The organism is Pseudoflavonifractor intestinihominis (genome assembly GCF_040096055.1).
Classification (GTDB): domain Bacteria; phylum Bacillota; class Clostridia; order Oscillospirales; family Oscillospiraceae; genus Pseudoflavonifractor; species Pseudoflavonifractor intestinihominis.
On record NZ_JBBMFK010000021.1, the window covers coordinates 1 to 56863 of the forward strand.

The window sequence follows — 56863 nt, forward strand, 5'->3', positions numbered from 1 at the left end:
AGACGGCCCGGAAAGATAGGTAACGCCAACACAAAGAGTTAGAAGCGGCAGACAGATGTCTGTCGCTTCTTTTTTGCCGTTTCCGTACCCACCGGAAACGGCTTTTTAGTTACATAATTCTTGTACTTATTATTACTTAAAAGAAAATATTACCGCTTGAACTGCGGATGGAATTTGTTATACTAAATCAGTCGGCATTAAAAGTACAGAAAAGAACGGGAATTAGAAGAAAATATGAAGATTGCCGACAGTTTTACCTGTACATCAGCATGAAAAAAATTCCGACAGAGCCGCAGAAGAAGCTGCCTGTCAGGCCGAAGGATTTCCATATAAGTCAGACTGTACCGCGTGCCTGGAACGGACATGGTTGTCCTCTCCGGGGATAGGGGGCCTTGACAGTGGTCAGGCCCAGAAGGTAGTCCACGCTGGTCTGGTAGAGCGCTGCCAGCTGGATCAACAGCTCCGGCGTGATGGCGATGGCGCCGTTTTCGTAAGCGCAGTAGGTCCGGCGGTTGAGATAGAGCATGTCAGCCACCTGCTGCTGCGTCCAATTTCGGCCTTCCCGCAGTGTGCGGATCGTAGGGAACATCATGGAAATCACCTCGCTCATCGTATCGTTGACACAAGTGCGGACATAAGTTTTTGGCAGTATTTCTGCCATACGGTAACAGAATGCGGGCCGATGTCGTTATAAGAGTGTACAGGAAGCATGAGAAAAAGTAGAAGAGGCAGACCGGAGGGCCTGCGGCAGACGTGCAGAGCGCCACGGGCCCCGGCAGCCTGTGAAAAAGCACAGGCTGAAACAATCCGTGCAGAACAGGAGGAAATAATATGAACGGAAGAAAAGGATTATCCCTGGTCCTGTCTGGAGCGATGATGGCGTCCATGCTGTCCCTCCCCGCCATGGCGGCGGAACAGACAGCGCCTGAATTCCCCGACACCGCCGGCAGCTGGGCCAGCGAGTCCATCGGCCGGTGGGGCGCCGCCGGCGTGGTGAACGGCGATGAGAACGGCAACTTCAATCCTACGGCCTCCCTCACCCGGGCCGAGCTGGCACAGATTTTTGTCAACATGTTCGGCCTGACCGAGAGAGCGCCCAACATCTACGCCGACCTTCAGGGCGGCGAGTGGTACGCCGACGCCATCCTCAAGTGTACTGCCGCCGGTATCATGCAGGGCGACGGCCTCAACGCCAACCCCATGGCCATGATCAGCCGCCAGGAGACCATGGTCATGTTTGGCCGGGCCATGGGCGTTATCCCTGCGGAGAACCCCAACCTGGGCGGATTTACCGATGGCGGGTCCGTGGCCGACTGGGCTGCCGGATATATGGCCCCTCTGGCTGAGATGGGCATCATCTCCGGCAGCGGCGACGGCAGCATCCAGCCCGGCGTCAATATCGACCGGGCCTCCACCATGGCTCTGCTGGACAAGGCCATCACCGTGTACATCAGCGAGCCCGGCGAATACAGCGTGAACAACCAGAAGGGCTTTGTGGTGGTGGCGGCCAACGGCGAGGTGAAGCTCACCGGCAAGACCGCCGGCGTAGTGGTGACCGCCGGCTGCGGTAACGGCACCGTGAAGCTCAGCGGCGTGATGGCGGATTCCGTGAAGGTTGACGGCACCGCCGCCGTGACCCTGGAGAGCGGCACCGAAGCGATGAACGTCAGCGTCAACAGCGCCGCCGCTGTTACCGTGGCCGCGGGCGCCAAGGCGGAGACCGTGGCGATTAACAACGCCGAGGCCCACCTGTCCAACGGGGGCACCATCACCACCCTGGAGGCCAACAGCGCCGCCGACGTGAAGAACACCGGCACCATCCACACGCTGGAGGCCGGCGCCGCCGTCCGGGTGGACAACAGCGGCACCATCTCCAAGGCCGTCATCGAGTCCAGCGGCGTCATCCTGGATGGCCGCAAGCCCGCTGTCATTGACGTGGCCGACGGCGTGAAGAACCCCACCGACAGCAAGGGCAACGAGATCAAGGACAACACCAGCGGCGGCTCCGGCGGCGATTACAACCCGCCCAGCGTGGAGAACGTGAGCGGCGTTGTGGGCGTGAATCCGGTGGACCAGAGCGACGAGCCCATCACCGAGATGCCCACCATCACTGCCAGCGCCTACAAGACCCTGGCCACCGGCGTCATCACCATTGACCTGTCCAGCAGCGGCGTGGTGCCCATCCACGAGAACGCCCAGCACACCAAGGGCTCCTGGGTAGGCTTCGCCATCAAGGCCCCTGAGGGGGTGACCAGCGCCTACTACACCTTCGGTACCCAGGCCAGCGACACCGCCTCCAGCTCCGTGGAGCTGACCACCGGCGACCCCAATGTGGCCGGCGGCGCGGAGGGTGAGTACTATTTCGTGGCCTTTGTGAACGCCACCGCCCTGACCCCCAAGACCCACCTGACCATCGACTGGGACGGCGAAGGCGACGCCTATGCCCCCCAGAAGTACGAGATCAATCTGGCCTCCATTCAGACAAACGTAAAAAACCTGGAGAATGTTACAACTTCCCTGGATAAACTGCCCGAGGGCGTGAGCTCCAGCGAGACCGGCCTGGCCTGGGACGGCAGCACCGCCCTGGTGTCCAACGGCGGCAGCGGCGCCCTGACCCAGGAGCAGGTCAAGGGCATGGGCGGCGGCGGTGAGTACACCGTGTACTACGCCGTGCCCCAGGACGGCCTGAGCTTTGACAAGATCGTCCGCACGGTCAACGGCAAGAACACCGAGTGGGCCCTGTCCAGCGACACCGCCGCCGATGCCGGCGCGGGCTGGTGGACCAAGGACGACAACAGCTACTACTTCAAGTGGGGCGCTGTGTTTGCCCGGAAGAATGCCCAGGGCGTGTGGGAGCTGACCGACGGCGGCAAGTACGCCTACACCATCCGCTTCCTGAAGGACGACAACGTGGTGGCCGCCTACTCCTTCACCGTGGATCTGAGCGGCTATACCATCGGCCAGCCTGAGACGGTCACCGACGTGAAGGTGGCCACCAGCGGCTGGGTGGACGGCAGCAGCGACACCATCGCCCGTGACGAGGCCCACGAGCTGGACCTGAGCGGCCAGGTCTCCCTGACCCAGGCCGAGGTGAAGAGCCGCAACGGCGAACTGGTGGAGTACATCGGTGTGCCCACCCAGCAGCTGGGCGCGGCTGACACCGTGGTGCGGACCGTGACCCGTCCCGGCGTGGAGGCGGTGGGCACCGCTACCATGACCTTTGCGGAGCTGAAGGGCGACAGCCGCATGGGTACCCTTACCGAGGACGACGGGTACACCTACTTCAAGTTCGGCACCGTGTTCGCCCAGGCCGAGGACGGCCTGTGGTCCGTGAAGGGCACCGGCGACTACACCGAGACCCTCACCTTCCTCCAGGACGGCGTGGCCATTGCCTCCTGCTCCTACACCCTCAAGACCGGCAACATCGTCATCTCCAACCAGCTGCCCGGCGCCATCACGGCCGCCCAGGCCCCTGTGTGGAGCGCTGAGACCGACAACAAGGACAACGTCAACGAGATGATGGCCGCCCTGTGGGCCGAGGGCCCCGCCGAGATCCAGGGCATCCCGGTCAGCAAGGTGTTCTCCTGGGATGACAGCACCCTGACCGTCCACAAGGACAACGTGACCGAGGGCATCCTGGCCTGGATCACCACCCAGTGGGGCGGCACCAGCGTGCCTGTTGCCCTCACCATTGACGGCCAGTACACCGTTGCCGGCGACGCCAACTGGAGCGGCGCCGTGCTGGCCTGGGTGGACCTGAAGACCGTTGAGACCGGCTCCGTGACCGTGGAGCTGAGCAACGGCGGCACCACCACCCTGAACATTGCGGTGACCTCCTCCGCCGACTGAGCATGTCATCCCAAGAGCGCCGGGCATTTGCCCGGCGCTCTTTTTGCCGCCGGCTGGGAAAGCCCATTCCCTTCCCAGCCCGGCTGTGGTATCATATCCCGGAAGGACGTGAGACCATGCATTACCACCATATCAGCCGGGGGATATTCCTGGCCCGGCCCAACCGGTTTATCGCCCATGTGGCCCTGGAGGGCCAGGAGAAAACCGGAGATTTTGTAATATGCCACGTAAAAAATACAGGGCGTTGTCGGGAACTGCTGGTTCCCGGCACCACAGTCTACCTGGAGAAGAGCACCAACCCGGCCCGTAAGACCGCCTATGACCTGATCGCAGTGGAGAAGGGCAGCGCGGAGGGCGGAGCGGGGACCCTCATCAATATGGACGCCCAGGCCCCCAACCAGGTGTTCGCCCAGTGGGCGAGGTCGGGGGCGTTTCGGGACGGGCTGACCCTGCTCCAGGGAGAGAAAACGTGGGGGAATTCCCGGTTTGATTTCTACTATGAGTATTCGGAAAACGGGGAGAGCCGCCGGGGTTTTGTGGAGGTGAAGGGGGTCACCCTGGAGCGGGACGGGGCGGTCTACTTCCCCGACGCCCCCACCGAGCGGGGCGTGAAGCATCTGGAGGAGCTGATGGCCTGTAAGGCCGCCGGGTACGAGGCGGCGGTGTGCTTTGTCATCCAGATGGAGCGGGCGGACTTTTTCTCCCCCAACGACCTGACCCACCCCGCCTTTGGGGACGCGCTCCGCCGGGCCAGGGCGGCGGGGGTGGAGATCCTGGCCCACACCTGCCGTGTGACGCCGGACAGCCTGATCATGGCGGAGGCGGTGGAGGTGCGGCTGTAGGCGCAGGAGTGCCGGGCCTCACGGCTGAAAGAGGACCGTTTTTGACGGAAATCCTGCTTCTCTATTTGGCCTGCCCGGCCTGGCGTCCGGAGAGATGCAAACAAAACGCGATGATATTTTTGAAATAGAAAAATAAAGATATGGAAAGTTGATTTTGTAAGAAATTGCAGGCATAAGGCTCATTCGATCAAATACTTTATCATATTAAACGAAATGAAAGTTTCGGCTTGACAACTTTCAAAAACGGGATTAAAATCAACCCATCAAAGCAAGGGCGCTGAGGATACGAAGTATTCTTAGCGCCTCTTTCTTTTACGCAAGGGGGCGTACTCAGTGTGTGGAGTACGCCCCCTTAAACTATTTTTAGAGGAGGAGAGTCTATGTATTCTTCGGTCAACACGATCTGGGTGCTTGTGGGCGCTGCGCTGGTGTTCTTCATGCAGGCGGGCTTCGCGCTGTGCGAGGCGGGCTTCACCCGGGCCAAGAACACCGGCAACATCCTGATGAAAAACCTGATGGACTTCTGCATCGGCACACCGGTCTTCTGGCTGCTGGGCTTTGGCCTGATGTTCGGCGGCGCCGGGGCCCTCATCGGCGGCTTTGACCCCCTGGTGCGGGGCGATTACAGCGCCATCCTGCCCGAGGGCGTGCCCCTGATGGCCTTCTTCATCTTCCAGACCGTGTTCTGCGCCACCTCGGCCACCATCGTGTCCGGCGCCATGGCGGAGCGGACGAAATTCATCTCCTACTGCATCTACTCCCTGATCATCTCTGCTGTGATCTATCCGGTCTCCGGCCACTGGATCTGGGGCGGAGGCTGGCTGTCCCAGCTGGGCTTCCACGATTTTGCCGGCTCCACCGCCGTGCACATGGTGGGCGGCATCGCGGCGCTGGTGGGCGCCAAGCTGCTGGGGCCCCGCATCGGCAAGTATGACAAGGACGGCAAGCCCCGGGCCATCCTGGGCCACAACCTCTCCATCGCAGCCCTGGGCGTGTTCATCCTCTGGTTCTGCTGGTTCGGCTTCAACGGCTGCTCCACGGTGTCCATGACCGGGGACGACACCCTGGTGTCCGCGGGCACTATCTTCGTCACCACCAACATGGCGGCGGCGGTGGCCTGCGTCACCACCATGATCTTCACCTGGGTCCGCTTCAAGAAGCCCGACGTGTCCATGACCTTCAACGCGGCCCTGGGCGGCCTGGTGGCTGTGACCGCGGGCTGTGATATGGTGTCCGTGTTCGGGGCTGCCGTCATCGGCATCTGCGCCGGCATCGTGCTGCCCCTGGCGGTGGAGTTCTTCGACAAGGTGGTCAAGATCGACGACCCGGTGGGCGCCATCTCCGTCCACGGCGTCTGTGGCATGATGGGCACCCTGCTGACCGGTCTGCTGGCAGTGGACGGCGGCCTGTTCTACGGCGGCGGCCCCAAGTTCTTCCTGACCCAGTGCCTGGGCGTGGTGTCCGTGGCGGCCTGGGTGGCCGTGACCATGACCATCGTGTTCACGGTGCTCAAGCACACCATCGGCCTGCGTGTCACGGCTCAGGAGGAGCTGGACGGCCTGGATATCCACGAGCACGGCCTGCCCACCGCCTACGCCGATTTCAGCCAGACCACCAGCATGACCGCCGTGGCGGGGGAGAACGCCTATCCCAAGGCCGTGGCGGAAGGGCACATCGGCCTGGACGAGGCCGTACCGGTGCAGGTATCCTCCGCGCCTGCTGCGCCCGCGTCTGACGTGCTCCTGTCCAAGGTGACCATCATATGCAGCCAGAGCAAGTTCGAGGCGCTGAAGGACGCCATGAGCGAGATCGGCGTGACCGGAATGACGGTGAGCCAGGTCCTGGGCTGCGGCATCCAGAAGGGCCGGACCGAGTATTACCGGGGCGTGCCCATGTCCATCAACCTGCTGCCCAAGGTCCAGGTGGACATCGTGGTGTCCAGAGTGCCTGTCTACCAGGTGGTGAATACGGCCAGAAAGACCCTGTACACCGGCCACGTGGGCGACGGCAAGATCTTTGTCTACCGGGTGGAGGACGTGGTGAAGGTCCGCACCGGTGAGCACGGCTACGACGCCCTCCAGGGGGAGGAGTAAAACAACTGCGGTACCGCAGATCAAGATAAAAACCGGCAGGGTCTCCTCTCAGCGGGGGAGATCCTGCCGGTTTTCAGATGATTTGGACAAAAAACAGGGGAAAGGGGGACGGAATAGGCCGTTGGACTTGCACAGGAGGCGGCCGCGTTGTATAATAAAAATTCATCCAATACAGAATAGAGCGGGAGGAACAGGCCATGCAGCCTGAGCTGGAGATCATAACAAAAGAAATCCCGGCCAAAGGGAAGGGATATATGTGGATCCGCCGGTGCTGGCCCGACCAGGTGGACGGCCTGATCCGTCAGGGGGCCCGGAGCCTGCTGCGAGAGGGCGCCACGGAGATATACGCCGCGTCTCTGGACCCGGCGGCGCCCCTGGCCGAGGGCAGCGGAGACGGCTACCGGCTGGAGTTCCGCCACGATATGCTCCGCCTGGAGCGGCCCCTGGACAGGACCTGCCCCCCGCCCGAGGGAAAGCTGACCCTGGAGCCCCTGAGCCGGGAGAAGGTGGGCCAGTGGCTGACCCTGTACAACGAGTGCTTCTTCGACGTGCCCAACTCCGCCTCCTGCGGCCGCACGGACCTGGAGCGCATCCAGGCCGAGGGCAGCCGCTGCGGCCTGGCCATGCTGGACGGGGTGCCGGTGGGGGTCTACCTGCTGGGCTTCCAGGAGGCCGACCCGGAGATCGAGGGCATGGGCCTGTGCAAGGACTTCCGGGGCAGGGGGCTGGGCCGGGAGCTGCTGTGCTCCGTCATGGCCCTCCTGGCGGGAGAGGGCTTCGGCCGGACCTGGCTGAAGGTCTCCACCGCCAACGCTCTGGCCTATGACCTGTACCGGTCGGCCGGATTCGTCCAGACCCGGCTGATCTCCCACTGGTATCAGGTGATCTCCGAGGGGGATCTGCTGGCCTGAGGCCGGCGAGATGCAGAGAGAAATAAGGTGAGTGTGTGAATCGGACGATTGTGGCCCTGGGAGACGGGAACACCCGTTACTTCCTGGGAGATGAGGGAAAATGCGGCCCCATCGAGCAGGCCTGGCCCGCCCAGATGGAGGCCATTCTGGCTGCGCTGGGGGCCAAGGCTGCGGTGCGGAACGAGGGCGTGCCCGGCGAGACGGCGGCGGACGCCCGGGAGACCTTTGCGGCCCGGAGCGCGGGGGCCAGGCTGTGCGTCCTGGGCTTCGGCATGGAGGACATCCGCCGGCCCGAGCGGACCATGGCGGCCTATCTGGGCGAGATGGCGGACATGTTCCGCCAGGCCAAGTCCCAGGGGACCGGGGTCATCACCCTGGGTATTCCCTGGTTTGACAAGGATTACGCCGGAGAGCTGGTCCAGAGCCGGCTGCCCAAGTGGAACGACGGCCTGAGCCGGCTGTGCGACGAGCGGAGCGTGCCCTTTGTGGACCTGTACCGGGCCCTGCGGGATGATCCGGACCGCTGGTATGGCGAGCGGAAACTGCCCCGGCACAACCTGTCCGCAGCCGGAGAGCGGAAGGTGGCCGAGCTGGTGCTTCCCCTGGCCCTGCGCATGCTGCGGTAGGTCAGGAGAAAAGCAGCGGGACCAGGTTCCGGGCGGCGCCCCACAGCAGAAGAACAGCCACCATACCCCATACCAGGGCGGATTCCCCTCTGCTGAGGGCGGACCGCCCGCTTTTTACGTACCGGGCCGACTGCCGGACCAGCAGCGCCGCCAGGACGGGCAGCAGGAGCAGCAGCACCGGATTGGCGGCCCAGGCGGCGGCAAAGTCCAGCCTCAGCAGGGCCAGGCACATCCGGGTGACCCCGCAGCCGGGGCACAGCAGGCCGGTGATGGCGTGCAAGGGACAGGGGAGGGACAGCCCGCTCCGCCCCACAAAAACAGCATAGGCGAGCCCGATCCCCAGGATCAGGCCCGCCCGCAGGAGAAGCCGCTTCAGGCGGCCTTTGACCTCAGAAGTCATTCCCGTTGAAAGAGTACTTGTTCAGCTCGCTCTGGATGAGGGCGAAGGTGATGATGCTCAGTCCGAAGAGGGACAGGACCAGGTAGACAATGGCCAGGCTGCCGGTGGGGACGCCCCGCTGGGCCCGGGCCATGTCCAGCTTTTCGCCCATCTTGTAGGCCCAGTAGATGCTGTAAATGCCGCAGGTGATCAGGGTGAACACCAGGGCCATGCCGCCGCTGGTGCGGCCCATGCCGGTGACCTCGGTGGAGTCGTCGGTGAGGCAGACCATCCAGTACAGGCCGTAGATACCACAGGTGATGATGGTAAGGACGATGCAGAGGGCAACATTGCGCTGATGCATAAGCTCTCCTCCGTTCAGATTGGTTTCTGAATTTCAGTATAGAGGATGCCGGAACGAAATGCAATTAAGAAATCCTTAAAAGAGGGAAATGGATTCATGAAAAAGATCTTGCTTCTCACCACCGGAGGCACCATTGCCTCCCGGCCCACAGCGGAGGGCCTGGCCCCGGGGCTGGACGGCGGCGGCCTGGCCAGGCGGCTGTACGGCCTGGCGGACAATTACGACCTCACCATCCGGGATCTGCTGAGTATGGACTCATCCAACATCCAGCCGGAGGAGTGGCAGGTCATCGCCCGGGCGGTGTACGAGAGCCGGGGGAATTTTGACGGTATCGTCATCACCCACGGCACCGACACCATGGCCTACACCGCCTCAGTGCTCTCCTTTATGCTCCGGGGTATTGAGGTTCCCGTGGTGCTCACCGGCTCCCAGCTGCCCATCGAGCACCCCCTCACCGACGGACTGGAGAACCTGCGCACCGCCTTTGCCATGGCGGCCAGCGGGGTGGGGGGCATATTCGTGGCCTTTGACCGGAAGGTGATCCTGGGCTGCCGGGCGGTCAAGACCCGCACCACCGGCTTCGACGCCTTTGAGAGCGTCAACTGGCCGCTGGCCGCCCAGATCAGCGCCGCCGGGCTGCTCCTGCGGCCTGAGGCGCTGCCCGTCCCCAGCGGGGAGCCCTGCGCCCTGCGGGACGCCCTGTGCCGGGACGTGTTCCTCATCAAGCTGACCCCCGGCCTGAACCCGGAGATCTTCGACATGCTCCTGTCCATGCACTACCGGGGCGTGGTCATCGAGGCCTTCGGCGCCGGCGGGCTCCACTTCATCCGCCGGGATCTGATCTCCAAGCTCCACGCCGCCGTCCAGGCGGGGATGGCGGTGGTGGTGTGCTCCCAGTGCCTCTATGAGCGCAGCGACTTCTCCCTCTACCAGGCCGGGCAGAAGGCCCTGTCCGAGGGGGTCATCCAGGGCTATGACATGACCACCGAGGCCGCCGTCACCAAGCTCATGTGGTCCCTGGGCCAGACCAGCGACCCGGAGCAGGTGCGGGCCCTCTTCGCCCGCAGCCTCTGCGGCGAGGTGACCGTGGACAAGGGCATCTGAAACAAGGCAATAAAAGGCCGGCGGCGCAGATACTGCGCCGCCGGCCTTCTGCATGTTCGGGGACATAAAAGGGCGTTATTCCTGGCCCTCTTCCTCCTCACGGAGGTTTTCCAGGGCCACTTTTGTGGCCTCAATGACAAAGGCGGAAAAGGAGATTTTTGTTCCGCGGATAGCCTCTTCCACCTGGTCAATTACATAGTTGGGAAAGCGGATATTCTTGGGAGTGGTTCCAGGCTCGGCGGGCAGCTTGAATTTTCTTGCCATACTATCACCTGCTATATACGTTTGTGCTTTACAATGTATATTATTATGTGTATGATGTATGCAAAGCAAACTGACGCATAAACGTATATACAAGGTGAAGGATATGAAAAAATTAGAGCTGATTCTAGCCAATATGATTCGCAGCGGCAAGGTAACAGTGGAAATCCCGGGGATAGAGCATATTGAAGCAGCGATGCAGGAAGAGAGCCGGCAGATGCTGTGGGAGATAGCGGGGATCGTGTTCAGCGACGAGATGGAGGACGGGGAAAAGATTGCCTGTCTGCGTGAGATGCTGGAACCATAGAAGAAAAGATGAAAGAGGAGGCCGCGGTTATCAACCGCGGCCTCCTCTTTTGTGGAAAACATCACATCTCCCGCCGGCCCTCCAGAGCACGCATCAGGGTGGCGTCGTCGGCAAACTCCAGGTGGCTGCCCACCGGGATACCGTAGGCCAGACGGGTGACCTTCACCTGGAAGGGCTTCAAAAGCCGGGAGAGGTACATGGCGGTGGCCTCGCCCTCGGTGTCCGGGTTGGTGGCCATGATGACCTCCTTCACCTCGCCGCTGCCCACCCGCTCCACCAGGGACTTGATATGCAGGTCATCGGGTCCCACGTGGTTCATGGGGGAGATGACCCCGTGGAGCACGTGGTAGAGGCCGTTATACTCCCGGCTGCGCTCCATGGCGATGACGTCCTTGGGGTCGGCCACCACGCACACCGTGGACCGGTCCCGCTTGGGGCTCTGGCAGATGGGGCAGGGCCCCTCGCCCTCGGTCAGGTTCTGGCACACGGGGCAGAAGGAGATGGCTCGCTTGGCGTCGGTGATGGCCTGGGCAAAGGCGGCGGCGTCCTCGTCGGGCAGGGAGAGTATATAGAAGGCCAGCCGCTGGGCGCTCTTGTGGCCGATGCCGGGCAGCTTGTGGAACTGCTCCACCAGCTTCTCCAGGGCGGGGGGAAAGTACTGCATGGAAAATCCTCCAAAATATTCGAAATCACATACCGGCGGCGCGCAGGGCCTCCACGGCGGCGGCGGGGTCGGGCTTGCCGAACACGGCGGAGCCGGCCACCAGCACGTTGGCCCCCGCCTTCACGGCCAGGGGAGCGGTGGCGGGGTCGATGCCGCCGTCCACCTCCAGGTGGCAGCCCGGGCAGTAGCGCTCAATATAGCCCCGGATGGCCTCCAGCTTGGGCAGCATGTCGGCCATAAAGGCCTGGCCGCCGAAGCCGGGTTCCACCGTCATGACCAGGATCAGGTCCAGGCCCCGCTCCAGATAGGGGATCACTGCCTCAGCGCCGGTGATGGGGCGCAGGACGATGCCCTTCTTCACGCCGTTCTCCTCCATCCGGTCCAGCGCCCGGTGGATGGCGGGGGGCAGGTCGGCCTCCAGATGGACGGAGAGCAGGTCGGCGCCCGCCTTGGCAAAGGCGTCGATGTACCGCTCCGGCTTCTCGATCATCAGGTGCACGTCCAGAAACTTGTCCGTACAGGCCCGCAGGGACTTGACCACCGGCACGCCGATGGTGATGTTGGGCACGAACATGCCGTCCATCACGTCCACGTGGAGCCAGTCGGCGTTGGGAACCCGCTCAATGTCACGCTGGAGATTGGCAAAATCCGCTGAGAGCAGCGAGGGTGCAATTTTAATCATACTTAAACCTCCGCTTTAACAGAAATTGAAAAATTTCCTGTATGATGCATTCAGTGGGGCAAGGGTCCCCGCCGCACCCGGGGCCGGTCCGGCACATAGGATGGCACAGCGGAATCGCTCCCAGCCGGCGGCGGCTTCCCCCCGCTCTGCTCCCACGGCCCGGCGGTCCGGCCGGGGGAACAACCGCTTTCAGATAGCCGTCCGGCGGGCTCTGCCCGCCGGACGGCAGCAGGATCAGGGGGGATCAGTCGTAAAAGTCGCCGGTGTTGACCTCCCGGGCGTCGTACCCGGCGGAGCGCATGGCGGTGAGGATGGTGCGCTTGTGGGTGTGGCCGAAGGCCTCCAGCGTCACCCGCAGCTCCACGCCGCTCTGGCGGTTGATGTTGACGAACTGGTTGTGCTCCAGCTTGATGATGTTGCCGTTCTCACGGGAGATGATCTCGGCCACCCGCAGCAGCTCGCCGGGCCGGTCGGGCAGCTGGACGGAGAAGGTGAACACGCGGCCCCGGTTGATGAGGCCGTGCTGCACCAGGCTGGCCACGGTGATCACGTCCATGTTGCCGCCGGAGAGCACACAGACCACGTTCTTGCCCCTGCAGTCCAGATGGCTAAGGGCGGCGATGGGCAGCAGGCCGGAGTTCTCCACGATCATCTTGTGCTTTTCAATCATGTCCAGGAAGGCGTCCACCAGCTCCACGTCGTCGATGGTGATGATGTCGTCAATATTCTGCTGGATATAGGGGAAAATGAGGTCGCCGGGGGTTTTCACAGCCACGCCGTCGGCGATGGTCTCCACGTGGTCCAGCGTGACCACATGGCCCGCCTCCACGCTGGCCTTCATGGACGCGGCGCCGGTGGGCTCCACGCCGATGACCTTCACGTTGGGGTTGAGCAGCTTGGCCAGGGTGGACACGCCCGCCGCCAGGCCGCCGCCGCCGATGGGCACCAGGATCACGTCCACATCGGGCAGGCTCTGGAAGATCTCATAGGCAATGGTGCCCTGACCGGTGGCCACCGCCAGGTCGTTGAAGGGGGGCACGTAGGTCAGGCCCCGCTCCTCCACCAGCTGCTGGGCCAGAGCGGCGGCGTCGTCAAAGGTCTCGCCGTGGAGCACCACCTCGGCACCGTAGTCCTTGGTGTTGTTCACCTTCACCAGGGGGGTGGTGGTGGGCATGACGATGGTGGCCTTGACGCCCGCGGCCTGGGCCGCGTAGGCCACGCCCTGGGCGTGGTTGCCCGCCGAGGCGGTGACCAGACCTCTGGCCTTCTCCTCCTCGGACAGGGTGGACAGCTTGAAGTAGGCGCCGCGGATCTTGTACGCGCCGGTGACCTGCATGTTCTCCGGCTTCAGATACACATTGTTGCCCGAGGCCTTGGACAGGGCCGTGCTGGGGACAAGCCCCGTGTTGGTGATGACGCCCGAGAGTACATTGCGGGCGGCTTTGAAATCTTCCAATGTCATCATGGTGAAAACCCCTTTGCTGGGGATCGGCCGGTCAGGTCATCCCTTTGAATATAGATAACCATTATTTTAATGAATTTAAGTGCTAAAGTCAACGTGTTCTTGACACCCTCTGATAGGGGGGGTACAATAAACTGGAAATGGAATACCCATCAGGGACATATACCGGGCAAAGAAGGGCCCGGGCAGTCCTCCGGCCGGGATGCCGGAGCGGACATATCAGCGCGGAAAGATCCGGTCAATCTCTTTGACCGGCCTGAAACAGAGCTTTTTTGCCCCCGATTTTGGCGAAAAGCGCGGCTGCCCTGTTGCCAAGGGCATGGAGGAGATTATGACAAAAAAAGTGAAACGCTCAGTGGCGCCCTTTTACCTGGTGGCCGCCCTGTGGCTGGCCTGGGCGCTGCTGCTGCCCCTGTACCGGCCGCTGGACTACGTGCTGGCCGCGGTGGCGTCGGTGGTGGCCTTTATCATCGGCAAGGCCATCTGGCCTGACAAGACCTATCAGATCGCGGACCCGGAGGCGGAGAAGAAGGCGACGGAGAAGAAAGAGCCTCCCAAGAAGGAGCAGGCCCAGACTCCGCCGGAGCCCAAGGCGGAGCGGCAGTCCACCGGCGACCCGGAGCTGGACGGCCTGCTCAAGCAGCGGGACATGGCCCTGTCCGAGATGCGCCGCCTCAACGACTCCATCCAGGACGAGAAGCTCTCCGCCCAGATCGACCACCTGGAGGCCACCACCAAGAAGATCTTTGATCTGGTGGTGGAGAAGCCGGCCAAGAAGAGCCAGATCAGCCGCTTCATGAACTACTACCTGCCCACCACCCTCAAGCTGCTCAACGCCTACGACCGGATGGACGCCGCCGGCGTGTCGGGCACCAACATCGACGGCACCATGGGCCGGATCGAGCAGAGCATGGACACGGTGGTGTCCGCCTTTGACCGCCAGCTGGACGCCCTCTTTGGGGACGAGGCGCTGGACATCTCCACTGATATTACCGTACTGGAAAATCTGCTGGCCCAGGAGGGGCTGAGCGGGGACCAGATGACGGCCCAGTCATAAACAACGAGGAAAGGATGAATCCCTATGACCGACAAGATCGATATGACCCCCGAGCTGACCCTGGACCCCACCGGCGCGGCCCAGGCCGCCCAGGCTGAGACTGTGCTCCGCACGCCGGAAGCCCCCACCCTGACTCTGGAGCCCACCCTGGGCGCCGAGGAGACCGCAGCTGCCCAGGCCCAGCGGGACGCCAACGCGGTGAAGATCGACGAGAGCATGCTCACCGAGGCCGAGCGGAAGATGGTGGACGACTTTTCCCAGAAGATCGACATCACCGACTCCAACGTGGTCCTCCAGTACGGCGCCGCCGCCCAGAAGAACGTGGCCTCCTTCTCGGAGAATACCCTCAACTCGGTGCGCACCAAGGACCTGGGCGAGGTGGGGCAGGCCCTCAGCTCCCTGGTGGTCCAGCTCAAGGGCTTCAATGTGGAGGAGAAGAAGGGCATCATGGGCTTCTTCCAGCGCAAGCGCAACGAGCTGGAGGAGATGAAGGTGGCCTACTCCAAGGCCGAGACCAACGTGGACAAGATCGTCCAGATTCTGGAGGGCCACCAGGTCACCCTGATGAAGGACATCGCCATGCTGGACCAGATGTACGACCTGAACACCAAGTACTACAAGGAGCTGACGATGTACATCATCGCCGGCAAGAAGAAGCTGCAGGCCGTCCGCACCGGCGAGCTGGAGGAGCTGCGCAAGAAGGCCGCCGCCACCGGCGCCCAGGAGGACGCCCAGGCCTACAACGACCTGGCCAACATGTGCAACCGCTTTGAGAAGAAGATCCACGACCTGGAGCTCACCCGTATGATCTCCATTCAGATGGGCCCCCAGACCCGGCTCATCCAGAACAACGACACCCTGATGCTGGAGAAGATCCAGTCCTCCCTGGTGAACACCATCCCCCTGTGGAAGAGCCAGATGGTGCTGGCCCTGGGCCTGGAGCACTCCCGTCAGGCCACCGCCGCCCAGAGCGCGGTGACCAATATGACCAACGAGCTGCTCCAGAAGAACGCGGACATGCTGAAGATGGGCACCATTGAGACCGCCAAGGAGGCCGAGCGCAGCGTGGTGGACATCCAGACCCTCCAGCACACCAACCAGCAGCTCATCTCTACCCTGGATGAGGTCATGAAGATCCAGCAGGAGGGCGCCCAGAAGCGCCGCGAGGCCGAGGTGGAGCTGGGCCGCATCGAAGGCGAACTCAAGCAGAAGCTGCTGGAGCTGCGGGGCTGATTCCCCAAAAACAGAACGCGGGACGGGATGAGTCCGTCCCATAGACCGACAGTGCTCCCGAGCGGGCGCAAAGGCAGCCCCCGGAGCGGAGGGACATAATGAAGATTTTTCAGAAAACCGGCGTGGCGGTGCTAGTGATGTGCATCGCCATTGCGGCGGCGGTGGGTATCGGCCTGTGGCGTCAACCGGCAGCCGCAGTGGGCAGCCAGACCGGGTCCCTGGACACCGGGCTGGATACCACCTATTACGCCAAATTCGTGGACGACAGGGCGGACCTGTTGTCAAGCAATGCGGAGGAGACCATCGCCCTCTACAACGCCAACTGGGATGACCGGTACAACAGCGTGGTGGGCGTGGTGACCATGGAGTCTGTGCCCTCCGACGTGCAGACCGTAGACGACTTTGCCGACTACGCCTATGAGCTGGGCTCGGGCCTGGGCCTGGGCGAGGGAGACGCGGTGCTGGTCCTCACGGTGGCAGAGGGAGGCTACTATCTGGCCACCGGCGACGACTTCGCCACCATGCTGCCCGACAGCCGGGTGGACGCATTCCTGGAGGAATACCTGGCCGGTGATTTCTACGCCGGCAGGTACGAGGCGGCCGTACTCAGCCTTTACAGCGGCCTCAACGACCTCTACTACACCAATTTCGGTGTGGGCAATGACGCCCTGCCTGACAGCCCCGGCTATACCGGCTATTCCTATGGGTATGCCTACAGATGGGTGGTCTGGCTGGTGATTTTGCTGATTGTGCTGGTGGTCATTCTCAGCGCGGTGGACCGCTCCCGGTACAACGCATACCGGGCCCGGTACTACGGCGTGGCCACGCCGCCCTATGTGTTCCGGCCCATCCTCTTCTGGCACCGGCCCGGCTCCTACTGGTACCGGCGGCACTGGCACCGTCCGCCTCCTCCTCCGCCTCCCGGAGGGCCCAGAGGCCCCGGCGGTCCCGGACGTCCCGGCGGCGGTAATCCGGGCGGCTTCGGCGGCGTGGGCAACCGTGGTCCCAGAGGGGGCGGCACCTTCGGCGGCCGTCCCTCCGGCGGCAGACCCGGAGGCTTTGGCGGCGGCGCCAGCAGAGGCGGCGGCTCCTTCCGGGGCGGCGGCTTCGGCGGTTCCCGCGGGGGCGGGTCCTTCGGCGGAAGCCGGGGCGGCTTCGGCGGCGGCTCCCGGGGCGGCGGTTCCTTTGGCGGTGGCCGGGGCGGTGGGTCCTTCGGCGGCCGCCGGTAACACGACGGACACGGCTCACAAAAAAACAGACCATACAAGCGCGTCCCCTGTGCAGGCTGACCGGCCTGGGCAGGGGACGTTTTTTTCCGTCCCGCAGGATTACACAAGTTTTACACAAGCTTCACCCAATCCGCATGGATAAGCCGAAAGGCGGGTGCTAAACTCTTCCCTGCGTAAAGCGGCGGCTCCCTGTTGGGAACCGCCTGGGTCCGATGCAGCCCCGGACGGAATATATTCAGCCGGGGCGGGAAGTCGCTGCGGCATCAGGGCCCAATCTCGACAGAAGGAGAATCCAGATGAACTTGTGTGCGAAGCGAATTGGTTCCCTGGCGCTGGCAGTGCTGCTGGCGGTCCAGACGCTGGGAACAGTGCCCGCCTCTGCCGCCGACACGGCGGAGGAGACAGAGACACCCAAGGTGGTGGCCGACTGGAAGTTTGACCAAGCGCACACCACCGGCAGCATTGCCGACGGCAGCCTGATCGTTGAGGACCAGAGCGGCAACGACAACGACCTGAGAATGGAGACCTATGGACAGGGGAACTGGGAGGATTACCTCTCCTTCTCCGACGACAGCATGACCGGCCAGGGCGGCAGCATGGTCTTTGACGGCGACAACAGCGCCAAGACCGGCGCCGACTTCATCACTGTGGACGGCGCGGCCATCAACAGCGAGGAGTTTACCGATGGTTACACCATGGAGTTCCTCTACTACTTCCCCGAGGACTGGACCGCCGCCGACCAGTGGATGAGCCTCATTGGCCGTCAGGGCGCGGGCGGCGGCAACCCGGAGGGGGAGCAGGGCACCATGTACGCCTCCATCTCCAACTGCAAGGAGATCCAGTTCATCACCGGCAACGCCGACGGCGACCACTACATGTCCTCCGCCGCCTGGTCGGTGTCCATGGATGAGGGCGGCGTGTGGTACCACATCGCCATCGTCTCCGACGGACACGAGATCGCCACCTATGTCAACGGCTGCGAGGCCTTCCGGGACTATGTGTCCGACGAGATGGTGGGCATGTACGCCGACCCGGCGGACGGCCGGTTCCGGGTGGGCTCCTCCTGGTGGGACGGCCTGGACAAGTTCCTCCAGGGCAGCCTGCAGGAGATCCGCATCTCCGGCCAGCCGCTGGACAAGGACCAGTGGCTTGTCCCCAATCCGGAGGATTATGTGGAAAACTTCGGCAGCAACGACACCTACACCCTGCGCAATGAGGACAACTACAACATCGTCCTCATCCCCGACACCCAGAACACGGTGGAGTACTGCCCCGACGTGATGGACACCGCCATCGACCAGCTCATCGACACCGCCGACGAGCTGAACGTGGCCGGCGTCATCCACCTGGGCGACGTGGTGGACGACAACAACGACGACGCCCAGTATGTCAGCGCTCGGGACGCCTTCTACCGCCTGCCCGACACGGGCATCAAGTTCCTGGTGCAGATGGGCAACCACGACGGCTGGAGCAGCGGCATCCACAACTACTACAACAGCTTCTCCGGCAAGAGCACCGCCTGGACCCGCCGCACCGGCTGGTACCTGACTCAGTCCCCCAACGGCGACGGCAACAGCTCCTACATGTTCCTGCGGGCGGGCAGCTACAACTACCTGGTGATCTCCCTGTCCTGCACGGGCAGCGGCTCGGGCGCCAACAACAACACCGGCTGGAACAGCGCCGACGAGGCCTGGCTCCGCTCCGTGCTGGAGGAGTACCCCGACTGCCCCACCATCGTCACCACCCATGACCTGCAGAACTGCTCCGACACCCAGCCCAGCGCCATCAAGCTCAGCGCCCAGGGCAGCAAGCTGTGGGACATCGTCAAGGACTACGACCAGGTCTTTATGCTGGTGGGCGGCCACAGCCACGGCTCCGGCGTGGAGGAGCTGACCAACACCAACGGCAACAAGGTCATCTCCATCCTCACCGACCTGCAGTTTGCCTACAACGGCGGCAACGGCTGGTTCCGCTACCTGGAGTTTGACGAGAGCGCGGACAAGATCTACTACTCGGTCTACTCCCCCTACGCCGCCTCGCTGGACGAGAGCGAGAAGAGCTTTTTTGACGTGAACTTCCTCACCGGCCCGGGCAATGAGGGAGAGATCGACCTGGATTTTGAGACCCGCTTCCCCGGCATGGCCAGGGAGGAGCAGGAGACCCAGACCGAGGGCCAGTGGATGACCGGCGAGTACCACACCCACACCGGCCAGTCCAAGGACGCCACCTCCGCCTTCATGTCCCTGACCAACGTGCTGGCCGCCGCCTTCCGCAACCAGGACGTGCTCCAGGATGAGGCCAACAGCGCCGCCCGGTTTGACAACATCCAGAACGGCGACGCCTTCGACTTCCTGGGCCTGGCCGACCACCTGCGCCAGTCCTACAACGGCGTGGACGGCCAGGGCAACGGCCAGTACAACACCGCCTTCTATGTGGCCCTCCAGACTCAGATCCGGGAGATCGAGAAGCTGCAGGTCAAGGGCGAGTACACCGACAAGCTGATCAACACCGGCTTTGAGTGGGACATGCCCGGTCTGGACCACGCCAGCGTGGGCATCCTGGACGAGGACGGCAACGCCTCCATCTCCGGCATCCACGCCTTTGAGTGGCTGTACGCCAGCCAGGGCTCCGGCGACGACCCCACCAGCCTCTTTAACCTGGATGAGAAGTCCGACGACATGGACGAGCAGGCGGTCTACGGCGACCGCCAGAACGACGGCCAGGCCGAGACCGCCTATGACGCGGTGGCCTGGCTGGAGGAGAACTACCCCGGCAGCTACGCCCTGCCCAACCACCCCTCCCGCCACAACGGCGGCAGCGGCGAGGTGACCATTGAGAACCTGCGCCGTCTCAATGACGCCGCCCCCAGCGTGGTCTTCGGCTTTGAGGGCATGCCGGGCAACCAGATGTCGGGCAGCGGCCGCTGCGAGCTGCCCGCCGGCGCCATTCGCAACGGTGCCGACGAGATGATCGCCGTCACCGGCGGCGTGTGGGACGCCCTGCTCTCCGAGGGCCGCAGGTTCTACAACTTCGCCAACTCCGACTTCCACTTCAAGGTCAGCGCCGACGAGAACTACTCCAGCGGCTACTGGGCCAGCGAGTACTCCGCCAACCAGGTCTGGGTGGAGCCCGGCGACGACGGGCAGTTCACCTTCTCCGACGTGGTGGAGGGCATGCGCTCGGGCAACGCCTATTCTGTGTACGGCAACCTGATCTCCGACCTGAGCTTCACCGTCTCCGCCGCTGACGGCAGCACCGCCACCATGGGCGGCGAGCTGAACGTGGACGAGGGCGGCCAGCTGACGGTCACCGTCCGCTTCAAGGCGGGCAACACCAACAACTACGAGACCCTGTTCAACACCGACACCGGCATCGATGTGGACAACACCCCCGAGCTGGACCACGTGGACCTGATCATGGGCCATGTCACCGGCAAGGTGGACGACTCCCAGTACGGCAGCACCGACAACACCGACGCCAAGATCGTCAAGACCTTCACCAAGGAGGAGCTGGCCCAGGCCCTGGGCGAGGACGGGTACTACACCCTCACCTTCCCCATGGAGGCGGACAGCGACCTGTACTTCCGCCTGCGGGGCACCACTGTGTCTGAGGTGGACGGGAACGGCGACCCCCTGTCCGACGCGGACTACTCCGGCATCAGCGACAACCACACCCGCTTCGACACCATCAACGACTCCAACTACGCCAGCCTCTGCTTCTATGCCAACCCCATCTGGGTGAACGTGGAGCAGGCCCCCGAGGCGCAGACCCAGGGCATGGAGAACGGCTCCGCCAGCCTGGATCTGACCAAGATCGCCGGTTACACCTCCGGTCAGTTCGACGTGGACGGCGGCGTCATGGAGATCGTGGCCTACAACAGCGTCAACGGGTACGCCTACGCCGTCAACGGCAAGAGCGGCCTGCTGGCCGTCATCCCCATGGGCGAGCTGGAGGACACCGGCGTGGTGACCGCCCTGACCGGTACCAGCTTTGACGTGAAGTCCGCCGTGGAGGCGGCGGACAGCGCCTTTGCCTACGGCGACATGACCTCCGTGGCCGTCTCTCCCGACGGCACCACCCTGGCGGTGGCTCTCCAGGCGGCGGGCTACGCCGATGCTGGCCGTGTGGCCCTGTTTACCTGCAACGCCGACGGCTCCCTGACTCTGAGCAAGGTGATCGCCGTGGGCGTGCAGCCCGACATGGTCACCTTTGCCGACAACAACACCTTACTCACCGCCGACGAAGGCGAGCCCCGGGAGGGCTACGGTGACGGCGCTACCGACCCCAAGGGCTCGGTCACCGTGGTGGACGTGACCGCGGGCACCGCCGACGTGGTGGACTTCACCGCCTTTGACGAGCAGCGGGAGGACCTGATCGCAGCCGGCATCGTCCTGAAGAAGGACACCGCCCCCTCCGTGGACCTGGAGCCCGAGTACATCGCCGTGTCCGGCGGCAAGGCCTATGTGACCCTCCAGGAGGCCAACGCCATCGCCGTGCTGGACATCGCGTCCAGAACCTTTACCGGCATCTACTCCGCCGGCTTTGAGGACTACAGCACCACCCCCGTGGACATCGACAAAAAGGACGAGGCCTACAGCCCCAAGACCTATGAGAGCCTGATGGGCATCCGCATGCCCGACGGCATCGCCGCCTTTGAGAAGGACGGCAAGACCTACCTGCTCACCGCCAACGAGGGCGACAGCCGGGAGTGGGGCGACTATCTGAACGAGGACGAGGTGAACTTCGGCAAGGCGGGCAAGACCTCCCCCAGCGGCAAGATCACCGCGGAGAACTCCGGCCTCACCGGCAAGGTGGTGTTCTTCCTGGCCGAGGACTATGACGGCCTGAATGCCGAGAAGGACTACCTCTTCGGCGGCCGCTCCTTCACGCTCTATCAGGTCACCGATACCGGCATCGAGGAGATCTTCACCAGCGGCGACGACTTTGAGGCCCTCACCGCCAAGTACCTCCCCGACTACTTCAACTGCTCCAACGACAACGCCACCCTGGACGACCGCTCCGGCAAGAAGGGACCGGAGGCCGAGAGCGTCGCCGTGGGCACGGTGGACGGCAGGACCTATGCCTTCATCGCTCTGGAGCGCACCGGCGGCGTGATGGTCTACGACGTGACCGACCCCGCCCACGTATCTTATGTCAACTATATCAACTCCCGCGACTTTGCCTCCGTGGTCCCCGGCTCTGAGGAGTACGACGGCGGCGAGCTGGACAAGTGGGTGACCGGCGGCGACGTGGCCCCCGAGGGCTTCGCTTTTGTGCCCGCTGCGGTCAGCCCCACCGGCGAGGCCCTGCTGCTGACCGCCTGCGAGGTGTCCGGCACCGTGGCGGTCTATGAGCTGGAGCCGGAGGAGACCCAGGCGCCCGTCACCGGCGGCGGCACAGCCTCCGGCAGCAAGACCCAGACCACCACCAACCCCGACGGCTCCGTCACCACCACGGTCACCAGACCGGACGGCTCCAAGACGGAGACCACCAAGGCCCCCAACGGCGCCACTTCGGTGGTGAACACCAGTAAGGACGGCCAGGTGGAGGCCCAGGTCACCCTGACCGAGAAGGCCGTGGCCGCCGTGGAACAGGGCCAGGCCGTGGCCCTGCCCATGCCCGCCGTGACGGCGTCTGACGACCGGGCCAGCGCCCCCACAATCACCGTGGACCTGCCCGGCAACTCCGCCAGAGTGGAGATCCCCGTGGAGAACGTGACCCCGGGCACTGTGGCCGTGCTGGTGAAGGCGGACGGCACCGAGTCCGTCATCCCCACCAGCATCACCACGGAAAACGGCGTGGCCGTCACCCTGTCCGACGGCGGCACGGTCAAGATCGTGGACAACACCAAGACCTTTGCCGATGTGCCCTCCGGCCACTGGAGCGAGGCGGCCATCGCCTTCGCCGCCAGCCGTGAGCTGTTCAACGGCACCGGCGAGAACACCTTTGACCCCGCCGGCCAGATGACCCGGGCCATGATCCTCACCGTCCTGGCCCGCTATGCCGGTCAGGATACCACCGGCGGCAGCACCTGGTATGAGCAGGGCGTCCGGTGGGCGGTGGACAACGGCGTGTCCGACGGCGCCAGCCTGGACAGCGCGGTCTCCCGGGAGCAGCTGGTCACCATGCTGTGGCGCTACGCCGGCAGCCCGGCGGCCCAGGGCGGTCTGAGCGCCTATCCCGACAGCGCGTCGGTCAGCAATTGGGCCGCTCAGGCCATGGCCTGGGCGGTGGAGACCGGCCTGATCACCGGTACCGGCGCCGGGGAGCTCAATCCCCAGGGCACCGCCACCCGGGCGGAAGTGGCCGCCATCCTGGTCCGATTTGTGGAAAAGACCGGCGTCTGAATCCTGCCTTCGCAATGAGATGGGAGCGGCCCCTCTGTACAGAGGGGCCGCTCCCGCTTTTACAGCGCCGTGGTCAGAGCCGCTGGAGCTCCTGCAGGGTGTCCTGGATCACATGCTTGGGGATGTACGCACTTGCAAACGAGATGAGCTGCTCCAGGGTGACAGTCCTGGAGGCCCCCAGCAGGGGGTGCTTCATCACCATGGGAAAGCGGCGCTGGAACACCGCACGGGACCTGGGATTGTCCAGCAGCTCCCCCACGGTGATCTTATTGTGCTTCAAATCCAAACCGGTTCACCTCCACCCCCATTGTATGCGCAGGAGCGGGGCGGGAAACATGGAAAGAGAATCCCCTTGCGCGCCGGTGGTTTGTCACATATAATAGTTCTATTTCCATATCACAGTTTCAGGAGATGATGGCATGATTGTCCCATGGGAGGGAAAAGAGCCCCGGCTGGACGGGTCGGTGCGCATGGCGGCCACCGCCTCCGTGGTGGGGGACGTGACCGCTGGGACAGGGGTCAGCCTGTGGTACGGCGCGGTGGTGCGGGGGGACGTGAGCCCCATCCGCATCGGCCGGGACACCAACATCCAGGACAACGCGGTCATCCACGGGGACCCCGGCGTGCCCACAGAGCTGGGAGATCAGGTGTCCGTGGGCCACAGCGCCGTGCTCCACAGCTGCCGGGTGGAGGACGGCTGTGTCATCGGCATGGGGGCCGTGGTGCTCCGGGACTGCGTCATTGGGGCGGAGTCCATGGTGGCGGCCGGGGCCGTGGTGGCCGGCGGAGCGGTCATCCCGCCGGGCAGCCTGGTGGTGGGCGTCCCCGGCCGGGTGAAGCGGGCCCTGACCACGGAGGAGCGGCACAAGCTGAGAGAAAACGCGGCGGAGTACCTCCGCCTGGCGGAGCAGCTGCCCCTGGCAGAGAGGCGGGAAGAGAAATGAGAAGAAAGAACGCCGACCAGCCTGGAAAGTACCGCAAGACATTGCGGGAACAGGTCCGGGAGAACAAGGGCCTGGCGGTGGTGTACGTGGTGCTGCGGGCCCTGGTCATCCTGACCATGGTGGCCCAGTTCTTCAACGGAAACTTTGAAAATGTGTTCCTGTGCCTGCTCACCCTGCTGCTCTTCACCATCCCCAGCTTTATCGAGCGGACCGTCAAGATCGACGTGCCCGACACCCTGGAGATCATCATTCTCCTCTTCATCTTTGCCGCCGAGATTCTGGGCGAGATCCGGGCCTATTATATCCAATACCCCGGCTGGGACACCATGCTCCACACCCTCAACGGCTTTCTCTGCGCGGCCATCGGCTTCTCCCTGGTGGATATCGTCAACCGCAGCGACCGCTTTACATTCTCCCTGTCCCCGGTGTACCTGGCGGTGGTGGCTTTCTGCTTCTCCATGACCGTGGGGGTGCTGTGGGAGTTCTTTGAGTGGACCATGGACAGCGTTTTCCTGCTGGATATGCAGAAGGACACAGTGGTCCACACCATCAGCAGCGTCATGCTGGACCCCGCCGGCGGCAACCACCCCCAGCAGATCAGAGATATCACCGACGTGATCGTGGTCACGGCGGACGGCACCCAGCACGCCCTGGGTCTGGGCGGCTACCTGGACATCGGCATCAACGACACCATGAAGGATCTGTTCGTCAACTTCATCGGCGCACTGGTGTTCTCCGTCATTGGATTTTTCTATGTGAAAAACCGGGGCAAGGGCCGTTTTGCCCGGCGGTTCATCCCCCGGCTCATCACGGACAGCGAAGAGAAAGAGGCGGAAAAATAATACGTATACCTTCGGCGCGAGGGGGAATACTGGAGATGGCCGGGTCCTCCGGCCGTTCATTCTCTCTCTCAAGGAGGATTACGCTATGAATTCCAATCCCAGTATCAAATGCTCCGTGTCCAGCTGCGCCTACCACAACAGCCAGCAGTGCGCCTGCACCCTGAACGAGATCAAGGTGGGCTGCACCACCTCCAACGTGGCCGACTGCACCGCCACCGAGTGCGCGTCCTTCAAGCTGGGCGACCACGGCACCTGCTGCAAGCACTGAGTCCGTAAAAAGAATTCCCGGCGGCCATCAGGCCGCCGGGAATTTTTATGGGTGAAAACAGTTACCACAGCTGAAAGCCGGTAAAGCCCAGCAGAGTGAGAACCACCAGACCGGCTGCCGCCAGAGCGATGGGGAAGCCGGAGAAGGCCCTGGGCACCCTGGCGTAGGAGATGCGCTCCAGCACGGAGACGAACACCAGCCCGGCCACAGTGAAGCCGATGCCGGCCACCAGGCCGCTGCGGAGGGCCAGGGCCAGCCCGGTCTCCGAGCGGGAGGCCAGCAGGGCACCGCCCAGCACAGCCCAGTTGACCGCCGCCAGGGGCAGACTCTGCCGCAGGCGCTCCGCCTTCCCGGGCAGAAGGCGGGTCATCACCCGGTTGGCCAGCCACGCCAGCCCGGCGGCCAGCAGCAGGAAGGCCGCAGCCTCCAGGTACTCCGCCCCCAGAGGGGAGAGCAGGAGGGCGTACACGGCCCAGCAGAGGACCAAGGAGACGCTCAGGCCCACCGTGACGGTCAGGCCCATGACCAGGGCGGAGCGGTACCCGCCGTCCAGAGGGGCGGGCAGGCCCATCCGGCGGGCCACGCCGAACTGCTCGGCTGCCAGGGCGGCCAGGGCCAGGGCAAAGAACTGTATGACGCTCACGGTTTTTCCCTCCTCTCGAGCCGGGCGGCAGCCCAGCGGACCAGGGCGGCCAGGCAGGAAAGCAGCAGGAAGCCGCCGCAGGGGGCGGCCGCCAGCAGGATGGGAGGCAGATCACCCGGCAGGGCGATGCCCCAAAGGGTGCCCTGGCCCAGCGCCTCCCGCAGGGCGCTGAGGACAGCCAGAGCGAGGGTAAAGCCGATGCCGGACGCCAGCCCGTCCACAGCGGCATAGCCGGGGGTGAAGCGGCGGGAGAAGGCGCCGCGCCGGGCCAGCAGGGCGGCGTTGACAGCGGCGGGCAGGAGGAACAGCTCCGGGCCGCCCGTCAGGGAGGGGAAGCAGGCCCGCAGCACCAGGTCGGCGGCGGTGAGGATGGCTGCCGCCGCGATCAGATAGCAGGGGATGCGCAGGGCGGGGGAGGTGAGGGGCCGGAGGATGGCGGCGGCCAGATTGGTGCACAGCAGTACGGCGGTCACCGCCAGGCCCATGCCCAGCCCGCCGGAGAGGGTGGCGGAGCAGGGCAGCACCGCCGCCACCAGCAGGAGCAGCACCACGGCCGGGCTGCGCAGGGCCAGGCCCCGGCGGAACAGCCGGATCACCCGGCCCGGCTCCATGGAGAAGCTGTCCCGCAGCCAGCGGAGGGCGGCGGGGCCCAGGGCCCGGAGCCGCTCCGGTGCCTGCTGCCGGAAGGCGGTCCAGCGCTCAGTTTTCTCCTTCTTCACGGACCGCACCTCCTTCCGCGCTGTATGCGGCCACTGCCGCCAGGGCCTGGTTGACCCCCTGGGCCACCGCACGGCTGCTCTCGGTGGCGCCCGAGACCGCCTCCACGGCGTTGGAGCCGGTGCCGATGCGTACGGTGCCGGACAGGTCCAGGAAGCGCTCCAGGAAGGCGGGGTCGTCCACGCCGTCCCCCAGGCCGGGGGTCTCGCTGTGGGAGAGGATGGCCACGCCGGTGACCGAGCCCTGGGCGCTGACGCCCACCATCAGCTCCATGGGGCCGCCGAAGCCGTCGGCGGTCACAGCCACGCAGTAGCCCGCCAGGGCCTCGCCCTGCCAGGCGGCGTACATGCCGTCCGCCATGGCCGGGTCACAGGGCAGCTGGGAGAAGGCTGTGGAGTCCGACGGGGCCACCGATTCCAGCACTGTCTGCCTGGCCTCCTCCGTACCCCGGAAGATGGCGCCGGCGGTGAGGAGCCGCACCAGCAGCACCAGCACCAGGGCGAACAGGATGGTCCCCGCCAGCACCGGGGCGGGGCTGTGGCGGGACGGAGTGTGAGATTTGGGTTCCTTCATGTCCGGGCCTCCTTTCTCTGCCGCCGGAACCTGCGGAGGGCCAGGGCGGCCCGGTCGATGGGCCAGGAGAGCAGATTCATCACCAGCACCGCAAAGCCCACTCCCTCGGGGTAAGAGCCGAAGGTGCGCAGGAACACGGTGAGGGCCCCGCAGCCCACGCCGTAGACCACCTGGCCCCAGAAGGTGACCGGGGAGGTGGTGAAATCGGTGGCCATAAAGAAGGCGGCCAGCAGCAGTCCGCCGCCCATGAGGGAGTAGAGGGTCCAGTCCAGGGAGGAGTTGCCGCCCTGGGGGAAGCACCAGGACAGCACCGCCACCGTACCCAGGAAGGACAGGGGGATCCGCAGCCTGATGACCCGCCGGGCCAGCAGGTACAGCCCGCCCAGCAGCAGCAGGGCGGCGGACACCTCGCCCAGGGCCCCGGACCGCACGCCGGTAAACATTTCCAGCAGGGAGGCGGAGGGCAGACTGCCGGCGTGGAGGGCGGCCATGGGGGTGGCGGCGCTCTGGGCGTCAATGGTGAGGCCATGCCAGCTGCGGACGGCGGGGAAGGCGGTCATGACCGCGGGGAAGGCGAAGAGGAAAGCCCGGCCTGCCAGCGCCGGATTGAGGAAATTCTTGCCCAGGCCGCCGAAGAGCTGCTTGACCACCACAATGGCGAAGAAGTCCCCGATCAGCACGGCCCAGTAGGGCACGTCGGCGGGCAGGGTGAAGGCCAGCAGCACACCGGTGACCACGGCGGACAGGTCGCCTATGGTCTGTTTCCTGCGGGTCACCAGGCGGAACAGGGCCTCAAAGCTCACACATCCGGCCGCAGACACCAGGGTCACCAGGAAGGCCCTGGGGCCGAAGAAGTAGCACCCGGAAAAGAGCAGGGCGGGCATGAGGGCGATGAGCACGTCCAGCATCAGGGTGCGGGTGGTGTCCCGGGTGGTGAGATGGGGGGCGGAGGCCAGGGTGAGGGGCGTGCCCACGCTGCCGCCGGGGACCTGCTCCGTCCGTTTTTCCGTTTTTGGGGCCTGGACATGGGCGGACTCCGCCTTGACCTGGGCGGGCTGGGCCGGGGTGGCCTCTGGCTGGCGCTGGGGGGCGGGCTGTTCGGCAGGGGCGGCAGCCGGTGCCGCCCCAGTGGGAGCGGTTTTCTCCGGCTCCCGGGCCTGAAGGGCCTCCTCCTGCTTGGCCTGGGGGGCCTGCTGGGGGCGTTTCTGCCCGCCGGAGCGGTTTTTACGCTTCTTCTTCATGGTCAGCCTCCCTTCCATCCGCTGTTCCGAGCAGGCGGCGCTTGCCCACCCGGATGCTGTGGACCAGCCGCAGGTGGGCGGGGCACACATAGGCGCAGGCGCCGCACTCGGTGCAGGCGGAGATCTTTTCCCGCTCCAGGGCCTCCCACTGTCCGTTCCGGACGTACAGGTGGAGGAAGAGGGGCGAGAGTCCGGCGGGGCAGACCTCCACGCACCGGCCGCACCGGAGGCAGGGCCCCTCAGGCCGGATGGCGGGGTAGAGGTCCGCCGCCGACAGGGCCAGCAGGGCGCGGGTGTCCCCGGTCACCGGGGCGGTCAGGTCGAACTGGGCCTTGCCCGTCATGGGGCCGCCGGCCACCAGGCGCACCGGCTCCCCCTTCCAGCCCCCGGCCTCCCGGATCAGGTCGGAGATGGGGGTGCCGATGGGCACCAGCAGGTTGGCGGGTTTGGCCACGGCGGAGCCGGTCACGGTGACCAGCCGGTGGGTCAGGGCCTTTCCGTGGTACACCGCCTCCCACAGAGCGGCGGCGGCGCAGGCGGTAAACAGGGCCCGGCCCTCCCGCGGGAAAGTCAAGGGCTGGGGGTAACGGCTGCGGAGGAGCCGCAGCTCGATGTCCCCGCCCCGCAGGGGCAGGTAGCCCCGGAGGGCGGCCACGGCGTCGTACTGGCTGCCCTCCAGGGCCAGCACGGCCCGGGGCAGGCTGAGGGCCTGCATCAGCAGCCGCACGCCGCCCAGCACCGCCTCGGGCCGGTCGGCCATGAGACGGCGGCGGGAGGTGACGTAGGACTCGGACTCGGTGCCGTCGATGAGCAGGGCGTCCGCCTTGCCCATGGCGTCGCGGAGCAGCTGGGACAGGGGACGGCCGGTGCCGTCCATGGCGGTGAGGCCGGCCTGGGCTGCGATGTCGGCCAGTTCGCCGGGCCGGAGGCTGGCAGGAGAGGCGTCCTTGTCCACCCGACGCCAGGCTGGGGAGGCCACAGGGGTGTCCTTCCCGTCGCTGTCAATGACCACCGAGAGCACCGTGCCGCCCCGGAGCTGCTGCCGGGGCTCCACCGCCGCCACGGTGCCGGACACGCTGGCGTGGACCGCCGCCAGGCCGGGAATGGCGTCGGCCAGCTTCTGGCCCACCCGCACCCGGTCCCCCGGCGTCACCAGGGGCACGGCAGCGGAGGTCCCCACACCGGCCAGAGGAAGCACCACCTGGGCCGGGGGCTGTTCCATGGGCCGGAAGGGGAGCTGGGCGGTGGCTTTCTTCCGCTGGGCGGGACGAATCCCGCCGAAAAAAATGGAAAACATGTCTCCACCTCTTGCATGAGAATACAACAGAATTGCCGCTGGGGCGAAACACCCCAGAATAACCGATCTATTATACCGTATTGATACGCGAAATGTCCAGCGGAGCGGGGAATTTCCCCGGAATCCGGCGAAGGGAGGGGGAAAAGCGGGGACCATAGCACTTTAAAGAGAAAAAGATTTTTTGCAAAAACCGTAAAATCACGATTGACAAATGTCTGTTTCAGAGGTATGATACCAGTTAATTACATACCGTGCACAGACAGATGTGCCGGACAGAAAGGCAATGACTGGGTAAGTACGGCCATGGCGTAAGCGCAGAGAGGGGGCGGCTGGTGTAAGCCCCCGTGAGCATGGACCGGAACGTCGCCCGAGGAGCAGCCGGGCTGAACGGGGAGCACACTCCCCTGGTAGGCACGGCCGGTTCCCCTCCGTTATCGGGGCAAAAGCGCGCGGGGCGGTGCCCTGCGAATTTAGGTGGTACCACGGAGCATGACTTCGTCCTATGGGACGAAACGTCGTGCTCTTTTCTTTTTCCATGTTGGAAATGAAACCAAAGGAGGTCTCACGATATGAAGATGAAAACCCCGCAGATCCTGATGGAATGCCTGCTGGAGCAGGGGGTGGACACGGTATTCGGCTACCCCGGCGGCACCATCCTGAACATCTATGACGAGCTGGAGCTCCATGGATATAAGGACAAGATCCACCACATCCTGACCGCCCACGAGCAGGGGGCCTCCCACGCCGCCGACGGCTATGCCCGCGCCACCGGCAAGGTGGGCGTGTGCTTTGCCACCAGCGGCCCCGGCGCCACCAACCTGACCACCGGCATCGCCACCGCCTACTACGACTCCTCCCCCGTGGTGTTCATCACCGTCAACGTGGCGGAGAATCTGATCGGCAAGGACTCCTTCCAGGAGGTGGATATCACCGGCATCACCATGCCCATCACCAAGTGCAACTACCTGGTCCGCCGGGCGGATGACCTGGCCGACGTGATCCGGGAGGCCTTTGCCATCGCCCGCTCCGGCCGTCCCGGCCCGGTGCTCATCGACATCCTGAAGAACGTTACATATGAGGAGGCGGAGTACGAGTACCTGCCCCCCAGCGAGCACAGCAAGCACGGCCGCCTGGCCGCCATGCTCCGCCGGGCCTCCCACGACCTGCGCACCCCCGAGCCCGACCGGGGGGACATCGACAAGCTGCTGGATATGATCGAGGAGGCCAAGAAGCCCCTTGTGCTGGTGGGCGGCGGCGTCATCCGCTCCAAGGGCGCGGTGCCCGAGTTCCGCAAGTTCTTTGAGCGGTTGGGCGCCCCGGTGGCCTCCACCATTATGGGCGGCGGCGCCTGCCCGGGCAACCACCCCCTGTTCACCGGCATGATCGGCATGCACGGCTCCCACGCCTCCAACCACGCCGCCAACGAGTGCGACCTGCTCATCGCCATCGGCTGCCGGTTCTCCGACCGGGTGGCCACCGACCCCAAGACCTTTGCCAAGCAGGCCAAGATCGTCCAGATCGACATAGACCGGGCGGAGATTGACAAGAACGTCCCCACCGACCACCACATCATCGGCGACGCCCGGCGGGTGCTGGAGATGCTCAACGAGAAGCTGCCCGCCCACGACTACCCCGAGTGGAAGGAGTGGGTGTTCTCCCACAAGGAGGTCCCCCTGAAGAAGGACGGCGTCCTCCACGCCCACGAGGTGCTGGAGACCATCCAGTCGGTGGCGCCCGGGGCCATCGTGGCCACCGACGTGGGCCAGCACCAGATGTGGGCCGCCCAGTATTACCACTTTGACCGGCCCGGTCAGCTCATCACCTCCGGCGGCTTCGGCACCATGGGCTTTGGCCTGGGGGCCGCTATGGGCGCCAAGATGGGCAACCCGGACACCCCCGTGTTCCTCTGCACCGGCGACGGCTGCTTCCGTATGAACTGCCACGAGCTGTGCACTGTGGAGCACTACCACATCCCGGTGATCATTCTGATTTTCAACAACCACACCCTGGGCATGGTCCGCCAGTGGCAGCACCTCATCTATAACGAGCGGTACTCCCAGACCGACCTGGACCGTGGCCCGGATTTCGTCAAGCTGGCCGAGGCCTACGGCCTCCGGGGCGCCCGCTGCGGCACCCAGGAGGAGCTGGAGACCGTGCTGAAGGAGGCGGTGGCCTCCGGAACGGCGTGGGTGGTGGACTGTGCCATCGATAAGGACGCCATGGTCCATCCCATGGTGCCCGGCGGCGCGCCCGTGACCAATTTCCTGTTGGATTAAGGAGGGAGACAAGGATGAAAAACAGTATCGTGACCCGCCGTACCCTTTCCGTCCTGGTGGAGAACGCCCCCGGCGTCCTGAGCCAGGTCTCCCGCCTCTTCTCCCGCAAAGGCTACAACATCGAGTCTCTGGCCGTGGGTACCACCGACGACCCGGAGGTCTCCCGTATCACCATTGAGGTCATGTGCGACGACCAGATGGCCGAGCAGATCATGAATCAGCTGCGCAAGCTCTTCCCCGTCTACTCGGTGCAGGAGCTGCTGCCCGAGCGGTCCATCCGCCGGGAGCTGGTCATGTTCAAGGTGAAGGCGGAGACCCCCGACATCCGCAACGAGGTCATCCAGATCGCCAACATCTTCCGGGCCTCCATCATCGACGTGTCCCTTAAGTCCCTGACCCTGGCCCTCATCGGCGACGAGTCCAAGGCCGATGCCATGCAGAAGCTGCTGGAGGCCTTCGGCATACTGGAGCTGGTCCGTACCGGCATGGTGGCTTTGGAGCGGGGCGCCTACACCATCAGCGACGAGAACAAGGAAAAGACGGAGTTTATCCTGGGCAAAAACGTGCTGTAAGAGGGAACGTTTTTTCCTGGGCCTCGCGAGAGCGGGGCGCGGCGGGTGCCGCGTCCAACCGGGCAAGAACGTGCTCCAAGGAGAGCCCACAAAAATTCTCCCGATTGTATCACAGTTATCATTCTTTTCAAGCTGCCTGTGCTATTATCTCAGGTAACAAATATCACCTCTACTTAAAAGGAGTGTATTACAATGGCAAAGATGTACTACGAAAAGGACTGCGAGCTCAGCTATCTGGACGGCAAGAAGATCGCCATCATCGGCTACGGCTCTCAGGGTCATGCCCATGCCCTCAACCTGAAGGACTCCGGCTGCGATGTGTGTGTGGGCCTGCGCGAGGGCTCCAAGAGCTGGGCCAAGGCTGAGCAGGCCGGCCTGAAGGTGATGACCGTGGCCGAGGCCGCCAAGTGGGGCGACATCGTCATGATCCTCATCAACGACGAGGTCCAGGCTGAGGTCTATAAGAAGGACATCGCCCCCTACATGACCGAGGGCAAGGCCCTGGCCTTTGCCCACGGCTTCAACATCCGCTATCAGCAGATCGTGCCTCCCGCCGGTGTGGACGTGTTCATGGCTGCCCCCAAGGGCCCCGGCCACACCGTCCGCTCCACCTACGTCAACGGCAAGGGCGTGCCCTGCCTGGTGGCCGTGGAGCAGAACGCCACTGGCAACGCCTACAAGATCGCCCTGGCCTACATCGCCGGCATCGGCGGCGCCCGTGCCGGCGTCATGGAGACCACCTTCCACGATGAGACCGAGACCGACCTGTTCGGCGAGCAGTGCGTGCTGTGCGGCGGCGTGGTGGACCTGATGAAGTGCGGCTTCGAGACCCTGGTGGAGGCCGGCTACGAGCCTGAGAACGCCTACTTCGAGTGCATCCACGAGATGAAGCTGATCGTGGACCTGATCAACAAGGGCGGCGTGGCTGCCATGAACTACTCCATCTCCGACACCGCCGAGTTCGGCGAGTACGTCTCCGGTCCCCGTGTCCTCCCCTACGAGGAGACCAAGAAGAACATGCGCAAGGTGCTGGACGACATCCAGGACGGCACCTTTGCCGGCAAGTGGATTGCTGAGAACAAGAACGGCCGCTGCTTCTTCAACTCCAAGCGCGCCAACCTGAAGAAGCACCAGATGGAGATCGTGGGCGAGGAGCTCCGCAAGAACATGATCTGGGGCGGCGACAAGGACCTGGACACTGCCTCCAACTAAAACCGGACTCCGGGGCCCCCGCAAAGCCCGGCGAAGCGGGTTTTGCAGCGATAAGGACCCGGGCGCCGCTTTCAACTAAAAAACAGAACGAGCGGGCCGCAACATGAACTGCACCCCATTTGTTAGACAGCATGGTATACTGAATAACAAGTGGGGTGCTTTATTATGCCAAAAGGAATCCAAAGAAATGGAACAGGATGCCTTGCTGAAAGAAGCAACGGCGAAAAGTTGAGTTTGACGGAGGATTTTATGAAGATAAATGATATTGAAACGCCAAGACTTTTATTAAGAGGATTCACGAAAGAAGATGCTTTGTGGGCATATAGTATCTGGAACAACCCAGAGATGGGACAATATTTGACGGATGAAGCAAAAGAAGAAATAGATGATGAATATTTGAAAATGTTAGAAGGCTTGGGCGAGGATGAGGAATGCTGCTATTTGATTCCTGTTTTTAAGGATTCCTTAGAACGGGTAGGAACATGCAGTTTCATGGTAAGTGACGACAAGAAAGTATACGATATTGGTTATTGCGTACATAAGAATTTTTGGCGTCAAGGCTATGCAACTGAAATCGTCCAGGGAATGATAGATTATGCGCGCAGTCAAGGGGCTGAGAAAGTGACGATTTATGTGAATCAGGAAAATGCCGCTTCCAATCGTGTTGCCCAGAAATGTGGCGGAAAGATTGTCAGCGAGAGCACATCTGAGAAAAAGGGAACAGGTATCATCATGAAAGATTATAAATACGAAATTGTATTGTAAAGCATTTCATACATAAAGGGAGACAAGTTATCATGTTTCTAAAGTATTTCTTGCACACTGATTTTTAGACATGAAGTTTCATACCTTATTTTATTCGTGACGCTTGCCTGCCACGATGGCGGAAATCAGCATGCCGAACAGGGAAACCAGTGTCAGGGGCATCTCCAGGGTAAGGGCGTGGCCGGGCCACAGAGTGTGGACCACGCCCCAGAGAACGGGGAAGAGGACCATGAGCCCCAGCAGCCAGACCCGCATGGCCCGGATGATGTAGGGCCAGTTGCCGTTGTGGAAGCGCACCCCGGCCAGGTTGATGCGGAACACGCCGTCGCCGTAAAAGCTGATGTTGTTCTGGTCGTAGTAGGCGGGCAGCCGCTCCTTCACCCGGAAGCACAGCCAGGCCCCGAAGAGGAGACACAGCCCCTCCAACAGCAGGACGGTGGACCCCATCTCCTCCACCGTAAAGCCCATGGCCAGCAGCACGGCGCACTCCGCCGCGCCCGCCAGGGCGCACAGGAGATAGGCCAGCCCCCACTTCCTGCGCCGGGTTTTCTGGGCCTGCCGCTCCTCCTCCGTCAGCTGGAGGGTGGACTTCACCAGGGCCTCCACCTCCTCCACCGGCAGCTGAGCCGCCGCGGTGCGCTCCCCACGGAGCAGCTCGGTCACCGTCACGCCCAGACAGTCCGCCATGGGCAGCAGCAGCCCCACGTCGGGCAGGCTCAGGCCCCGCTCCCACTTGCTCACCGCCTTGTCCGATACGAAGAGCCGTTCGGCCAGCTCTCTCTGGGTTAAATTTTTTTCCCGGCGCAGACGGGCCAGAAAGCCGCCGAACCGCTCCTTGTCAATGTCATTCATATGGGTCCCTCCTCTGGTCCCATCCTAGCGAAAAAGACCCCTGTTTGTCAATCGACCAGCGGTAGAATCCTTGGGCTCCAATGGATTCAGGCCCTTTTCCCTGGGCTGCCGCTTGCGGCGGATGGACGCAGGGAAGGGTAGGGCGCCGCAGTTGAAGATAAATTGGTGCGGGGGAATGGCGTTTCTATCCACGCCCTCTGAGAGAGGGCGGCTTGCCCATGCGGAACCACTTGCCGGTGCGCAACTCATTTCAATCCGCGTCCTCCATCAGCTCCCGGACGTCCCGAATGTCATTTCTACCCACGTCCTCCCTGAGGGGGACGACCATAGGTCCCGGTCTTCTGCTTGCGCTGCTCATCATTTCTATCCGCGTCCTCCCTGAGAAGGACGACGTTCGGTGGTGTTGCTCCGCAGGCACTCCATGACATTTCTATCCACGTTCTCCGGGCGGAGAACGGCGCAATCAGCGGCTGTGCAGTCTCATCCCGGCAGCGCCGGGCCCCGTCGCCCGGGATGCCCCGCAGTGTTTTCTGCGGTCCGCGGACGCTCCATGCAGGCCAGGGCCCACTGCCGCCGGCAGAAGGAGAAGTGCTGGATGCCGGACATCTGCAGGTAGCCGTCAGGACTCGTCATAGACTTCGGCCGCCAGACCGGGCAGCTCGCCGCAGGTGATGGCGTAGTCCTGGATATCCCGGAGGAGATCGGTCTTTTTCTCCACGTGGAGCAGCCGGTGCACCTTGGCGGAGGGATACTGGCCGCTCTTGCAGTTGTGCTGCCACCAGTAGAGCCGCAGGACCTCCATGCTGCCGTCGGGCCGGGCGGAAGAGGCGTCGTTTTCAAAGAGGGTGCGCAGGGCTTCCTTCAGGAGGTCGGCGTCCCCGGCGGTGAAGCCGGTCTTTTCGGCCAGCTGGCAGTTGATGCTGCCGAAGGTGGTGTAGACGGCAAAGCCCACCCGGTGCCTGGTGCCCATGGTATCGCTGGATTTCTTGTCGCCGGTGACGCTGTTGACGCTCTTGGTGATCTGCAGGCTGTCAATGCTGATGGGGTCTACGCTGAACGCGGGGTGGATGGATACGGGTCCCCGGATGCCCACGGATACGCCGTCGTCCTTGCCTTTGAAGGCGAACACCTGCCCAAAACTGCGCACATCCATCCAGGTCTCGCAGGCGGCCCTGGCGTATGCCTCCCGGTCCTTGGCCTTCAGGGCGCCGGCCAGGGCGGGGCAGGCGTCGGCCCGGTCCTTCAGGCTGCGGAAGTCGTCGTTGCGCCGGTCGTCCGACTGGACGAACACGCTGGCGCCCAGATCCATCAGCCGGTTGCGGATCTTCCGCTTGAGGCAGACGTCGGAGATCTCGCCGTAGCCTTCGTATGTCTCCCGGGGGCGGTTGCCGTTGAGGGGGTCGCCGTTGGGGTTGGCGTGGTGGACCGCGATCACAAGGGCGAAGTCGATCTTATTCTGCAGGGATTCCATGGATATCTCCTCCTCTATTCGTCTGCGTCAGAGACTGCGTCCGCTTTTTTGAAGAATTCTGCCCGCTGGCAGGCGTAGCCCAGCAGGTACAGCTCGGTGAGGGGCTGATCGTTGAACTGGTCCGCCGGAATGCGGGCGATGAGCTGGAGCATCAGGTCGCCGGCATAGGTGGATTTCCGCGCCTTGATCAGACGCTCCAGATAGGGCTCCAGCTGCTTGCGCAGCAGCGCCAGGGTCCTGGCCGGGTGCTGGGTGAAGGCCACCTCATACCGCAGGGCATTGGTGGGGCGGGAGCTCCTGTCGCCAGAGGTGTTGTAGACGGCGTACTGCTCCAGCTGCTCCCCACAGGCCAGGATGCGGCCAAACAGATAGCTGCGGTCGCTGCAGGTTTCATCAAGGGCCATGGTGTATTCCTCCTTCAGGTTCCGGTGGTGGTAGCCGCGCACCAGGGCGCAGGCAATGCTGCGGGTCTTGCTTGCCTCCCAGGGCTCCATGGCGATGCCGTGGGAGGCCCGGCGGACGGCCGACAGCATGATGTCTCTGGGGAAGGGCCTCCCCTCCGTGATGCAGGGCAGCAGCCGCTCCACGGTCTGCTGCCGGAGCTTTTCATCCGCTTTGGCGCCGTAGGCGGCCGCCGCGATGTCTGCCGGTGCGGGCGCGCCCTCAAAGACAAGAGGGAGCAGGACCTTTTTCCCGTTTTCCCGGGTCTGCAGCTTGCGGTAATGCAGCGCCCAGGCAAAGGACCTGTGCCAGTCCGCGATGTGGTCCATCAGGCGGGAGCCCTGGAGCTCCCTGTAGTACCGGATGGACAGCCGGCCCGGCGTGGCGGAATCCAGCACCATCACGCTGACCTGGCTGTGCTCCGGCAGAGCGCGGCGGTATCCCCGGATGGCCTTTTGGAATGCGGCGGCAAAGGCCTCCCGGGTGCGGGGCAGGTCGGCGGCGGCGTCCAAGGGGCTGCCCAGGTCATCGTCATCCAGGTCGCTGCGGCTGGACTGGACAATGTCGCAGGCGTCCCCGGTGACAGGGGGGATGGGCTCGTTCTCGGCGCCCCAGACCAGAATGGCCTGATCGCCGTTCTGAATTCCCTGCCGCCCCACCAGCCACCGCAGGGCGCTGTGGGCCTTCTGGGTGGTCTCATACCCGATGGAGAGGGCCTCGCCGGCAGTTTCAAACCGGCCTCGGAAGGTGAAATTTGTGTTGTCGTTGCTGGAGATCAGCTTGGCCCGGTCGCCGGCGCTGCGGATCTTATAGGGGCTGAGCAGGGACACGGGCATCTCTCTGCCCTGTACGTAGCAGAAGCCCGTGTCCTTCAGCGTGGACAGGTAGTACCGGGTGTAGCAGTCCCAGACCGCCGGGTTGGAGGAGAGATCGTCCCCGCCCACCTGAAAGCGGACAAAGGCCTCGGACTGGTCTCCGCCTGTGACGGACTGAAAGATAGGGGGCATGTCCTCCTTCGGGCCGGTCCACTTCTTCAGCAGGCGGCCCCCATCGTCAGCGAACAGAATGTGAAAGGACACAAGGTCCCGGACGAGGCAGCCCTGCCTCAGGTAGGCCAGGACCGCCCGTATCCCATCCACCCCGAAGGGGGAGTCGCACCAGGCCTGCAGCTGGGCGAGGTACTCCGTCCACATGGGCTTTTTGGCGCCGCCGCAGGCGGCGTAGTCTCCCGCCACGTACCGCAGCTTGTCCGCCAGCGGGTGGGGCACCGGCCCGGATGTGCGGGCGGCGGACGCCTCGGTGCAGGGGATGACGGTGGTCATCTCGTCGGAGCGGAGCACACGGGCGGAGAGAAACGTGCCGCCGGGGGAGAGGCTGACCTCCACGTTGACCTTCTGGGTGGTGTGGGCCACCGGCAGCAGCATGGGGGCGTCCCAGCCGAAGCGGAGAGAGGCGGAGGGCTTGCCCACCTGGGACAGATTCTTTTCGTAGGTCTGATAGCACCGGTCAAGCCAGCCCATCCCGGGTCACCTCCTGATACAGCGCGTCGCAGCCCTGCACGTTCTGGCCCAGCGCAAAGGACTTGGGCCGCTGCCTGTGGATGGGCCGGATGACGGGGCACTCCTCCGGCCGGATGAACCGGATCACCCCGTCCTCCATGACGGGCCGCCACAGGCGCTGGCTCATCCGGCCGCTGCCGTCCTCGTCGGCATAGGTGATGCCGTGGACCATGAGCCCGAAGGGCACGGCCGGCGTGCCGTCGTAAGCGCCGGGGCCCTCGTGAAATTCACAGGGCTCCACGTAGCCCTGGCACTCCCGGGTGCCCAGGAAAATGTCACGCCGGCCGCCCCACTCCAGCATGCGCTTGGCGATGAAATAGTGCTTGTGCTCGTTGCGGTCGCCGGCCAGGTCGGGCCGGTGGGGGTTCCACTCGAAGTGGGCCTGGATCTGATAGGATACGTTGACCAGATAGGTGTAGATGGACAGGTCGTTGGTGCCGTTGTTGTACCGGATGGGCCGGATGCCCTTGGACTCGGTCTCGATGGGGTTCATGACGCGGACGGCGTCGGGCACCCAGAGGAAGGACGGCTTCCAATAGACGCTCTCCAGAATCCCCTTGATCGCCTGGTAGGTGGGGATGGGATAGCTGAACTTCTCGCCGCCCACCCGGGTGATGGGGTCGCTGAACAGGGCGTAGCGGCCCCAGACGTGGAGCGAAATGGTGTTGCTGTACTGCAAGAGCAATTCCTCCTCTCTGAAAATTCCTGCCGTGTCATAGGACGAGAGCGGCCATGCCGCCGGGTGTGAACGAGAGCCCCTTGTGGGCGCTGTCGTAATAGGGCTCCCGGAGGGCGAGGGCCGCGCCGTCCAGGACCGGATAGAGCGCGGTCCCCAGGCGCTGGCACTGGCTGGGGCTGAGGGAGACGGTATAGGGCTGCAGTTCCCGCAGCAGGGACGGGGTCCCGCCGGCGGACTGAAGCCGGAGCAGCTTGCCCTTTCCACCGCCGTAGGGCACCAGCACCGGGACGGTTTCGTCGGGGATGGCCTCAAAGGCGGCCTCCGCCGTGCCGAAGGCCTGGCAGAGGTCTTTGAGACGTTCCGGTCGCCGCCCCTGCTCCAGGAAGGCCTGGACGCCCCGGAGATTGGAGCTGAGCAGGTCCACCATGGTGGTGGCGGCACAGCCGCCGGGGGAGACGGGATACTGCATGTCCAGCCGGCGCCTGGGGCCGCTGTAGCAGCGCTGGTAGTACATCTGGATGACCTGGGGAGAGAGCAGGTCCGCGCCGGGCGGCAGCTGGGCCAGCAGTGCGCGGGTGATCTCTCTGCCGTCATGGATTTCCGGCAGGGCGTCCAGATACTCCCCCGCACATTCAATCAGATAGACCGGGCGGCAGCCGTCGTCACCGTGGCGGTTGCAGCGGCCCGCGGCCTGGACGATGCTGGGCAGGCCGGTCAGGTCCCGGACCACGCAGTCAAAGCTCAGGTCCACCCCCGCCTCGATGAGCTGGGTGCTGATGCACACAAGGGGCAGGCCGTCGCCCAGCCGCCGGGTGACCTGGGCCAGAACATCATCCCGGTGCTGCTGGCAGAGATAGGTGGTGAGGCAGAACAGAGGACAGTCCGGCGGCATCAGGGGGGCCAGGGCGTCAAAGAGCCGGTTGACCGTCCCCTTGGTGTTGAGGACCACCAGAATGCTCCGGTTTTCCCTCAGCAGACCGGCCACAAAGTCCGCAATGGCAGGGAGGAGCTGCTCTCCCTGGACTGCCGGGGGGATGACCCTGGTCCGCCTGAACTGCTGGAACCGGGCCTGATAGTCGGGCACCAGGTCTCTGTCGGGGGAGAACTGAAGGGGATAGGGGACCTGGGTCAGGTCGGGCTGGGTGGCGGTGCACAGGAGGACAGTACAGCCGAACAGATGGGGCAGGGTGTTCAGGGCCAGGGTGAGCAGGCAGGTATGCCGCAGGGGCAGGGCCTGGACCTCGTCCAGCAGGAGCACCGAACCGGCCAGGGCGGCCAGCCGCCGCACGTTCTGCCGGGGCGCGGCGAACAGGGCGTCCAGCAGCTGGACCATGGTGGTGCAGATCACCGGCGAACCCTGCCAGCGCTGGCTGAGGGCGAGCCACCGCTCCCGCTGGTCCTGCTGGTCCGGCTCAAACAGAACGTCGGAGTGGTGCTCCAGGACGTACTCCGCCCCCAGGGCCCTGCGGATGTTGTCGGCATTTTGCCGGGTGATGGACTTATAGGGGGCAAAGTAGAACAGCCGCCGGGCGTTCTGCCGCCGGGCCGTCTCCACGCAGAACCGCAGGGCGGAATAGGTCTTGCCACCGCCGGTGGGGACGCACAGCCGGTAGATGCCGGCCGGAAGATGCTCTGCGGCGGCCAGGCATTGGCCGGAGATCTCCTGCCGCAGCAGGTCAATGGGCCGCCGCGCCTCCATGGAGCGGATAAAGCGCTCCATCCGGCCGGAGAGCAGGTCCCAGGTTGCCTGGCGCTGGCGGTCGGAGGGAAAGGGGGGAAGGGGCGTCCGGCCCATAAAGCTGGCCGTATCGGTCCAGTCGGCGTCCACCAAGGCGCTGAAGAGAAACCGCTGGGCCAGCCCCAGGCCGAACTGGAGGGCATCCTGGCGTTGCTGCCTATCCTCTCCCTTTGGAAGGATGGTTTTGGACCTTTTGTAGAGCGCGGCCACCTCCAGGGCGGCCGCCTGGATGAGGGATTCCATTTCCTGCCTGGTGCAGCAGTCGGAGAAGAAGGCGTCCACGCTCTCGCCGTAGAGGGCCTGGGCCTGCCGGGTGTCCATCCGCTCCAGCCAGGGCCGGCTGCCGTCGGGCGACAGATAGTCGCAGCGGCCGCTGTGATGGCAGCCAATGGCCAGGGCGGCCATCTGCCCGGCCAGCCGGACGGAGTCGCTCTGTCCGGCGGTCTGCTCCCAGAGCCACCGCATACCGGCGGCGGAGTGGTTGGGCTTTTCCCCGGTCTGCTGCCGGATGTGTTCCTGGACGGGCTGGGCGGCCTCGCCCATGTCGTGGAGCCAGCCGGTCAGCGCGCCCAGCTTTTCCAGGCCCAGCGGGCGGCAGATGGCGGCGCAGAGCCGGGCGGTATTCCGGCTGTGCTCCGCCAGGGTCTGGACGAGGGGCGGCTGGCTGCCGTCCGGGCTGGTGATGGTATGAGCGATCAGATGTGTCTTCATGTTTCACCTTTTATGAAGCGGGGGACAGCGGATGGATTATTTCGACGATCAGAGTAATACAAGATGAGGGATATAAAACGGACTTTTATTGCAGGGGGAGAAAAACGTCGCAATCCACAATACAGGGACGGATTTTTTGTGGATTTTTCCTGTGCTGTACGCGGGAGGGATGTGAAAAGAGGCCGGCGGCTTTCACGAAGGAAAGCCGCCGGCCTTGCTGTACGGAAATACCGGGCGGATTATCTTGAAACTTGAAAGATCTTATGTCAGGCGCTGTTCTGCCGTCAGGCGGATGCCGGAGATGGGCGGGGAATTCAGGGCGCTGCCTCACCGTCCTCGCTCAGGCCCATCTCGTCCATGGCGTGTCGCATATGGATGGCCATGGCGTGGCGGGCGCCCTCCTCATCCCCCCGGGCGAAGAACTCCAGCAGCAGCGCGTGGTCCCGCAGGGTGTCTGCTGCCAGCCGCTCCGCCTCCTCTCCGGCCTCCACCGCAGTGGCCACCGCCCGCTGGATGAGGGGGAGAAGGCGCACCATAAACTCGTTGTGGGTGGCCCGGACAATGGCGGCGTGAAAGGCGGCGTCGGCCCGGGTGCGGTCAGCCCCAGAGCGGATGCAGTCCTCCACTTCCTTTCCTCTGGCCAGAATGTCCGCCCGCTCCTCCGTGGTGGCCCGGCGGCAGGCCAGCATGGCCGCCTGGGGCTCAAAGATGCTCCGCAGCTCGAACAGGTCCCGCAGCTGGCCCTTCACCCGGCGCAGACCGGAAAAGCCGAAGTCGTCGATGTCCTCCACCCGGGCGGACACAAAGGTGCCCTTGCCCCGGCGCACCTCCAGCACCCCCTGGGCCACCAGCATCCGCACCGCCTCCCGCAGGGTGGTGCGGCTCACCCCCAGCTCCCGGGACAGGTCCAGCTCATTGGGCAGCTTATCCCCGGGGGCCAGGCCGCCCTCTGTCACGATCCTTCCATACAGCCGCTGGGCCGTCTGCTGGGTCAGGCTCTGTTTTTCCATTCAAACATCCTCCCCGGACTTGACATTGTTTTCTCTATCATATAATATGTAGTCATACAATGCAAGCGTCATCATACAACGGTGACGAATTTAATAAGGAGGACTCTGCCATGAGAAGCGATAACGTGACAAAAGGTGTGGAGCGCGCCCCCAACCGCTCCCTGTTCTACGCCCTGGGGTACACCAAAGAGGAGCTGGAACGCCCCCTCATCGGCATTGTCTCCTCCCAGAACGAGATCGTCCCCGGCCATATGAACCTGGACAAGATCGTGGAGGCGGTGAAGGCGGGCGTGCGTATGGCGGGGGGAACCCCCATCGTGTTCCCGGCCATCGCCGTGTGCGACGGCATCGCCATGGGCCACATCGGCATGAAGTACTCCTTGGTGACCCGTGACCTGATCGCCGACTCCACCGAGGCCATGGCCCTGGCCCACCAGTTCGACGGCCTGGTCATGGTGCCCAACTGCGACAAGAACGTGCCCGGTCTACTGATGGCCGCCGCCCGGCTCAACATCCCCACCATCTTCTGCTCCGGCGGCCCCATGCTGGCCGGCCGGCTCCAGGACGGCCGCCGCTCCTGCCTGAGCCACATGTTTGAGGCCGTGGGCGCCTACAAGGCGGGCAAGCTGGACGAGGCCGGCGTGGAGGACTACGAGAACAACGCCTGCCCCACCTGCGGCTCCTGCTCGGGCATGTACACCGCCAACTCCATGAACTGCCTCACCGAGGGCATCGGCATGGCCCTGCGGGGCAACGGCACCATCCCCGCCGTCATGTCCGCCCGCCTGCGGCTGGCCAAGCACACCGGCATGCAGATCATGGAGCTGGTGAAGCAGGACATCCGTCCCCGGGACATCATGACCGAGGCCGCCTTCCACAACGCCGAGACCCTGGACATGGCACTGGGCTGCTCCACCAACTCCATGCTCCACCTGCCCGCCATTGCCCACGAGTGCGGCATCGAGCTGGACCTGGAGTACGCCAACCAGATCTCCCGCAAGACTCCCAACCTGTGCCACCTGGCCCCTGCCGGGGACACCTACATCGAGGACCTGGACCGGGCGGGCGGCGTGTACGCCGTCATGAAGGAGCTGACCAAGAAGGACCTGCTGGATACCTCCGTCATGACGGTCACCGGCAAGACGGTGGCCGAGAACCTGGAGGGGGTGGAGAATCTGGACCCGGAGCTCATCCGGCCCATCGACAACCCCTACTCCCCCTACGGCGGCATCGCCGTCCTCAAGGGCAGCCTGGCCCCCGAGGGTTGCGTGGTCAAGCAGTCCGCGGTGGCCGAGGAGATGATGGTCCACACCGGCCCCGCCCGTGTCTTTGACAGCGAGGAGGACGCCATCCAGGCCATCTACCAGGGCAGGATCGTCTCCGGCGACGTGGTGGTCATCCGGTATGAGGGCCCCAAGGGCGGCCCGGGCATGCGGGAGATGCTCAACCCCACCAGCGCCATCGCCGGCATGGGCCTGGACAAGGAGGTGGCCCTCATCACCGACGGCCGCTTCTCCGGCGCCACCCGGGGCGCCTCCATCGGCCACGTCTGTCCCGAGGCGGCCCAGGGCGGCCCCATCGCCTTCGTGGAGGAGGGGGACATGATCGCCATCGACATCCTCAACTGCAAGATCGACCTGCTGGTGGACGAGGACACCCTGGCCCAGCGCAAGGCCAAGTGGGTGTGCCCCGAGCCCAAGGTCAAGACCGGCTATCTGGCCCGGTACGCCAAGCTGGTGACCAGCGCGGCCCGCGGCGCGGTGCTGGAGTAAGAAAAAGTGTATTGCGGCGGGCTCCGTGCTTACGGGGCCCGCCGTTTTCTGTCCCGTTCGGACACCCCCGGCAGAGGGCGGGCTGCTTGCATCACACGGGAAAATTTGCTATGATAAAATAACATATGTAAATTCCAGGCGGTAAAAAGAACGGCGGAGGGGGGTGCGCTGACCGGTGCAACAGAATATGGACCAGTGGTTCACCGATCTCTACCGGCACAACGCGCCCAAAATGGTGCGGTACGCCTACGCCCAGCTGCGGCGGATGGAGATCGCCGAGGAGCTGGTGGAGGACGCCTTTGTGCTGCTGCTGCGCAAACAGGACCAGGTGGCGGAGCACCCCAACCCGTCGGGGTGGCTGTGGAAGACCCTCCAGCACCTGATCCTCACCGAGGTGCGGGCGGCCCGGAACCGGGTGGAGGTGCCGCTGGAGCAGGACTTTGACCTGGCCGCCCCCCAGCGGGAGGAGGAGGCACTGTCGGACGCGCTGCCTGAGGGGCTGACGCCCAGGGAGCGGGAGATTTTGCTCCTGTACTACGAGGAAGAGCTGAGCCACGAGGAGATCGCCCGAAAATTGGACATCTCTGAGCTCAATTCCCGCACCAGGCTCTTCCGGGCCAGGGGACGGTGCCGGGAGCTGATGGAAAAAAACAAAAAAATACCCGCGCCCTGTAACGAAACGCCGCAGTGATGCGATATTCTTTATGAAAGGGGCGCGGAAAGCGCCATATGGCGCTTTTATCGTCTGTTTTTACGGACGATAAGAAGGAGGTGAACAAGGATGCCTGAACAACGGTGGAACGACATGGAGCCGGAGGAGCGGCTCGAGGAGCTCTCCGACTATCTGGACCAGATGGAGGAGGAAGACTTTGACCCCGCGGTGGTGGATCGCTGCCTGGCGGCCATGGAGGACCTGGAGCCGGAGGCATCCGAGTTTGACGCAGAGGAGGCGCTTAGAACCTTCCGCGAGAAGCACAGGGATCTGATCCGGGGAGACAGGGAGCCTGGGCAGGAGCAGCCCGGATTAAAGGTGCTCCCCGGGGCACGCAGGCCCCGGAGACGGCGCCTTGCCGCCCGTATTGCGGCTGTGGCAGCGGTGACGGCTGCCAGCTGCCTGCTGATCTGCCAAGCGGCGGGGATCGACGTGCTGGGCTTCTTCGCCAAATGGGGCCGGGAGGAGTTCTGGTTCCCGGGCACCGGGGCGGCCCAGGTGAGCAGCGCCGCCGTGGAGGGGGACTATGCCACCCTCCAGGACGCGCTGGACGCCAACGGCATCACCGCCCCCATGGCCCCCAACTGGACCCCGGGGGAGGCAGAGGGCTTCGGCACCCTGACTGAGAGCGCCCAGGTGTCTCAGGAGATGCAGTCCACGCTGATCACAGCCCAGTGGCGGGACAGCGCGGGCAAGGGGTACGATGTGGAGATCGTCCGCTATGACCTGGAGAGCGCGTCCACCTCTCTCGCGGCCGCAGGGGAGAGGGACACGGAGCAGTACGTCTGCGACGGCACCTCCTACTATATCATGGACACAGGGGACGGCACGGCCCGGGTCCTGTGGAACCGGGAGGACCTGACCGGCGATCTGGCCGGCGACCTGACGGTGGAGATGGCGGAAGAGCTAGTCCGGTCCATCACCCGGCCGGAGGGAGAGATAGTCTATACAGCCCCCAGCCCGGACTATGTGCCCCTGGGCAACAGCCTCCAGTCCATGCTGACCGCCTACCGTCTGGACGCCCGTCTGGCCCCCACCTGGCGGCCCGCAGGGTTTGAGAAGTGCGACATCAGCGGCGGGACCAGCGGCCTTGACAGCAGGGTGACCACGGTCCACGCGGTCTATGACAACAGCCAGGCCCAAAAGACCCTGGCCATCCACCTGGAGTGGTGGGACGATGAGAGCGCGGTGGAGGCCCCCGTGTTTGCGGATGTCACCGGCGAGGCGGTGTGCTATGTCCACAACGGCGTGGAATTCCGCATCTATGCCTGTGACGGTGGCTATGCGGTGGCCTGGCAGGACGGCCATGTCTCCGGATATATCACCGGCGGCATCACCCTGGAGGAGGCCAAGCGGATGGTGGACTCCATCCCCCGGTGGTCCCAGGAGCGGCCCGAAGCGGAGAACATCGGTCAGGTCATAGAGCCGGACTATCAGTACTACGACAGCCTGGCCGAAGCCCTGGAGGACTATCACCTGGACGCGGGTCTGGTTCCGGCCTGGGTGCCCGATGGCTTTGCGCTGGAAGAGGCGGAGGCCATGGACATGCTGAGCAGCGTGGAGTTTGACGGCGTGTACGTGCGCGGAGAGGAGTACCTGATGGTCCATCTCAGCCTCCTTGAGGACGGGGACGCCGGCCGCACCACGGTGTATATGAAGGACGATCAGCCGGTGACCGAGTATCTCCACAACGGTATCACCTACTACATCATGACCAACGGGGACTGGCGCACCGTGGCCTGGAAGAGCGGCAACATTGAGGGCTCCATCAGCGGCAGCTTTACGCTGGAGGAGGCCAAGCAGATGGTGGACTCCATCACCGCAGGTGCGGAGAGCTGAAATTTTCACATAAAGTAAAAGAAAGGGGTGAGGCGCTATGGGTATCTGGAAAGCAGTGTCTATCGGAAGCCTGGGAGTGGCTCTCTTGCTGGTCGCCATTGCGTTCACAGGAACGGGCATGCTGGAGGTTCTGGCTGCCCTGAACGCCGCCATCGGCATGGGAATCATCGCCCTGCTGGCCGTCATCATTGAAAAGATATCCAAGCCCAAATAACCGCGCTTCACATACGCTTTCACGCCCCCGCCGGTAAACGGCGGGGGCGTTTTTTGTCAGGAGGTCTGTTCCCGCTTCTGGCCGTGTCCCAGCCGGAGGTACCACCGGAGCGCCTCAGTGCTCCGCTCTCGCCGCAGGACGTAAAAGGTGAGAACGGCGTCAGCGGCCACCAGAACGGCGGCGGCGAGGGTGGCCCAGAGCGGGATGGTGGGGAGGAGCACCGAGGCCCAGGGCTGGATCAGGGACATGAGTCCCAGGGCCAGCAGGCCCCACAGCCCGGAGAAGAGCAGGCACACCCGTCCCCCCAGCTGGAGGGGGAGGTGGCTGTAGTCCCAGAAGTCCACTCCGGCGGCGTAGTGGTACACCACGGCCATGGCGTACTCGGCGGCGGTGGCGACCAGGGAGCCGCAGAGAAACAGCAGCAGGGGATTGGCCAGAACAGCGGGGGGCAGCAGCAGGATGAGCACCGCACCCAGGCCGTACACCGGACAGAGGGGGAGGAAGAGGTGGCACTTCCGGTCCCGCTTGGGGTTGCCCGTGGCCCGGGCAAAGAGCACCTCCAGCACGAACCCCACAAAGCTGTACAGCACAAAGTACCAGAACCATTTCGCCATGCCCGCACCTCCGGAAATCAGAAGACTGAATTGCCTTTAGCATGGGGTGAAACAGCCCAAAACATGCGGAAAATTTCTGACAAAAACTGGGCCGTCCGTCCGGTCAGTAGAGTTTGATAGAGCGGAGCGGGAAAAACCACGGAAATTAGTGAAAACACTCCTTGTCCCGGGGTCAAAAATATGATATTATAATCCGAAAAATAAAATGGGGGAAGATGGGCATGCGGCATCTGATTGATTTTGGTGATCTACCTCGAGCGGAATGGGACGCGCTGTACCGGCGCTGCAGCGATATTATTGACCATCCCGCCGATTACATGGACGCCTGTAGGGGAAAGGTGATGGCGAGTCTCTTCTATGAGCCCTCCACCCGGACCAATTTCTCCTTCCAGACGGCTATGCTCCGGGTGGGCGGCTCGGTGTTCGGCTTTGCCGACCCCAAGTCCACCTCCACCGCCAAGGGCGAGACCCTGAAGGACACCATCAAGATGGTCTCCGGCTACGCCGACGTGGTGGTGATGCGGAATCCCCGCGAGGGCGCGGCCAAGGCGGCCTCCCTGTACTCCAACGTGCCTGTGATCAACGCCGGCGACGGCGGGCATATGCACCCCACCCAGACCATGGCCGACCTGACCACCATCACCCGGCTCCACGGCGGCGTGGACGGCCTGTCTGTGGGCCTGTGCGGCGACCTGAAGAATGGCCGCACCGTCCACTCCCTGATCAAGGCAATGGCCAAGTTCAAGGATATCAAGTTTTACCTCATCTCCCCCCGTGAGCTGGCGGTGCCCGAGTATATGCGGGCCTTCATGCGGGAGAACGGCATGTGGTTCGTGGAGGTCACCGGCCTGGAGACCGTCATGCCCCAGCTGGACGTGCTCTATATGACCCGCATCCAGCGGGAGCGCTTTGTGGACCCCCTGGAGTACGAGCGGAACAAGGGCATCTACGTCCTCACCCGCAGCAAGCTGGAGCGGGCCCGGAAGGATCTGCTGGTGATGCATCCCCTGCCCCGTGTGGACGAGATCTCCATCGACGTGGACGACGATCCCCGGGCGGTCTACTTCGAGCAGGCCCGGTACGGCATGTTTGCCCGCATGTCCCTCCTCATCGAGCTGGCCAACCAGCCCCGCATGGACACCGATGCCGTGGAGATCGGCACCCAGCCTGTGTGCCACAACCCCAACTGCATCACCCAGACCGACCACTACCTCCCCCCTCTGGTGAAAAAGAACGGCGGCGTGGACTGCTGCGCCTTCTGTGACGCCCAGCTGTGATAACAGACAAAACAATACGGCTCCCTTCCAAACCGGAAGGGAGCCGTATTGTTATTCTCGGAACGGTTTCAGAACTGGAACACCACGCCGATGACCGCAGCGGCGGCGATGTACACAATGGGGTGGAGCTTTTTGAGGGCCTTGACCTGCATACAGACAAAGACTGCGGCGGCCAGCACCACGCCTTTCCAGTTGATGACGGCGGTGAGGGAGTTCCAGCCGGTCCAGGCCACGCCGGTGAGCAGGGCGATCTGGGCCACCGACAGCCCGGCGGCGGCGATCAGGCCGGTGGAGGCGGGGCGCAGGCCGGAGAACACGCCGTCCACCACCCGGCTCTGGCGGAACTTCTGGAGGAACTTGGCGATGATGAGGATCACCAGGATGGAGGGGGCCACCAGGCCCAGGGTGGCAATGACCGCGCCCACCACGTTTCCGCCAGGCAGGCCGGACTGGCCGCCCACAGTGAAGCCCACATAGGTGGCCATGTTGATGCCCATAGCGCCGGGGGTGGACTCGGACACGGCCACCATGTTGGCCAGGTCGGCGGCGGAGAACCAGCCGCTCACCTCGCCCAGGTGGCGCAGGAAGGGCAGGGTGGCCAGGCCGCCGCCCACGGAGAAAAGCCCCACCTTGAAGAACTCATAGAACAGCCGGAGAAAAATCATTTCGCCGCCTCCTCTCCCCGCTTCAGGTAGCGGATGCAGGAGGTGATGGCCAGGCCGCACACGCCGGACAGGATGACCAGCAGCACCGGGGATAGCCCCAGGAAGGCGGACAGCACCAGCACCACCAGGAAGATGACGGCGGACCACCAGTTTACCACAGAACCCTTCGCCAGCTTGATGACGCTGGAGAAGATCAGAGCGCATACGCAGGCCCGGATGCCGGCAAAGGCGTGGATGACCACCGGGAAGTCGGCAAAGTTCTGGAGGAAGGCGGCGATGATGCAGATGATGACGATGGAGGGGAACACCACGCCCAGGGTAGCCAGAACGCCGCCCAGGCACCCGGCCTGGGTGTACCCCACAAAGGTGGCGGTGTTCACCGCAATGATGCCGGGGGTGCACTGTCCCACGGCGTAATAGTCGGCCAGCTGGTCCTCGGTGGCCCAGCCCCGCTTCTCCACCACTTCGCGCTGGAGAATGGGAAGCATGGCGTACCCGCCGCCAAAGGTGCAGGCGCCAAGCTTGGCAAAGGTCAAAAACAGGTCCAAATAGCGGTTCAAAATGCTCAACCTCTTCTGGTATCTATGATTTCCAGCTCACTCGTGGCCCTGATGGCCGCTGTTTCCGTGGCCGTGGTGGCCGCTCTGGCTTTCCGAGCTGCCGGAGCCGGCCTGCTGGCCGTTCTGGCTTCCCGAGCTGCCGGAGCCGGTCTGCTGGCCGTTTCCGCTGCCGGAGCAGCCGCCCTGTTGGCCGCCGCCGGTATCGGAGCCGGACTGCGGTTGACCGGAGCTGCTGGATTGTGATTGGCTTTCCTGACCGGATGAGGTGTAGGGCTCACCGGAGGAGAGAGCGGCGATCCTGGCCCGGATCTCCTTCATGGACATGGCCTGTACCTCCTCCTCGGTAACAGAGGGGTCCAGGGCCTGGAGTTCCAGAAAGGCCTGATACTTTCCCACCGACATGCCAGCGTGGTGTGCCTCCTCCAGATCGCTGCTGCTGCCCTCGTGGCAGTACACCCGGCCGCACCCCTGGGCGCAGGCCTGGGCGGCGGAGAGCATCTGGGCGCTCTTGTCCGGGTCGTCGCAGGCCACAGTGATGGACACGGCGTCGTCAGCCGCCAGATAGGCGGACACGGTCTCGCTGGACAAAATCTCCTCCAACGCCTGGGTATAGGGCTGGAAGGTCACGTCCAGGGAGCTGGCCAGGGCCTCGCCCTCCGGGTTGAAGCCTTTCACTGAGATGACCCGGTCCAGCCGGTTGAGGGACAGCTCCAGAGAGGGGTTCACGTCCACGCTGATGGCGGACACCGGTACCAGCACCGCGTAATAGCTCCCGGCGCCCACCAGCACCAGCAGGCAGGCCGCCGCGGCCGCGATGGTGCGGCGCAGCCGGGCGGCGGGACGCCTCCGGACGGGGGCCTCCTCACCGGCCCGGGCCAGGAAGGCCAGGGTGCGCTCTTTCAGCTCCGCTTCGGCATGGACGCTGTCAAAGGCGGCGTGCAGCTTATCCTCCATGGTCGTCACCTCCCAGCCTGTCTTTCAGCAGCTTTCTGGCCCGGGTGAGGAGGGTGTACACCGTGTTGGGATTCTTGTCCAGAATCCGGCCGATCTCCACGGCGGAGTAGCCCTCGTAGTAGTGGAGATAGACCGGCTCCCGGTACTTTTCCGGCAGAGCGGCCACCGCCTCCAGCACCTCCCGGTGCTCCTCGGGTACGTCGGCGGGGATATCCGCCAGGGCGTGGAGGGGCACTGTCCTGCTGCGGAAAAAGCTCCGCAGCAGGTCCCGGCATGCGTTGAGGGTGACCCGGATGAACCAGGCCTTCTCATGCTCCTCGTTCTCAAACACAGCGGTGCTGAGGACGTATTTCAGAAACACCGTCTGAAACACGTCCTCTGTGTCCGCATGGTTTTTCAGATGGAGCAGACAGATGCGCCGGACCGTATCCCCATACCGGTCGATGGCCCGGCCTGCCTCCGCCTCGCTGCGCATGGACCTCCCCCATTTGAACCGTTTAGCTGTGCCGGCCTCCGTGATGGCCGCCGTGGCCGGAGTCATGGCCACAGCCGGTACCGCAGCCGGTGCCCTGGCAGTTGGTGCCGTAGTTGTCGCACACGCCGTCGTTGTCGGCGTCCACATAGCCCGTGCCGTAGCCGGTGCCGCGGCAGTTGGTGCCGCAGTTGTCGCAGATGCCGTCGTTATTGGCGTCCACAAAGCCCAGGGCGCAGCCGCGGCAATTGGTGCCGCAGTTGTCGCAGATGCCGTCATTGTCGGCGTCCACAAAGCCCAGGGCGCAGCCGCGGCAATTGGTGCCGCAGTTGTCACAGATGCCGTCGTTGTCGGCATCCACATAGCCCGCGCCGCAGCCGGTGCCGCGGCAGTTGGTGCCGTAGTTGTCGCACACGCCGTCATTGTCAGCGTCCACATAGCCCGCGCCGTAGCCGGTACCCTGGCAGTTGGTGCCGTAATTGTCGCAGATACCGTCCCAGTTGGCGCCCGCAAAGCGGCTGCCGTTTCCCCGGCCGGCGGCAAAAGCGCCGACAGTGATTACGGTGAGAACCAATACCACAGTCAGAGTGCCAATCAATACCTTTTTCATCTTCTTGCCCTCCACAATCGTGAGATAACCCTCATGGGGGTTTCAACCATAATACGATTGAGGAAGGACGTTCCATTCATTTTGCGAAAAAATTTTTTCCCGTTATTTTTCTGCCGCCGCCCGGGCCCGAGCAGGGGAGCCATAGGCGGCTGGCAGGGAGAGCCAATATCAGTTCAGGGTCTCAAGCTCCTCCATCCAGAGGCGTGCAGAGGCATCGCTGGGCATCCGCCAGTCGCCGCGGGGGGACAGAGTCACCGAGCCCACCTTGGGGCCGTCGGGCAGGCAGGAGCGCTTGAACTGCTGGGCAAAGAACCGCCGGTAGAAGTTCTTCAGCCACTTGAGGATGACAGACCGGTCGTACCGGTCCCCGAGGGCCTGCTCCGCCAGGCGGAACACCTTCCGGGGCGGGAAGCCCCAGCGGATAATATAGTAGAGGAAGAAGTCGTGGAGCTCATAGGGACCCACCAGGTCCTCGGTGCGCTGGGCGATCTCGCCGCCCACAGCGGGGAGCAGCTCGGGGGACACGGGGGTGTCCAGAATGTCCTCCAGCACGTGGGACAGGCGGGGGTCCTCCGCCACCTTGTCCCCGGCCACAAAGGACACCAGATGGCGCACCAGGGTCTTGGGGATGGAGGCGTTGACGCCGTACATGGACATGTGGTCGCCGTTGTAGGTGGCCCAGCCCAGGGCCAGCTCGCTCAGGTCGCCGGTACCCACCACCAGGCCGCCGCACTGGTTGGCGATGTCCATCAGCACCTGGGTCCGCTCTCTGGCCTGTCCGTTCTCAAAGGTCACGTCGTGGTTGTCCATGGACTGGCCGATGTCCTTGAAGTGCTGCTTCACCGCCTCGCCGATGTCGATGCGCTTCAGGGTGGCCCCCAGCCGTCCGGCCAGCTCCACGGCGTTGTCCCGGGTACGGTCGGTGGTGCCGAAGCAGGGCATGGTCACCGCGATGATGTCCGACGCGGGCCGGTCCAGCAGCTTCATGGCCACGGCGGCGATCAGGATGGCCAGGGTGGAGTCCAGTCCGCCGGACAGGCCCACTACCGCGGCTGCGGCGTGGGTATGCTCCAGCCGGCGCTTCAGGCCCAGGGCGGCGATCTTCAGGATCTCGTCGCACCGCTCGGCCCGGTCCGCGCTGTCCTCGGGCACAAAGGGGGTGGGGGAGAAGCGGCGGGTCAGGCGGGTCTCCTCCGTATCCATGTCAAAGTTGACCCGCCCGATCTCCAGGGCCTCCTTGGAAGCGGTATAGGTGTTCATGCGCCGCCGCTCGTATACCAGACGGTCCACGTCAATCTCGCTGACGGTCAGGCCGCAGGCAAAGCGCCGCTCAGCCAGCAGGGCGCCGTTTTCGGCAATGAGATTGTGGCCGGCAAAGACCATGTCGGTGGTGGACTCGCCCTCACCGGCGTCGGCGTACACATAGCCGCACACCAGCCGGGCGGACTGGCCGGTGACCAGGGCGCGGCGGTACTCCGCCTTGCCCACCACCTCGTCGGAGGCGGACAGGTTGAGCATCACCGTGGCTCCGGCGGCGGAGAGCAGGCCGGAGGGGGGCTGGGTGCCCCACAGGTCCTCGCAGATCTCCACGCCGATGACCAGGTTGGGCATGGACTGGCAGCCGAAGAGCTGGCGGGCGCACAGGTCCACATCCTGGCCGCACAGCCTGATATATGCCTCTACGCCCTGACCGGAGGCAAACCATCTGCCCTCGTAGAACTCGCCGTAATTGGGAAGGGCGGTCTTGGGAACCAGGCCCAAAATCTCTCCCTTGTGTATAACCGCCGCGCAGTTATACAGCTTGTTGTCCCATTTGTTCCGCACCGGCAGGCCCAGGGCGGTGACCATGTCCAGGTTCCGGGTGGCCTCCAGCACGGTGGCCAGGGCGTCCTCGGCCCCCTGGAGCAGGGTGTCGTGGAGGAACAGGTCCCCGCAGGTGTACCCGGTAAGGCACAGCTCGGGCAGCACCAGCACCTTGACGCCCTGCTTGGCCGCCTCCCGCATCAGGGTGAAGCAGGCCTCCGCATTGTGGCGGCAGTCGGCCACTTTGATCTGGGGCGTGCCCGCTGCGACTTTGATAAATCCGTCCCGCATGTAAACAACCTCCTTCGAGGAATGATATCCAGTGATTTTAACACTATATTCTACCCCAACTGCTCTGAGATTGCAACCGCTGAACCAATATGTCAGGCGTGAGTGCAGTAGCACGGGAAAATAGAGCCATCCTTAATTGACAAAATAGGAGCGGAAGTGTATGATGCTTTTTAAATATATGAAATGTTGAAAAAGGAGGAGAAAAATGGATTTAGGTGAAGCGCTGGTTGAAATTTTTTGTGATATTAGGGAAGAATTGCAGAAGATCAATGAGAATTTGAGCGAGGTCAATCATAAATTAGATGCCATCCAAGGGATAGGGATGTATGACAGTATTGCGGATATATGTGATAAATTAGAAGCAGTAAATGATAAAGTAGAATCTATCAAGGGTACTGGTATGTATGACAGCATTGCAGATGTTTGCGACAAACTGGATGGAATTGACAGTAAAATGTTCGATATTTCCTTGAATATGTGATTTCAATCAACTTTTTGATAAAAATAGGGACAACACACACCCAAAAAGCCCCCGGCCTTCCGGCCGGGGGCTTTTTGGGTGTGTGTGTTGTTCTGCAAAGGTGTTGGAGAGGGATTGGTTGTGTTGGGAGGATTTTAAGTTCTTCTTCCTGAATCCGATATCATCATAACCAATAATTAAGGCTAAATCATGAAGGCATTGTGAATAATTTATGAACTGCTGGGGAAGGATAAAGCGCTGCCTAAAATATCCCAATTTTTTGCACGAATGGGGATTGACACCCCTATAGAGGGATAGTATAATTCACCCTAGGAAATTTGATTTACCTCATGAAAACATAAAATGTGAAGGTGGACAGACATGGATACAGAGAAACAGCGCTGGCATACGCTGGAGACGGAGCAAGTCCTCTCGTCTGTAAAGAGCGACCGGCAGCAGGGCCTGTCCGGGGCGGAGGCGGAGAGCCGCCTGGAGCAGTATGGCCCCAACGCCCTGAGCGAGGGAAAGAAGAAGTCGGTGCTCCAGGTGTTCCTGGAGCAGTTCAAGGACCTGATGGTGATGATCCTCATCGTCGCGGCCCTCATCTCCCTGGCCACCGGCGAGGCGGAGAGCACCATCGTGATTTTCGCGGTGCTCATTCTCAACGCCGTGCTGGGCACGGTGCAGCACTTCAAGGCGGAAAAGTCCCTGGAGAGCCTAAAGGCCATGTCCGCGCCCAGCGCCAAGGTGATACGGGACGGGGTGCGCACCACGGTGCCGTCGCCCCAGGTGGTCCCCGGCGACATCGTGGAGCTGGAGGCCGGCGACATGGTGGTGGCCGACGGCCGCATCCTGGAGAATTACTCCCTCAAGGTCAACGAGAGCTCCCTTACCGGTGAGAGCGAGGCGGTGGAGAAGACCGCCGACGTGATCCCCAAGGGTGACGTGGCCCTGGGCGACCGGAAGAACATGGTGTTCTCCGGCTCCCTGGTGACCTACGGCCGGGCGGTCTTTGTGGTCACCGGCACAGGCATGGACACCGAGCTGGGCAAGGTGGCCGCCCTGATGAACCAGACCCAGCAGCGCAAGACCCCCCTCCAGCAGAGCCTGGACAACTTCTCCAAAAAACTGGCCATCATCATCATGGCCATCTGCGCCCTGGTGTTTGTCCTGGCCCTGTACCGCCAGAAGCCCATTCTGGACGCCCTGATGTTCGCCGTGGCCCTGGCGGTGGCCGCCATCCCCGAGGCCCTGTCCTCCATCGTCACCATCGTCCAGGCCATGGGCACCCAGAAGATGGCCCGGCAGAACGCCATCATGAAGGATCTGAAGGCGGTGGAGACCCTGGGCGCCGTGTCCGTTATCTGCTCGGACAAGACGGGCACCCTGACCCAGAACA

51 protein-coding genes and 1 other annotated feature (1 of these 52 cut by a window edge) are annotated in these 56863 nt (G+C 63.8%); of the genes, 25 read left to right on the forward strand and 26 right to left on the reverse strand.

All coding sequences use genetic code 11. The features are described 5' to 3' along the window. Positions 1-334 precede the first annotated feature (334 nt). Entirely contained in the window at positions 335-661 is a 327-nt protein-coding gene (locus tag WMO64_RS12050) for a helix-turn-helix domain-containing protein (RefSeq protein ID WP_349232149.1), read from the reverse strand. 170 nt (positions 662-831) lie between these two features. On the opposite strand from WMO64_RS12050, the gene WMO64_RS12055 reads away from it, so the two are divergent. The 5 genes from WMO64_RS12055 to WMO64_RS12075 all read left to right on the forward strand — a co-directional run bounded on the left by WMO64_RS12055 (position 832) and on the right by WMO64_RS12075 (position 8321). Continuing rightward, complete coding sequence (locus WMO64_RS12055) at positions 832-3849, forward strand: S-layer homology domain-containing protein (RefSeq protein WP_349232150.1); 3018 nt, start codon at positions 832-834, stop codon at positions 3847-3849. A gap of 116 nt (positions 3850-3965) precedes the next feature. Continuing rightward, positions 3966-4691 carry a DNA/RNA nuclease SfsA gene (sfsA, locus tag WMO64_RS12060; protein ID WP_349232151.1) on the forward strand — a complete coding sequence of 242 codons (726 nt, stop codon included), beginning with the start codon at positions 3966-3968 and terminating at the stop codon, positions 4689-4691. 380 nt (positions 4692-5071) lie between these two features. Beyond that, positions 5072-6784, forward strand: coding sequence for an ammonium transporter (locus WMO64_RS12065; RefSeq protein WP_294520280.1), 1713 nt, complete (start codon positions 5072-5074; stop codon positions 6782-6784). A 197-nt stretch (positions 6785-6981) separates the two neighbouring features. Next, positions 6982-7695 carry a GNAT family N-acetyltransferase gene (locus WMO64_RS12070; protein WP_294520277.1) on the forward strand — a complete coding sequence of 238 codons (714 nt, stop codon included), beginning with the start codon at positions 6982-6984 and terminating at the stop codon, positions 7693-7695. 35 nt (positions 7696-7730) lie between these two features. Next, complete coding sequence (locus WMO64_RS12075; RefSeq protein WP_349232152.1) at positions 7731-8321, forward strand: SGNH/GDSL hydrolase family protein; 591 nt, start codon at positions 7731-7733, stop codon at positions 8319-8321. A gap of 1 nt (position 8322) precedes the next feature. Here the strand turns inward: WMO64_RS12075 and WMO64_RS12080 are convergent, their stop codons facing one another. Beyond that, complete coding sequence (locus WMO64_RS12080) at positions 8323-8721, reverse strand: DUF2752 domain-containing protein (protein WP_349232153.1); 399 nt, start codon at positions 8719-8721, stop codon at positions 8323-8325. Continuing rightward, the gene (locus WMO64_RS12085) at positions 8711-9064 is read right to left on the reverse strand and encodes a DUF4234 domain-containing protein (RefSeq protein ID WP_294520268.1); all 354 of its coding nucleotides are present in this window, start codon (positions 9062-9064) and stop codon (positions 8711-8713) included. Before WMO64_RS12085 ends, WMO64_RS12080 begins: the two co-directional genes overlap by 11 nt. Before the next feature lie 96 nt (positions 9065-9160). Here WMO64_RS12085 and WMO64_RS12090 point away from each other — a divergent pair, with 96 nt between their 5' ends. Beyond that, positions 9161-10168: an asparaginase gene (locus WMO64_RS12090; RefSeq protein ID WP_349232154.1), complete on the forward strand. Its 1008-nt coding sequence runs from the start codon at positions 9161-9163 to the stop codon at positions 10166-10168. Positions 10169-10243: 75 nt separating this feature from the next. On the opposite strand, the gene WMO64_RS12095 is transcribed toward WMO64_RS12090, so the two are convergent. Then, a complete protein-coding gene (locus tag WMO64_RS12095) occupies positions 10244-10432 on the reverse strand; it encodes a YlcI/YnfO family protein (RefSeq protein ID WP_294553655.1) in 189 nt (62 codons plus the stop codon). A 58-nt stretch (positions 10433-10490) separates the two neighbouring features. Between WMO64_RS12095 and WMO64_RS12100 the strand changes: the two genes are divergently transcribed. Then, the gene (locus WMO64_RS12100) at positions 10491-10736 is read left to right on the forward strand and encodes a hypothetical protein (protein WP_349232155.1); all 246 of its coding nucleotides are present in this window, start codon (positions 10491-10493) and stop codon (positions 10734-10736) included. 61 nt (positions 10737-10797) lie between these two features. Here the strand turns inward: WMO64_RS12100 and recR are convergent, their stop codons facing one another. The 3 genes from recR to ilvA form a co-directional block, all read right to left on the reverse strand. Beyond that, a complete protein-coding gene (recR, locus tag WMO64_RS12105) occupies positions 10798-11400 on the reverse strand; it encodes a recombination mediator RecR (RefSeq protein ID WP_349232156.1) in 603 nt (200 codons plus the stop codon). A gap of 25 nt (positions 11401-11425) precedes the next feature. Then, a complete protein-coding gene (gene rpe, locus WMO64_RS12110; RefSeq protein WP_294520254.1) occupies positions 11426-12082 on the reverse strand; it encodes a ribulose-phosphate 3-epimerase in 657 nt (218 codons plus the stop codon). Between the two features lie 244 nt (positions 12083-12326). Then, complete coding sequence (gene ilvA / locus WMO64_RS12115) at positions 12327-13547, reverse strand: threonine ammonia-lyase (protein ID WP_294520251.1); 1221 nt, start codon at positions 13545-13547, stop codon at positions 12327-12329. Between the two features lie 328 nt (positions 13548-13875). On the opposite strand from ilvA, the gene WMO64_RS12120 reads away from it, so the two are divergent. From WMO64_RS12120 to WMO64_RS12135, 4 genes are all read left to right on the forward strand, one after another. Next, positions 13876-14601: a 5-bromo-4-chloroindolyl phosphate hydrolysis family protein gene (locus WMO64_RS12120; RefSeq protein WP_294520248.1), complete on the forward strand. Its 726-nt coding sequence runs from the start codon at positions 13876-13878 to the stop codon at positions 14599-14601. Between the two features lie 24 nt (positions 14602-14625). Next, positions 14626-15834 (forward strand): toxic anion resistance protein, encoded by a 1209-nt coding sequence (locus WMO64_RS12125; RefSeq protein WP_294520245.1) that lies wholly within the window; start codon positions 14626-14628, stop codon positions 15832-15834. Between the two features lie 98 nt (positions 15835-15932). Next, the gene (locus WMO64_RS12130; protein ID WP_294520242.1) at positions 15933-17063 is read left to right on the forward strand and encodes a TPM domain-containing protein; all 1131 of its coding nucleotides are present in this window, start codon (positions 15933-15935) and stop codon (positions 17061-17063) included. Positions 17064-17359: 296 nt separating this feature from the next. Then, positions 17360-23410, forward strand: a complete 6051-nt coding sequence (locus WMO64_RS12135) for a choice-of-anchor I family protein (RefSeq protein ID WP_349232157.1) — start codon at positions 17360-17362, stop codon at positions 23408-23410. A gap of 73 nt (positions 23411-23483) precedes the next feature. On the opposite strand, the gene WMO64_RS12140 is transcribed toward WMO64_RS12135, so the two are convergent. After that, a complete protein-coding gene (locus WMO64_RS12140; RefSeq protein ID WP_294520235.1) occupies positions 23484-23696 on the reverse strand; it encodes a hypothetical protein in 213 nt (70 codons plus the stop codon). A 133-nt stretch (positions 23697-23829) separates the two neighbouring features. Here WMO64_RS12140 and WMO64_RS12145 point away from each other — a divergent pair, with 133 nt between their 5' ends. From WMO64_RS12145 to WMO64_RS12155, 3 genes are all read left to right on the forward strand, one after another. Beyond that, complete coding sequence (locus WMO64_RS12145) at positions 23830-24354, forward strand: gamma carbonic anhydrase family protein (protein WP_349232158.1); 525 nt, start codon at positions 23830-23832, stop codon at positions 24352-24354. Beyond that, a complete protein-coding gene (locus WMO64_RS12150) occupies positions 24351-25196 on the forward strand; it encodes a DUF2238 domain-containing protein (RefSeq protein ID WP_349232159.1) in 846 nt (281 codons plus the stop codon). Before WMO64_RS12145 ends, WMO64_RS12150 begins: the two co-directional genes overlap by 4 nt. Positions 25197-25281: 85 nt before the next feature. After that, positions 25282-25464 carry a DUF1540 domain-containing protein gene (locus tag WMO64_RS12155; RefSeq protein ID WP_294520226.1) on the forward strand — a complete coding sequence of 61 codons (183 nt, stop codon included), beginning with the start codon at positions 25282-25284 and terminating at the stop codon, positions 25462-25464. Between the two features lie 61 nt (positions 25465-25525). On the opposite strand, the gene WMO64_RS12160 is transcribed toward WMO64_RS12155, so the two are convergent. From WMO64_RS12160 to WMO64_RS12180, 5 genes are read right to left on the reverse strand one after another with little or no spacing between them, the layout of a single operon-like run. Then, a complete protein-coding gene (locus WMO64_RS12160) occupies positions 25526-26107 on the reverse strand; it encodes an Rnf-Nqr domain containing protein (protein ID WP_349232160.1) in 582 nt (193 codons plus the stop codon). Beyond that, positions 26104-26826, reverse strand: a complete 723-nt coding sequence (locus tag WMO64_RS12165; RefSeq protein WP_294520220.1) for an Rnf-Nqr domain containing protein — start codon at positions 26824-26826, stop codon at positions 26104-26106. The genes WMO64_RS12160 and WMO64_RS12165 overlap by 4 nt, the downstream gene beginning before the upstream one ends. Then, positions 26807-27397, reverse strand: a complete 591-nt coding sequence (locus tag WMO64_RS12170) for an RnfABCDGE type electron transport complex subunit G (RefSeq protein WP_349232161.1) — start codon at positions 27395-27397, stop codon at positions 26807-26809. The genes WMO64_RS12165 and WMO64_RS12170 overlap by 20 nt, the downstream gene beginning before the upstream one ends. After that, complete coding sequence (locus WMO64_RS12175) at positions 27394-28638, reverse strand: RnfABCDGE type electron transport complex subunit D (RefSeq protein ID WP_349232162.1); 1245 nt, start codon at positions 28636-28638, stop codon at positions 27394-27396. The genes WMO64_RS12170 and WMO64_RS12175 overlap by 4 nt, the downstream gene beginning before the upstream one ends. Then, positions 28622-29935 carry an RnfC family protein gene (locus WMO64_RS12180; protein ID WP_349232163.1) on the reverse strand — a complete coding sequence of 438 codons (1314 nt, stop codon included), beginning with the start codon at positions 29933-29935 and terminating at the stop codon, positions 28622-28624. Before WMO64_RS12180 ends, WMO64_RS12175 begins: the two co-directional genes overlap by 17 nt. 274 nt (positions 29936-30209) lie before the next feature. Continuing rightward, positions 30210-30441 (forward strand) — a binding site (T-box leader). 63 nt (positions 30442-30504) lie between these two features. Here WMO64_RS12180 and ilvB point away from each other — a divergent pair. From ilvB to WMO64_RS12200, 4 genes are all read left to right on the forward strand, one after another. Next, positions 30505-32211 carry a biosynthetic-type acetolactate synthase large subunit gene (ilvB, locus tag WMO64_RS12185; protein WP_349232164.1) on the forward strand — a complete coding sequence of 569 codons (1707 nt, stop codon included), beginning with the start codon at positions 30505-30507 and terminating at the stop codon, positions 32209-32211. A 14-nt stretch (positions 32212-32225) separates the two neighbouring features. Further along, a complete protein-coding gene (ilvN, locus tag WMO64_RS12190) occupies positions 32226-32783 on the forward strand; it encodes an acetolactate synthase small subunit (RefSeq protein ID WP_294520204.1) in 558 nt (185 codons plus the stop codon). A gap of 192 nt (positions 32784-32975) precedes the next feature. Next, positions 32976-33995, forward strand: a complete 1020-nt coding sequence (gene ilvC / locus WMO64_RS12195) for a ketol-acid reductoisomerase (protein WP_294520200.1) — start codon at positions 32976-32978, stop codon at positions 33993-33995. A gap of 165 nt (positions 33996-34160) precedes the next feature. Continuing rightward, positions 34161-34760: a GNAT family N-acetyltransferase gene (locus WMO64_RS12200; protein ID WP_349232165.1), complete on the forward strand. Its 600-nt coding sequence runs from the start codon at positions 34161-34163 to the stop codon at positions 34758-34760. Between the two features lie 90 nt (positions 34761-34850). On the opposite strand, the gene WMO64_RS12205 is transcribed toward WMO64_RS12200, so the two are convergent. From WMO64_RS12205 to WMO64_RS12230, 6 genes are all read right to left on the reverse strand, one after another. Beyond that, positions 34851-35612: a helix-turn-helix domain-containing protein gene (locus tag WMO64_RS12205; protein WP_294520194.1), complete on the reverse strand. Its 762-nt coding sequence runs from the start codon at positions 35610-35612 to the stop codon at positions 34851-34853. A 619-nt stretch (positions 35613-36231) separates the two neighbouring features. Next, positions 36232-37083, reverse strand: coding sequence for a type I-C CRISPR-associated protein Cas7/Csd2 (cas7c, locus tag WMO64_RS12210; protein WP_349232166.1), 852 nt, complete (start codon positions 37081-37083; stop codon positions 36232-36234). A 14-nt stretch (positions 37084-37097) separates the two neighbouring features. Then, the gene (cas8c, locus tag WMO64_RS12215; protein WP_349232167.1) at positions 37098-39044 is read right to left on the reverse strand and encodes a type I-C CRISPR-associated protein Cas8c/Csd1; all 1947 of its coding nucleotides are present in this window, start codon (positions 39042-39044) and stop codon (positions 37098-37100) included. After that, positions 39031-39762: a type I-C CRISPR-associated protein Cas5c gene (cas5c, locus tag WMO64_RS12220; RefSeq protein WP_349232168.1), complete on the reverse strand. Its 732-nt coding sequence runs from the start codon at positions 39760-39762 to the stop codon at positions 39031-39033. Before cas5c ends, cas8c begins: the two co-directional genes overlap by 14 nt. Before the next feature lie 34 nt (positions 39763-39796). After that, the gene (cas3, locus tag WMO64_RS12225) at positions 39797-42211 is read right to left on the reverse strand and encodes a CRISPR-associated helicase Cas3' (RefSeq protein WP_349232169.1); all 2415 of its coding nucleotides are present in this window, start codon (positions 42209-42211) and stop codon (positions 39797-39799) included. 314 nt (positions 42212-42525) lie between these two features. Beyond that, complete coding sequence (locus tag WMO64_RS12230) at positions 42526-43221, reverse strand: FadR/GntR family transcriptional regulator (protein ID WP_349232170.1); 696 nt, start codon at positions 43219-43221, stop codon at positions 42526-42528. 110 nt (positions 43222-43331) lie between these two features. Here WMO64_RS12230 and ilvD point away from each other — a divergent pair, with 110 nt between their 5' ends. From ilvD to WMO64_RS12250, 4 genes are all read left to right on the forward strand, one after another. Then, a complete protein-coding gene (gene ilvD / locus WMO64_RS12235) occupies positions 43332-44993 on the forward strand; it encodes a dihydroxy-acid dehydratase (RefSeq protein WP_349232171.1) in 1662 nt (553 codons plus the stop codon). A gap of 175 nt (positions 44994-45168) precedes the next feature. Next, the gene (locus tag WMO64_RS12240) at positions 45169-45684 is read left to right on the forward strand and encodes an RNA polymerase sigma factor (protein ID WP_294522845.1); all 516 of its coding nucleotides are present in this window, start codon (positions 45169-45171) and stop codon (positions 45682-45684) included. Between the two features lie 90 nt (positions 45685-45774). After that, a complete protein-coding gene (locus WMO64_RS12245; protein ID WP_349232172.1) occupies positions 45775-47544 on the forward strand; it encodes a DUF4367 domain-containing protein in 1770 nt (589 codons plus the stop codon). 85 nt (positions 47545-47629) lie between these two features. Next, on the forward strand, positions 47630-47758 hold the full coding sequence (locus WMO64_RS12250; protein WP_349232173.1) for a hypothetical protein: 129 nt from the start codon (positions 47630-47632) through the stop codon (positions 47756-47758). Positions 47759-47814: 56 nt separating this feature from the next. Here the strand turns inward: WMO64_RS12250 and WMO64_RS12255 are convergent, their stop codons facing one another. Further along, positions 47815-48372, reverse strand: coding sequence for a putative ABC transporter permease (locus WMO64_RS12255; protein WP_349232174.1), 558 nt, complete (start codon positions 48370-48372; stop codon positions 47815-47817). A gap of 221 nt (positions 48373-48593) precedes the next feature. Here WMO64_RS12255 and pyrB point away from each other — a divergent pair, with 221 nt between their 5' ends. Next, positions 48594-49649 (forward strand): aspartate carbamoyltransferase, encoded by a 1056-nt coding sequence (pyrB, locus tag WMO64_RS12260; RefSeq protein ID WP_294522856.1) that lies wholly within the window; start codon positions 48594-48596, stop codon positions 49647-49649. Between the two features lie 68 nt (positions 49650-49717). On the opposite strand, the gene WMO64_RS12265 is transcribed toward pyrB, so the two are convergent. From WMO64_RS12265 to WMO64_RS12290, 6 genes are all read right to left on the reverse strand, one after another. Continuing rightward, a complete protein-coding gene (locus WMO64_RS12265) occupies positions 49718-50314 on the reverse strand; it encodes a chromate transporter (protein ID WP_294522859.1) in 597 nt (198 codons plus the stop codon). Next, positions 50311-50874 carry a chromate transporter gene (locus WMO64_RS12270; protein ID WP_294522861.1) on the reverse strand — a complete coding sequence of 188 codons (564 nt, stop codon included), beginning with the start codon at positions 50872-50874 and terminating at the stop codon, positions 50311-50313. Before WMO64_RS12270 ends, WMO64_RS12265 begins: the two co-directional genes overlap by 4 nt. Before the next feature lie 36 nt (positions 50875-50910). Next, entirely contained in the window at positions 50911-51828 is a 918-nt protein-coding gene (locus WMO64_RS12275) for an anti-sigma-I factor RsgI family protein (protein WP_349232175.1), read from the reverse strand. Beyond that, complete coding sequence (locus WMO64_RS12280; protein ID WP_294522867.1) at positions 51818-52303, reverse strand: RNA polymerase sigma factor; 486 nt, start codon at positions 52301-52303, stop codon at positions 51818-51820. Before WMO64_RS12280 ends, WMO64_RS12275 begins: the two co-directional genes overlap by 11 nt. A 22-nt stretch (positions 52304-52325) precedes the next feature. Next, positions 52326-52910, reverse strand: coding sequence for a hypothetical protein (locus tag WMO64_RS12285; RefSeq protein WP_349232176.1), 585 nt, complete (start codon positions 52908-52910; stop codon positions 52326-52328). A gap of 168 nt (positions 52911-53078) precedes the next feature. Then, entirely contained in the window at positions 53079-55004 is a 1926-nt protein-coding gene (locus WMO64_RS12290; protein ID WP_349232177.1) for an NAD(+) synthase, read from the reverse strand. A gap of 205 nt (positions 55005-55209) precedes the next feature. Between WMO64_RS12290 and WMO64_RS12295 the strand changes: the two genes are divergently transcribed. Together WMO64_RS12295 and WMO64_RS12300 are read left to right on the forward strand one after the other, a co-directional pair. Beyond that, positions 55210-55485, forward strand: a complete 276-nt coding sequence (locus tag WMO64_RS12295) for a hypothetical protein (protein WP_349232178.1) — start codon at positions 55210-55212, stop codon at positions 55483-55485. Between the two features lie 360 nt (positions 55486-55845). Continuing rightward, positions 55846-56863 carry the 5' end (the start) of a cation-translocating P-type ATPase gene (locus WMO64_RS12300; RefSeq protein WP_349232179.1) on the forward strand. 1616 nt of this gene lie beyond the right edge of the window, so 1018 of the gene's 2634 nt are visible here — the first part of the coding sequence; it begins with the start codon at positions 55846-55848; the stop codon falls past the right edge of the window.

Coding starts and splice junctions, on each gene's coding strand:
- WMO64_RS12050 (WP_349232149.1), bottom strand. CDS start 661: ATGGCAGAAATACTGCCAAAAACTTATGTCCGCACTTGTGTCAACGAT.
- WMO64_RS12055 (WP_349232150.1), top strand. CDS start 832: ATGAACGGAAGAAAAGGATTATCCCTGGTCCTGTCTGGAGCGATGATG.
- sfsA (WP_349232151.1), top strand. CDS start 3,966: ATGCATTACCACCATATCAGCCGGGGGATATTCCTGGCCCGGCCCAAC.
- WMO64_RS12065 (WP_294520280.1), top strand. CDS start 5,072: ATGTATTCTTCGGTCAACACGATCTGGGTGCTTGTGGGCGCTGCGCTG.
- WMO64_RS12070 (WP_294520277.1), top strand. CDS start 6,982: ATGCAGCCTGAGCTGGAGATCATAACAAAAGAAATCCCGGCCAAAGGG.
- WMO64_RS12080 (WP_349232153.1), bottom strand. CDS start 8,721: ATGACTTCTGAGGTCAAAGGCCGCCTGAAGCGGCTTCTCCTGCGGGCG.
- WMO64_RS12085 (WP_294520268.1), bottom strand. CDS start 9,064: ATGCATCAGCGCAATGTTGCCCTCTGCATCGTCCTTACCATCATCACC.
- WMO64_RS12090 (WP_349232154.1), top strand. CDS start 9,161: ATGAAAAAGATCTTGCTTCTCACCACCGGAGGCACCATTGCCTCCCGG.
- WMO64_RS12095 (WP_294553655.1), bottom strand. CDS start 10,432: ATGGCAAGAAAATTCAAGCTGCCCGCCGAGCCTGGAACCACTCCCAAG.
- WMO64_RS12100 (WP_349232155.1), top strand. CDS start 10,491: ATGCAAAGCAAACTGACGCATAAACGTATATACAAGGTGAAGGATATG.
- recR (WP_349232156.1), bottom strand. CDS start 11,400: ATGCAGTACTTTCCCCCCGCCCTGGAGAAGCTGGTGGAGCAGTTCCAC.
- rpe (WP_294520254.1), bottom strand. CDS start 12,082: ATGATTAAAATTGCACCCTCGCTGCTCTCAGCGGATTTTGCCAATCTC.
- ilvA (WP_294520251.1), bottom strand. CDS start 13,547: ATGATGACATTGGAAGATTTCAAAGCCGCCCGCAATGTACTCTCGGGC.
- WMO64_RS12120 (WP_294520248.1), top strand. CDS start 13,876: ATGACAAAAAAAGTGAAACGCTCAGTGGCGCCCTTTTACCTGGTGGCC.
- WMO64_RS12125 (WP_294520245.1), top strand. CDS start 14,626: ATGACCGACAAGATCGATATGACCCCCGAGCTGACCCTGGACCCCACC.
- WMO64_RS12130 (WP_294520242.1), top strand. CDS start 15,933: ATGAAGATTTTTCAGAAAACCGGCGTGGCGGTGCTAGTGATGTGCATC.
- WMO64_RS12135 (WP_349232157.1), top strand. CDS start 17,360: ATGAACTTGTGTGCGAAGCGAATTGGTTCCCTGGCGCTGGCAGTGCTG.
- WMO64_RS12145 (WP_349232158.1), top strand. CDS start 23,830: ATGATTGTCCCATGGGAGGGAAAAGAGCCCCGGCTGGACGGGTCGGTG.
- WMO64_RS12150 (WP_349232159.1), top strand. CDS start 24,351: ATGAGAAGAAAGAACGCCGACCAGCCTGGAAAGTACCGCAAGACATTG.
- WMO64_RS12155 (WP_294520226.1), top strand. CDS start 25,282: ATGAATTCCAATCCCAGTATCAAATGCTCCGTGTCCAGCTGCGCCTAC.
- WMO64_RS12170 (WP_349232161.1), bottom strand. CDS start 27,397: ATGAAGGAACCCAAATCTCACACTCCGTCCCGCCACAGCCCCGCCCCG.
- WMO64_RS12175 (WP_349232162.1), bottom strand. CDS start 28,638: ATGAAGAAGAAGCGTAAAAACCGCTCCGGCGGGCAGAAACGCCCCCAG.
- WMO64_RS12180 (WP_349232163.1), bottom strand. CDS start 29,935: ATGTTTTCCATTTTTTTCGGCGGGATTCGTCCCGCCCAGCGGAAGAAA.
- ilvB (WP_349232164.1), top strand. CDS start 30,505: ATGAAGATGAAAACCCCGCAGATCCTGATGGAATGCCTGCTGGAGCAG.
- ilvN (WP_294520204.1), top strand. CDS start 32,226: ATGAAAAACAGTATCGTGACCCGCCGTACCCTTTCCGTCCTGGTGGAG.
- ilvC (WP_294520200.1), top strand. CDS start 32,976: ATGGCAAAGATGTACTACGAAAAGGACTGCGAGCTCAGCTATCTGGAC.
- WMO64_RS12200 (WP_349232165.1), top strand. CDS start 34,161: ATGCCAAAAGGAATCCAAAGAAATGGAACAGGATGCCTTGCTGAAAGA.
- WMO64_RS12205 (WP_294520194.1), bottom strand. CDS start 35,612: ATGAATGACATTGACAAGGAGCGGTTCGGCGGCTTTCTGGCCCGTCTG.
- cas7c (WP_349232166.1), bottom strand. CDS start 37,083: ATGGAATCCCTGCAGAATAAGATCGACTTCGCCCTTGTGATCGCGGTC.
- cas8c (WP_349232167.1), bottom strand. CDS start 39,044: ATGGGCTGGCTTGACCGGTGCTATCAGACCTACGAAAAGAATCTGTCC.
- cas3 (WP_349232169.1), bottom strand. CDS start 42,211: ATGAAGACACATCTGATCGCTCATACCATCACCAGCCCGGACGGCAGC.
- WMO64_RS12230 (WP_349232170.1), bottom strand. CDS start 43,221: ATGGAAAAACAGAGCCTGACCCAGCAGACGGCCCAGCGGCTGTATGGA.
- ilvD (WP_349232171.1), top strand. CDS start 43,332: ATGAGAAGCGATAACGTGACAAAAGGTGTGGAGCGCGCCCCCAACCGC.
- WMO64_RS12245 (WP_349232172.1), top strand. CDS start 45,775: ATGCCTGAACAACGGTGGAACGACATGGAGCCGGAGGAGCGGCTCGAG.
- WMO64_RS12255 (WP_349232174.1), bottom strand. CDS start 48,372: ATGGCGAAATGGTTCTGGTACTTTGTGCTGTACAGCTTTGTGGGGTTC.
- pyrB (WP_294522856.1), top strand. CDS start 48,594: ATGCGGCATCTGATTGATTTTGGTGATCTACCTCGAGCGGAATGGGAC.
- WMO64_RS12265 (WP_294522859.1), bottom strand. CDS start 50,314: ATGATTTTTCTCCGGCTGTTCTATGAGTTCTTCAAGGTGGGGCTTTTC.
- WMO64_RS12275 (WP_349232175.1), bottom strand. CDS start 51,828: ATGGAGGATAAGCTGCACGCCGCCTTTGACAGCGTCCATGCCGAAGCG.
- WMO64_RS12280 (WP_294522867.1), bottom strand. CDS start 52,303: ATGCGCAGCGAGGCGGAGGCAGGCCGGGCCATCGACCGGTATGGGGAT.
- WMO64_RS12285 (WP_349232176.1), bottom strand. CDS start 52,910: ATGAAAAAGGTATTGATTGGCACTCTGACTGTGGTATTGGTTCTCACC.
- WMO64_RS12290 (WP_349232177.1), bottom strand. CDS start 55,004: ATGCGGGACGGATTTATCAAAGTCGCAGCGGGCACGCCCCAGATCAAA.
- WMO64_RS12295 (WP_349232178.1), top strand. CDS start 55,210: ATGGATTTAGGTGAAGCGCTGGTTGAAATTTTTTGTGATATTAGGGAA.